Raw genomic sequence first — 57671 nt, 5'->3', positions numbered from 1 at the left:
GGATGCTATCTCTACCCGCCTAGCGGGACGGCGGGTTGAAAAGATTCTGCTGACCCACGCCCACGATGATCATATCCGCTCTGCCCGTGAAGCCGCTGACCGGTTCGGTGCCCCGGTCTATCTAAACCCCGCTGATCGCCCGCTCTGGGAGATGGTCTACCCCTCCTGGGACTTTGATGCTGAGCTAGCTGACGGTGACCGGATTACTATCGGAGACACTGAGCTGACAGTTCTAGCAACCCCTGGGCACTCCCCCGGGTCCGTTTGCTTCTACGCGCCTACCCTCAGCTGGGAAAACAGCGAGGGAGTGGTATTCTCGGGGGACACCCTCTTTCAGGGGGGTCCCGGTGCGACTGGGCGTTCCTTTTCCAGCTTTGAGACCATCATCGAGTCCATCAAGGAAAAGCTCCTTACCCTGCCTGAGTCCACAGCGGTTCTGACCGGGCACGGTGACTCCACCGGTATCGGCCTAGAAGCCCCTGAGCTCGATACCTGGATGAATCGAGGCCACTAGACCAGGCTAACCCGCTCATTCACTACGGGCTGGGCCGGTACTGCCAAAAAGAAGTAGCGGCCCAGCCTGTTCTCAAGCTCCTTTAAGGCAGCAGAGCCAGGTGCTCTTCGTAGGAGCGTCTCCACAGGAAACCGTACAGGTGGCCCAAGCAGAAGAAGGTAGCCGCAGCCACCAGCGGGATAATGAGCGAGACCTGGTAGCTGTAGCTTCCGCTGAGGTCAGCCGCCCACACAAAACCAAGAGCAATGCCGCCTAAAGAACTCGCCTGGAGCGTGGACAGTGCCAAATCCAGATTTTTTCGGGCAGAGAGACTGGCCGCAACCGAGTCCATGGTTACCAGGCACATACCGTAGGCCATACCCATGAAGATGAGGGGTGGAATCATGCCGGATGTTGACCCCGGCAAGGAAAGTATCATTGCGGTCATCATCAAGAAAATGCCGCTAATCAGCCAGGCCACCCAGCCGAACATGGGGAGCCGCTCAAACAGTACGAAGAGTGCCGCGCCGACAGCGCAGAGCCCAAGAAGGGCAATGAGGAAGCCCGCTGCACCTAGCTGGTCCGTGCTCATCGTAAAAGAAACGATGGAGGCCTGGGTCGCGCCCAAAGAAATACCCAAGCAAATCGTACCCAGCTGGGGAATCCAAAGTAGTGACCTGCTGACACCGCGTAGCGGCTTACGCCGTTCGGTCGCGCTGGTGTCACGGGTTTCCACCGGCAGGTTCTCGGGCCGCCAGAGCAACATGATGAGCCCCAAAACATCAATCAGGATCACCGCAAAAAGGGTGGATTGAGCGGTAAAAAGTACGGTAGTCATGCCCGCAATTGCCGCACCGGCGGGAATAGCGGTGACATCGAGCATGGTTTCCAAGGAGATCGAGGCATTGAGTTTGCGCCGATCCTTGGTGCTCAGATACTCAGCGCTCCAGTAGCTTCGCATCATGGCTCCCAGGGGAACAGTGGTTACACCCACCACTGCGCAGGCCACCAGAAAGCGGGTAATCGATCCGTTACTTGTGCCCGAAAACCGGAGCGACTCAGTCGTCAACCACATCAGGGCCACCATGTTCAAAGCGGTTACGGCGAAGAAGATGCGACGCTGGCCCCACCGTTCAGAGATGGAACGGTAGACCGGTATCATCAGGGCAGAACTCAGGCCCACAGTACCTGCCGCGTATCCGCCTAGGGTGGCCTCACCGTTCTGCACCGCCAGCATCATCATAATTGCCAGCATGACCATAGCCGCAGGCAGACGCATCAGCAAAGAGAAAACTAGGAAACGCCACCCGTGAGCTAGCAAAATACCCTGGAACCTGCTCCTGGCATAGCGGGCCGAGACGACAAGCCTGCGGGCCCCCTCAGCAATCGTGATGGGGATACTAGCGGTGGTCGCAGGAACCTGAGATTGCGCACCACGGTATCGCGGTGCCGCTGTCCTGTAGGTAAAGGTTTTTTTGGTTTTACGTTGGGGCTGGCTCATACTGCTCCTGTTTCTTTCACCAGGCTAGAACCCTGGGGGGAAGTCTGCAAGAGGATGTGCCGGTTAATCCGGTTTTTCATCTCAGCAACGTGGGAGATGAGCCCGATGACCCGTCCACGTTCTCTGAGTGAGTCGATGGTGGACATGACCTCTTCTAGGGTCTCATCGTCCAGAGAGCCGAAGCCTTCGTCAATAAAGAGGGTGTCAATTTCGATGCCACCGTTGGCCTGCTGGACCACATCAGCCAGTCCCAGAGCTAGGGCCAGGGATGCCATAAAGCTTTCTCCCCCGGACAGGCTGGCCGGTTGGCGGTGGGCATTGTGCCAGGAGTCAAAGACCAACAAGCCCAGACCTGATTTTCCGCGTCCCTGAGCACGGTCGCTGTGTTCTAGCCGGTAGCGCCCGTGGGTCATCTTTTCCAGGTGTTCACTGGCGGCCAGAGCGACCTCGGAAAGCTGATAGGCAAGCACATAGGTGGTCAGCGTCATCCGCAGGTGGTTATCGCTCCCGGGGGTGGCATTGGCCGTAGCCGCGAGTTCCTGCCGCAGGTGGGCGGTCTCGATCAGTTCCTGGCTGCGAGTCAGTGCGGCCGTGAGCTCTTGCTGTACCTGGATGATCTCATCCTCTGCCCCCGAAATGCGGGTGGAGTGGGCGATGAGCTCATCCTTTTCGCGGCTGAGGGTTTCTAGGCGGGAGGTAAGAACCGCAAGGTCTTTCGGATCGGGCGCGGTTTCGCCCCGGCTAGCGCGTTCAGCAATGCTCAGCAGGGCTGGGCTCTCAAGACGGGCACGGGTAGCAAGCACCCGTTCCTGGTAGTGACGGATCTCTTGCTCAAGCTTCTGGGCTTGTGCTGGTGCAAGATGCGCAGCTCGCACTTGGGCTAGATCACTCCAGCCTGACTGGCTTAGGGCTTGGGCTGTTTCAGCCTGAGCAAGCCGGTGAACCTCAGCCTGCCTGCTCTGTTCCAGGCGGGAGTTACCGAGCTGGGTCAGGCAGGTATTGAGGCTGGTTAGAGCATGGGCGCGGTCAGCAAAGCTCATCTTCTGGGTCTGAGGTTTCAGCCCGGCTTCAAGTTCGGCCAGTGTTCGGGCTCGTTCTTGGATTGTGGCCTTGTGCTCAGCAACCAGGCGCTGCGCTGCCACCAGCTGGGCCCTCAGCTTTTCTTCGTGGGTCTTGCCCTCTTGGAGTAGCTGGTCTAACTCATCGCGACGTGTTTGGGCTTTCTGGGCTCGGGTCAGCGCGTCCTGAGCTTGAGCTATGAGATTTTGGGCGGTTTCGGGTTCAGGTGCGCCTGACCGGGTGAGCTGGTCCAGAGATTCCCGGGCAGCTGAAAGCTCGCCCAGGGCTCGAGAAGCCTCGGTTTCGGCGGCAGTTCTCTGGGCACGAGCCTTCTGCAGGGCTTCTTCGCTAACCGCTGCACCTGCTTCTAGTCCGGTAGCCGGTGCAGGGTGTTGGCGTGAACCGCAAACTGAACATGGCTGACCGGCAACCAGAGCTTCGGCTAGAATCAGCGCGGCATTCTCAAAACGGCGGCGGTGAAGTTCATCGGCCTGGTGGTCTGCCCGCACCCGTTTCGATTCAGTCTCAGTAGCTGCTTGCTCTGCCTGCTCAACCCGTTGACGCGCACGAACCAATGCCCTTGCCTTTTGTTGCGCCTCTTGGGCACCGGCGTAGTCCATGCCTGCTTTTTCGAGCTCAACCGGTGCATTTTCAAGGCCTTTGTATTCTTCTTCAAGGTCTTGAATCTTCTTGCGATGGGCGGTAAGGTCCTGCTCTGCCTCACACACTTTGCTTTCCAGCGGAGCACCTTGAGCTTGGGCCTGTTTCTGCTCGGCCGCCAGGTCTATCAGCCTCTGCTCATCGCGGTCCAGTGCTTGAAGATCCTTGGCATATTCAGCCAGGTCATGGCTTATTTGCTCGTAATGCTCTACGTCCTGCTGATCCTTGAGAAGGTCCAATACCTTCTCCACGGTCGCAAGCTCACGCGCCCTTTGGTCAAGATTTCCCTGTAATTTTGAGACTAATTCCTGCCCCCGGAAACTTAGCGCGGTGACGCGCTGCCGGGTGCTTTCACAGGATGCTAGCGCTCTTTCCTCCGCAGTGAGGAAAGGCAATACAAGGGTCGCCTTGCGGTGGGATTCCAGCAGACTACTCTGCTGGGTAACAGTTTCTCTGGCACTTTCCAGCTTGTCTAGGACCAGGGTCAGCTGGCTATATTCCTGCCAGTGCTGGTTGAGCTGAATCATCTGGGCGCGCTGGTCATTTACCCTGGTGAGTTCTTCAGCTACTTGACCTGTGCGTTCTAGGAGCTGGCTATGCTGCTGACCCAGCTCAGCAGCAAGTTCTTCAAGGTAACCCGGTGCGCTTGCCGGGTTATCTGCAGAAAGTGTGGTGCTCTCACTATCGGAGTCTGCCAGCAGGCCCTCAAGACCCAGTAGGGCATAACTTTCCTCTAAGCGAGCGCCGTGCTCAGCCCGTTGACCGCGGCCAATCAGTACCTCAAGTTCATGGCTAGCTTGCTCCGCACGGTGACCAGCTTCCTTAGCCTGCTCCGTCAAAAGGTTCTGGATGGCCTCAAATTCATAGGTCCCGAAGAGCTTCTTGAGGAGCTGTTCACGCTCACCGGACGACGCCAGCAAAAACCGCTGAAACTGGCCCTGAGGTAGAAGCATGACCTGATTGAACTGCTGGGCGTTCAAACCCAGTACCGAAAGCATAAAGTCGCCGGCGTCCTTATGGCGGGTAATAGTGGGGTCGCTCTCCCATTCGCCGGTGGCCGCATCGTATTTTTCAATCAGGGTCTTTGCCTGCTCGGTAATGGTTCCCTCACCACGTTTTTTGGGTCGCTCATAGGCAGGGTTGCGTTCGATACGGTAGCGGGTGCCCCCGATAGTACATTCCAGGGTCACGCGCGGCTGTACCGCAGGCTCAGCGAAACGAGATTTAAGGTCGGTGCGCCCTGAGGACGTAGTGCCGTAGAGAGCAAAACAGATGGCATCGAGAATGGATGACTTGCCCGAGCCTGTAGGGCCGTTGAGCAGGAAGATGCCTTCGCGGTTGAGGTCATCAAAATCAATGGCCACGGTGCCGGGGAAGGGGCCGTAGGCTTTGAGCTCTAAGCGGTGGATTCTCATTCTGCCCCTCCTTGAATTCGTGCTGTTTCCATGACTTCAGCCAGGTAGGCGCTCTCGTCATCTGTCAGTTGCCGCCCGCGCACGTGCTCGTAGAAAGAACCGCAAATCTCTTGGGGGCTGTGCTTGCTTTGAGCCGCGCGGTAGCTGTGTTTTTGGCCTGCCTGTGCTCCTTGAGGGTCAAAGTAGAGTTCCTGCACATGCTCGTAGTGCGCTTTGAGCTCTTCCAAGGCTTGAGCTGGACGTTCGGGGTCGGTCAGGGTGATGCTGACAAATGCCTGACCGTACTCAACGATATTCTGGGGAGAAAGCATCTCTTCGAGAGTTCCCCGTAAGGTTTTGAGTACCAGTTTGGTCTTCCACTGGTAGTCGGTGACGCTCAGGTGACCACCCGGCTCAATATCAAGAATCCAGGCGCCTTTGCGGTGGTTCTGTTCGCTAAAGGAATAAGCCAAGAGCGACCCAGAATAGCGCACGGTATCGGTTACTTTCTGCTTCCCGTGCAAATGCCCCAGAGCAGTATAGGTGGCTGATGAGAAGAGGCGGGCAGGTACCTGTTCCACACCACCTACCGAGATATCCCGTTCAGATTCAGAAGGTTCAGCCCCACCAGCAAAACAGTGGGCCAAGACAATGCTGGCATCTACGTGGCGGGTTGCCCTGTCCTGCTCGATGCGGCGCATAGCCTCAGCGAGAACGCCGGCGTGGGTAGGCTCGGTGCCCCAGCGAGCGGCGATGGGGCGCGGTTCCAGATAGGGAACCCCGTAGAAAGCTACCGACACTCCCCCGGCTTCAATGAGGGTGGGGGTTCCCACCTGAGTTTGTGAGGTCACCAGGTGCACTCCTGCGGCGCTCAGTAGCGAAGAGCCAAAACCCAACCGGATGGCTGAATCATGGTTGCCACTAATAGCAAGAACCCGGGTACCAGCTTGAGTAAGGCGCGTGAGGGTGCGGTCAAAAAGCTCTACAGTTTCGGTGCGAGGCTGAGCCTGATCATAGACATCTCCGCTAATGAGAACCACATCCAGTGCTTGTTCCTGAACCAGCTCTACCAGCTCATCCATGAGCTGTTCGGTTACGGTGTGCAGGGAGGTACCGTGGAAGCTACGGCCCAGATGCCAGTCGGAGGTGTGCAAAATTCGCATGCTCCCTAGTCTAATGGGCCTACAGTCAGCCCCGCTTTAGAATAGAGAGCATGACTTCAGTTTTTCCTGCCCCTGATGCGCTCTCACCTGCTTACCGCGCGGCCCTACGGGGTTCACTGTTTGGCACCGCACTGGGTGATGCACTGGGCTACCGCGTAGAAACCCTCAGTCGCACCGAGATGCTTGAGCGGTGGTCAGTAGCAGGCGAAACCGACTTATTAGAAGCTCTGGCAGGCGGTGACCTGGCGGTATCCGATGATACCCAGCTCACCCTGGCTACCCTGGACGGATTAACCGAAGTATTGGAATGGAACAATGAGGGTCAGGCCGCCGATGAGCTGGCCTGTATCTGGCTGTCCTACCTGCGCTGGTACACCGGCACCGGTCACACCGCCCCCGAAGCCGCACCCTATTCCCTCCCCCGCCCCCTGAATTCTCAGGCAATCATGCGCCAGAAGCGGGGGCCGGGTAAGGCCACTCTGAATGCTTTAGCAACCGGGCAGATGCAGTTCATTTCCAAGAATGTAAACCCTGACGCCCTGGGTACCGGTGCGCTCATGCGCTCTGCTCCCTTTGGCTATCTGCCAGTTGCTGATGATGCTACGGTCATCAAACTTGCCGTCCAGGCCGCCGCCCTCACGCACGGGCACCCAGAAGCCCTGGTTTCAGCAGCCGCCTACGCTCTGATGATCCGCTACCTTTTAGGTGCACACGAGCTTGCTGTGCCGGTGGATTCTCCGGTACGTCTTGCCCTCAAGGAGGTTAAAAACTGGCTAGGGACTGTTGAAAAAAGTAGCCTACTTCCCGGTGATGCCACGCTCACCCGTGCGGCATTTGGCCGGGCGCTTGAACTGGCGGACCGGCAGTCCCCGGCTCATGAAGCCCGCAAAAGTTTTGGTGCCCTGGTTCTGGCAACCGACTGCCTAGGCTACGGTCTCTACCTGCTCCTTGCTACAGAAAGCCTGGTTTCCCAGGGCATGAAGCCAAGCCAGGCCCTGCTCCAAACGCTAGCCGATGCTGTAGCTGTTGACGGGGATTCAGACTCTATCGCGGCCTTGGTTGGTTCCCTTGTCGGTGCCCGGTGGAGTGACGCCGTCCTACCGGCAAAACTGCTGGAAGGGCTCGATGCACGGGCCGCTCTCGAGCTCGTGGAGAAAGCCTGGTTCACCCAGTTGGGTATCTAAACCACTGGGTTTTATCCGTCGAAAATTTCGGCGCGGTGGTCCAGATACCATTCATCTGCCCGCTCTAGGGCGAGCCGCTGGATAGCGCCCCCCATACCGTTCTTCATGCTGTAGGCCAGCGACTGAAGGGGCAGGAGGTGGGCAACAGTGCGTGCCCGCTCTAACTGGGTAGCGTCCAGGGCCCTGGTCAGAGAATCCCAACCGTAGTAGTTACCCAGGGCTGCGTAATCAATCGCGGGATCCCCCACCGACGCATGATCCCAGTCGATGACGCCCACCAGCTTATCGCCTTTCCACAGGATATTGTGGCCAGCTAGATCGCTGTGAACCAGTACTGGCCTTACCGGGTCCAGGGCGACGACCCGGTCAATGGCCCTGTGCGCGATTTTTTGGGCAGTCGTCAAGAGCCGAGGAACTACCTGCTGGCGCAGGAGTTCTTCCCAGTTTTCTCTCCCGCCCCAGTGCTCATGCACCATATCCAAGTAGGGGCCATAGCCCGAAAAATCTACCGAATGGATAGCCTTGAGCATGGTTGCCAGTTGTTTGGGAGGGGCCGCTCCCTGCTGGCGAGGCTCGCCCTTAATCCAGGTCAAACCCACCGCTGTAAAACCATTGCGGGTAATCACCCGGGTAATGGGGCGGGGCACCGCAAAAGGGAGGGTCTTAGGCAGGCGACGTAAAATCTCCGTACGCCGAGCTACCAGGTAGCCGGTCTGTTGAGTCTTAGCTACACGCACGCTCAGCTCAGAGCCCATGTTCACGATGATATGAGCTGACCCGGTTGTTCGTATATCCCAACGGTCAGAGGGGACGACAACACCGGCCTGCTCCATCACCGCGTAGACAACGGGGAGGGCCTTCATTTGTTCAAGCTGCGTAAGGTGCGCTGCCATAAGAGTCTTTACCTAGGTGCCTGTTAGTCTGCCAGCACTGCTTGCAGATGAGGGATGAGCTTAGTCAGAGCTTGAGCGCGGTGGCTTATGGCGTTCTTGACATGGGGCGGGACCTCAGCGCATGACTTGCCGCTGTATTCACCGGTAAATCCCTGGGCGGCCATAATGGGATCGTAGCCAAACCCGCCCTCTCCGCGCGGTTCACGGAGCAGGGTTCCGACCAGCTCGCCGTGTTCAACGGCCTGCCGCCCGTCCGGGGTAGCCAGTGATGCCGCGCAGACAAAGCGGGCGGTCCGATGTTCATCGGAAATATCCGAAAGCTGGGCAAGCAGTAGGTCCAGGTTAGCCCGGTCATCACCATGCTTGCCTGCCCAGCGGGCACTGAAGATACCGGGTGCCCCACCCAGGACGTCCACGGCAAGCCCGGAGTCATCTGCGATAGCGATAAGACCGGTAGCCTCAGCTACCGCGCGAGCCTTGAGCAGTGAATTCTCGGCAAAAGTTACCCCGTCCTCCACCACATCGGGGGCGCCGGCCCTACCGGCATCAATCACTTGGGTTTCAACGTCCAGTCCGTCAATAGCTCCGCGCAGCAGTTCACGGAACTCGCGCAGCTTACCCTGATTATGGGTGGCAAGAACAATTTTGGCGGGCATTAGTCCTCCAGGGCCTGACGCTGGATCAGGGCTAGCTGGGCTGTACCGTGCAAGGCAAGATCCAGCAGATCATTGAGTTCATCGCGGTCAAAGGGAGCGCCCTCGGCTGTACCCTGAACCTCCACGAACTTACCCTCACCGGTCACCACGACGTTCATATCTGTTTCGGCGCGGACGTCCTCTTCGTAGGGAAGGTCCAGCATGGGGACACCGTCAATGATGCCCACAGAAATTGCCGATACAGACCCGGTCAGAGGGCGAGCCTTAGCGGGGATAACACCCTCTTTCTGGGCCCAGGTAATGGCATCGGCCAGAGCAATATAGGCACCGGTGATGGCGGCAGTTCGGGTGCCACCGTCAGCCTGAAGAACATCACAGTCCAGAACAATAGTGTTCTCGCCCAGAGCCTCGGTATCTATCACGGCGCGCAGAGAGCGACCGATCAGACGGGAAATCTCGTGGGTACGGCCACCAATCTTGCCTTTAACGGACTCACGGGAGTTACGGGTATTGGTGGCACGCGGGAGCATGGCATATTCGGCGGTGACCCAACCAGTTCCCTGGCCTTTGAGCCAACGGGGAACGCCCTCGGTGAGCGAGGCGGTGCAGAGCACCCGGGTATTACCGAACTCGATGAGAGCTGAGCCTTCTGCGTTCTTAGCCCAGCCCCGGGTCACGGTGATGGGTCGGAGTTCATCGGGTGTGCGTCCGTCGCCACGGACGGGTGAGGATTCCATAGTATCTGTCATGCTTTCAGCCTATCTTCTTCGCTTGAACCCGTAGAAATCGTGGGCAAACTTTTTAGCCGTGTCCCTGCCAGCTTTGCGCGCGCATACCTTGCCCGGCAACGTAGCGCTCAATCACTTGGAGGGTAGTGGTCTGGGGGTCGGACTCGTAGTCTTCCGGTGCCCGGCGGGGGTTAACCCGGTAGGTAGCTGAAGCCTCGGCCACCGAAATAGGACCAGAGAAGACCTCACTGGCTTCTGCAAAGGCGACAGCAGGGTCGTTCCAGATGGGTAGGTGGGTTAGGAGCAGATTACGCACACCGGCTTCTTGGGCAGCCAGCCCTGCCCTGCGGCCCGTCAGGTGAATACCGCGCAAGGCGTCGTCACGCCCCTCCTGGTAGGCCGCTTCGCAGAGGAAAAGGTCAGCATCGCGGGCTGCCTCAATTAAGCCGTCACAGGAATCGGTGTCACCGGAGTAGGTCAGAATCGTTTTCCCTTCACCTGTCTCACAGACGATACGGAGCGCGTAGGGTTCTTTAACGGGGTGCACGACCGCATAGGGCGTGACGGTGAATGGCCCAATTTTTACCTCAGCGTGGTTGCTCCACTCGTTGAACTCAAACTCGGTGTGCATCCCCGGTTCTAGCGGTAGCCCGTGGGTATTGACCAGGTACTGGTGAATATCGCTGGGGCCATACAGGGGAATAGGGCCTCTGCCCCAGCCGTTGGGGTTCCATTTGACGGCAACGTGCAGGCCCGACAGGTCAATGCAGTGATCGGGGTGCAGGTGCGAAATCAGAATCGCATCTATGTCTTCAAGGTTCATGTGGGTCTGAAGAGTCCCCAGGGCACCATTGCCCATATCGATGATAATCCGCCAGGTCTTACCTAGATCATCGATAGTCGAAACCATGTAGCAGCTAGCTGCCGCATTCGGCCCTGGAAAGGAACCGGCACAACCGATCACTGTGAGTCGCATGGTGTCTTCTTCCTTAGCGTTTGGGGGTGGAGCGGTCTGCCTCGATGGTGACTCGTGGCTTAATCAACTCCGATGGGATAAGGGCAAGCGAGCCTGTGGGAAACTGCTCTGCTACCGAGTTGGTGTGACGGACGCGAGCGACCTCGGGGCCCAAGAATCGGCGGGCGAGGTGCTCAAATGTTTCGCTGTGACCGGTTGCCAAGAATTCGTGGCTTGCCGGTAGATCAGCGGGGCGTTCAAGGCCGGCTCTCAGTAGCGCCTTGTAAACATCTTTAGCGGATTCCTCCGATGATGAGACCAGAGTTACATCATCACCCATGATGTAGGAAATAACGCCGGTCAGGAGCGGGTAGTGGGTGCAACCCAGCACCAGGGTATCAACCCCGGCTTCTTTGAGGGGGGCAAGGTAGGACTCGGCTGTTTGGAGAAGCTCAGGTCCGGAGGTAATGCCCCGCTCAACAAACTCCACAAAGCGGGGGCAGGCCACCGAATAAATCTCCAGGTCGCTCATCACGGAGAAGGTGTCCTCGTAGGCGCGTGAGGTGACCGTGGCTTCTGTGGCGATGACACCGATTTTACGCTTGCGGGTTGCGGCCACCGCACGGCGGGCGGCAGGCTGGATAACCTCAACCACCTGAATACCGTACTTGCGGGTATAGCGTTCGCGGGCATCACGCAGAACTGCCGCTGAGGCTGTATTGCAGGCAATAACCAAAAGTTTCACACCGGAATCTACCAGCTCGTCCATAATCCGCAGGGCGTGCGCACGCACCTCAGCTATGCTCAGGGGGCCGTAGGGGCCGTGGGCGGTATCACCCACATAAATAATCGATTCGTGCGGTAGCTGGTCCATGATGGCACGGGCAACCGTCAGCCCACCTACACCCGAGTCAAACACGCCAATGGGGGCGCTGGCGGCTGGCTCTGCCAGCACCTTGCTGCCCCAGGGGGTGACTATTTTTGGGTTTGAATCATTCATGACAGACCTGACATTAGCTACTCGATGGTTATTCAGTAAGGTGTAGAACTCACCTGCCGGTTTTTGAGTGGACAATCACGCTCTAACACGACTTTTTGGTGTCATAAATAGACACTCTGGACCGGTAAAAATCAATCTTCTTCCAGCCCTATCAGGAGTGCCTGCATGAGGCTTTCCTGAAGCCAGGTTGCAAAGTTATAGAGCAGAGCCATATAGTCCTCGGTTGTTTCTACCCGGTCCCAGTCGGTCTGCTCCCCCACCCGTTCGGCATCTGCTGCGCTGATAATGCCCAGCCTGGAACCCAGGGTCAGACGAACGTCGTTCAGGGCTGCGGCCCAGGCCTTGGCGTGTTCTGTATCCAGGTGAACTGTGCCTGCCTGGATATCCATAGCGGCCAGTTTCAGGTGCGAGATTTTAGCCTGTCGGAGGGAGAGATCGGTGAAACGCCGGTACTCATCGGCTACCTCAGGATCATCACTGGCGACAGGCAGCATGCGGGCGACAGCGGGATCGGCAGGCACATCAGCTTTTTCCGAAATTCCTACCAGAGCTGCCAGGGGGTCAGTGTTGGGGTCTTCCTCAGGTTCCAGGGCAAGCGCTACATCTTCAAAAAGGCGGGTAAGCACCTGGACCTCTTCGGGAGTAAAGCGTGCAGTCAGGCCACGCGGTGTCCTGCTAAAAGGCTCTGCCATCTTATAGACCTGCCTGTTCTAGCGTTGCCCACAGCCCCCAGGTATGCAGGGCTGCTGTGTGGCGTTCGGCTTCTTCTTGGGAACCACTAAAGACTGCGGCTTTACCTTCGGTGTGTACACGGAGCATCAGCTCCTGGGCCTTTTCGGTACTGTAGCCAAACTGAGTGCGGAAAACATAGGTGACAAAGCTCATGAGGTTAACTGGGTCATCCCAGACCAGCACCGTCCAAGGAAGCTGGGGTCGGTCATTCGTTTCGCTCTCTAAGCTACGTTCAAGGTCGGCTAAAGTATCCACCGCTGTATTCAGGGTGATAGCTGTTTCAGCCGATAACATAGCCTTCTTCTCCTTGTGAAAATCTTTGAGTCGGTAGCGCCTTGAACAAGCTTACGCCACTGGGCCCTTAGCAGACTTATAGGTCACATACACCTTATCTATCATACGGCTAAGGAGCCACAACTGCCACGCGCCAGCTAGAGCAAGCTAGAGGTCACAGTTTTATCTTCTGAGAGGGCTGTCTTTTTAGGCCGCACAGGGGCTAGAGTGGTAGCCGTGACTCAGAAAACTTCATTGTTAACAGACCACTACGAGCTAACCATGGTTCAGGCGGCTCTTGCCTCCGGTGCCGCCCATAGGCGGACCGTCTTTGAGGTCTTTACCCGCAGGCTCTCCGGTGGCCGCCGCTACGGTGTCCTTGCCGGCACTGGCAGGCTCCTTGAGGGTCTTGAAAATTTCCGTTTCGACCAGAACGAACTTGAGTTCCTTGCCTCCCGCAAGGTGATCAACCAGCAGACCTTGGACTACCTGGCTGACTTCCGCTTTAGCGGGCATATTCGTGGGTACGCCGAAGGGGAAATCTTCTTTCCCCACTCCCCCGTGCTCCAGGTTGAAGCTTCCTTTGCCGAGGCCTGCCTTTTAGAGACCTATATTCTCTCGGTTCTCAACTTCGATTCAGCCGTTGCAACTGCGGCCTCCCGTATGACGGTAGCCGCCGGTAAGCGCCCCTGCCTTGAGATGGGTTCACGCAGGGCTCATGAGCAAGCCGCTGTATCTGCCGCACGGGCTGCGGTAATTGCAGGCTTTATCGGCACCTCTAACCTAGAGGCTGGCCGCCGCTATGGCCTGCACACGGTGGGCACGAGCGCCCACGCTTTTACCCTGCTCCATGACAGCGAGCGCCAGGCTTTTGAAGCCCAGCTTGCTTCGCTCGGGGTAGATACAACACTGCTAGTAGATACCTACGATGTTGAAGCCGCTGTTCGCCTGGCTTGCGAGCTGGCCGGCCCAGAACTCGGTGCCGTTCGCCTGGATTCCGGTGACCTGGTTGCCCAGGCCGCTTTCGTCCGTCAGCTTCTCGATAGCCTCGGTAACACCTCCACTAAGATTACTGTGACCAGCGATCTTGATGAGTACGCTATCGCCTCTCTGGCAGCAGCCCCGGTTAATTCCTACGGTGTGGGCACCAAGCTGGTGACCGGCTCAGGTGTTCCAACCTCTTCCATGGTTTACAAGGTGGTTTTGCGCGAGAACGCCCAGGGTGTAATGGAGCCGGTCGCTAAGGCATCCTCTGGTAAGGCATCTGTGGGTGGCAAAAAGAGCGCGGTGCGCCGCCTAAATAAACGTGGTATTGCTACCGCTGAGGTCATAGGCCTCGATGTGAGCGCACCTGCCGATGCCAACGACCGCCAGCTTATGGTTGATTTTGTGGTCGATGGTGAGCTTCAGCCCGGCTTTACCGGTGCCGAAGGCGTGCGCCGTGCCGCTGAACGTCACGCCCGGTCCCTGTCCGAGCTGCCCGTCACTGCAACCCGTCTGTCCCCCGGTGACCCGGTAATCCCCACCGAGTTTGTGCCCGCTGTTTAGCCCACCTGAGGAAACTATGTCTAAAGCTTTGATTATTGTTGATGTCCAGAATGACTTTTGCCCAGGCGGTGCGCTAGCTACCGAACGCGGCGCTGAGGTTGCGGCTCTGATCAGCGAGTTCGTAGAAAACTACCACGACCGTTACCAGGCCATTGTGGCAGCTCAGGACTGGCATATCGACCCGGGCACGCACTTTTCGGATAACCCAGATTATCAGGATTCTTGGCCCCCGCACTGTCGCGCAGAGTCTAAGGGCGCTGAGCTTCACCCCGAGCTTGATACCGACTACATCGAGGCTTACTTCCGCAAGGGTGCCTATGCCCCTGCCTACTCAGCCTTTGAGGGCCTTCTGGCTCCCGAGTACACGGTCATGCCCGGTGAGCGTGAAGCCGGCGCTCCGGTTGAAGATGCCGGTGAGCAGACTCCTCTGGATGCTTGGCTGAGCGAGCGGGAGATTACCGATATTGATGTCGTAGGCATCGCCACTGATTTCTGTGTTAAGGCAACTGCGATGGACGCTGTTGATGCGGGCTACGAGACACGCGTGCTGCTTGATCTCACGGCCCCTGTGTCTGAGGATTCGCTTGATGACACCGTGGACGAGCTAGAAGATGCCGGTGTGACAGTTATCCAGGTTCTCTAGTCTCAGCTGGTGCAGGTAAGGGGCCGGGGCGCTGATTCATTTCAGTGCCCCGGCCTCTTTTACAAGAGCCCCGGTCCTTGTTTGGTTTTAGCGCTTTCTGGCACAATGGGGCTATGACTGTTTCCTCTGTGATATTGCCTAGTTTTTATTTCTACTTACCAATACACGAGGATTTGCAATGTTTACAGTTAGTCAAGAGCCTATAGCGCCGAAAGAAGTCCTAGGTCTTCTAAGGACCGTCCCAGAATGGTTCGGGCGCCCAGAAAGTAACAGAGAATACATCAAGGCAACCCAAAATCTACCCTGCTGGGTAGCTCGCATTAATCAGCAGGTTGTAGGTGTTGCCGCAATTCAGAAACACTCCGTTGATTCATGGGAAATCCATTTGATGGTAGTTGAGCGCGGGTTCCACCGAATGGGCATTGGTCGGGCTCTCATAAAAGAAATTGAAGAGCAAGCCCAAATGTCCAAAGTATCTCTTTTACAGGTTAAAACTCTGGGGGAATCTCACCCTGACCCTTTTTACCAAAGAACCAGGCTCTTTTACCTGGCTCAAGGTTTTATCCCCCTGGAAGAAACGGGTATCTGGGGAGATGACACCCCCTGCCTGATTATGGTCAAGCCCCTCCCTCCTTGTAACCAGTAACCATAACTGCGGTTCGTATGGCCCCGCACGGGATTCTAGTGCCTGCCCACGAACCAGTCCTGGAGCTTATCCAGGCGCGCTTGGAGCTGCTCGGCTGAGGCTTGGGCAACAGCAGGGCCTCCGCAGATACGACGGAGCTCGTTGTGGATAGACCCGTGCGGCTTACCTGTCCGAGCAGCCCAGGCGGCAACGTTCTTAGCCAGCTTGCTGCGGAGCTCTTTGAGCTGGCGGTGATCCACCACCTGCGGCACGGCCGTCGCCGGGCGGCGCGAGGCGTGGTCTTTCTGCCGTGCCCTCAGCAGGGTACCTACTTGCTCAGCATCCAGCAGGCCGGGGATCCCCAAAAAATCCTGTTCCTCATCTGAACCCACTTCAAGACCGCCCGAGGCGAACTCGGCACCATCAAAAAGGACACCGTGGAAGGAGGCCTGGGAACCGATAGCTTCGAACTTGCCACGGGTCAACTGCTCGCTGGCCCCTTCTTCACGGTTAGCTTCTTCAATCAGGTGATAGTCCAGCCCCTGATTGAGCGGGTCAAGGTTTTCCTGCTGAGCGTTCTTGCGGTCCAGGGCATGGTCGCGCTCGGTTTCCATCTCGTTAGCCAGCATCATGAGCTGAGGAACAGACGGCAGGAAGACAGAAGCAGTTTCCCCGCGCTTTCGCGAGCGCACAAAACGCCCAATAGCCTGAGCAAAGAAGAGAGGCGTTGAGGTGGAAGTTGCGTAAACACCCACCGCCAGGCGGGGAACGTCCACGCCTTCGGAGACCATGCGCACAGCAACCATCCAGCGAGCAAGCCCCTGGGAAAATTCCTCAATGTTGTTGGAGGCTTCTTTGTCATCGGAAAGAATAAGGGCGGGCTTTTCACCGGTAATACGCTGAAGCTGGGCGGCGTAGGCGCGGGCATCGGCGTGATCGGTAGCAATCACTAGGCCACCAGCATCGGGTACGGTACGGCGTACCTCGGTCAGGCGCTTATCGGCGGCAGCAAGTACGGTGGGAATCCACTCGCCCTCAGGGTTAAGGGCGGTGCGCCAGGCCTGGGCGGTGACGTCTTTGGTGAAGCCCTCCCCCAGGTTGGCCGCCATTTCTTCACCGGCGCTAGTGCGCCAGCGCATCTGACCTGAGTAGGCCATAAAGATGACGGGGCGCACAACATGGTCTTTGAGGGCGGGGCCGTAGCCGTAGGAGTAGTCAGACTTGGAACGGCGGATGCCTTCTGCGTCCTCTTCGTACTGCACAAAGGGAATGGGTGAGGTATCGGAGCGGAAGGGGGTACCGGTCAGAGCCAGGCGGCGGGTAGCAGGCTCGAAGGCTTCGCGCAGGCCGTCGCCCCACGAGAGAGAATCACCGGCGTGGTGGATTTCGTCCATAATCACCAGGGTTCGGCCGTTTTCGGTACGCGCCCGGTGGAGCATAGGTTTATTGGCTACCTGGGCGTAGGTCAGGGCAACACCCTGGTAGCCCCTGCCCACGCTACCGTCTGCATTTTTGAAGTTAGGGTCAATGGAGATACCTACACGGGCGGCGGCATCGGCCCACTGGCGTTTAAGGTGATCGGTAGGCGCGACCACGGTCATGCGGTTGATGGTTCCCCGGTTGAAAAGTTCTTTGGCAACGGTCAGGGCAAAGGTGGTCTTACCTGCACCGGGAGTAGCCACAGCCATGAAGTCGCGGGGGTTCTGGGTGAAGTACTTGGTCATAGCTTCGGCCTGCCAGGCGCGGAGCTTGGGAGCAGTGCCCCAGGCGGCGCGGTCCGGGTAGGCTGGGGGTAGGGCGCTGCTGCCTTCTCCAAAGAGTGTTGGCTGGCTATCGTCCATGTATTTTCCCTTCCCTCACAACAGATATGAGCCACGGTGGGCACCACAAAAGTTTAGCCCCATTCGGTGAGGAATGGGGCTATCAACGAGCACCTGCACCTGTGAGAGCGACCTCTCCCCCTGTTCTGTATTCGGGGTAGGGTGCTGGTCTCACGCGACAGAACGGGCGAACGCGAATGGCTTGATTACTGGTCGTCCCCGCCAGGGGCCAGGCCCTCGTAGATCTCTTTGCATTCGGGGCAGACCGGGAACTTCTCGGGGTCTCGGCCAGGAGTCCACTTCTTGCCGCAGAGAGCACGGACGGGGTTTCCGGTGAGGGCAGACTCCATAATCTTTTCCTTGCGCACGTAGTGGGCAAAGCGCTCGTGGTCACCGGGTTCTACGTTCTGAACTTCCTCACGCTCAAGGAGCGCAGTACCGCCTGAGTGGGCGGTTTCGGGGAAGGGATCTTCAATTCCGGGAATAGATGACACGGGTGCGTCCTTTCGTAGTGGCCCAGGCGGGCTATCTCTAGTTAGTCTACCAAGCCAGGCAGGTTCTCCGGCGAGCACAATAGGCTAGCTGAACTGGGTAACCCGGTAGAGCATATCTGCGCTGTGGCGCTCAAAGCGCTGGGAGCCCAGGCGGATTCCCAGAGTGAAACCGCCCACTGCCATCACCAGCATGACACCAGCGCCCAGCCAAGCCCAGAGCATATTGCCGTTGATTGCTGAGGCCGCCATACCGGCCAGGCCGGGGGCAGCAAGGAACATGGGAATCATCATGGTGAGACCGCGCACAAATGCTTTGGCCATGCCGTCGGGTTGCTTGGCCGTTTTCCAGGGGCTTGAGCCCGGTGGCGGCACAGGTAGGGAAAACACCGTATCAGCATAGGACGCGAGTCCCATACCCAAGAAGAAAACCGAGTAGGCGGTCACCAGCATGGGTACCGTATAAGCGCCCGCTCCTGCAATCAGGCCAAAGAGCAGGGTGCCCATCAGAATCATCGGTGCGTAAATCAGTATCATGGCGTAGGCCCGCCCCAGCCGGTCATCAATGCCGCGCACAGCCGTGGTGGTGTGTAAGGAGAAAGCGGTGCTTTCATAGGACACCAGATAGGCATATATGTAACCAGCGAAAGCAGGGATGAAGGCGCTACAGAAAAAGACTCCCATAATGGGTGTTGAAACGTCCTCCCCCGTATCCGTTGTAACACTCAAATTACCCATGAAAGTAAAGATCAGGTAAAAAAGCGGTAGGCTCATAACATTGACGGTGCACCGGGGGTCTTTGAACATCATCTGCACAATGCGGGCAGCAATTGCGCCCCGAACGGTCGCCGGGAAGCGGTCAAGAATGCCCAGGTGTCCGGTGCCCAGGTTGCGGGCTTCCTTACGCCCGGTGACTTCCCCAACGTTAGCCATGGTGCGGGCAGCCAGCAGGTACCAGAACCACCAGATGATAGCCAGGTAGAGAAAGCTAAGAGCCAACAGGGCTCCAGCCAGCCCGTAGCTACCGGAAGCAACATGAACCGGAATGAGCCAGGGAGTCAGCAAAGGCAACCACTGTAGCACCTCGATGTATTCGGGGAGGCGGTCTGCCACCTGCGCTATCCCACCAGCAGCACCCACGATGATAGGCCCCATGAGCATCACCACCATAAAGGAGGCAATCGTCAGCAGGTTACTGATACCCCTACGAGCCCGCAAAGGGATAGAAGCAAGCGTCACGACCCGGGAACCGGCAATCGCCAGTGCAAGACCCAGGATAGCGGCTACCGGGTAGGTCAAGAGACCCGGAATCGAGAAGAACAGCGAGGTAGCGCTCGCCAGAGCGATGAGGAGAGTCAGGATTCCGGGGGCACCCACGAGAGCCCCGATAGCCTGGCCCAGCATCAGGTCCTTAACCCGAATGGGGTATGGTGCCAGCCGCTCAGGATCCAAGGTGGCATCGGCAGCGGAGGCAAAGAGGGGAACAAGGAACCAGGCTAGGGTCAGAATTCCGCCTACCAGCGCCAGAAAAACCTGAGCACCACTGGCATTATCAATAAAGAACCCGCCCGCTCCTAGGCAGACCACTAGGCCCAGCCCATAGAGCATGGCAAAAGAGAACCCCACGATAGCCCAGGCGTTACCCCTGGTAAAATATGCGATAAAGTGCGCAAGCTTTAGTCGGACGAGGACTGCAACCATGACAGGCCCTCCCTCACCATTCGACCGCCGACCAGTGAAACAAATCGGTCTTCCAGGCTCATACCGGCCCGAACCTGCTCCACGGTACCCGAAGCCAGGATTCGCCCCTCATTCATAACCGCCACATGGTCGCACAATCTCTGAACCAAATCCATGACGTGAGAGGAAATAATGACGGTGCCCCCACCAGCAACATACCCCTTCAAGATATCTTGAATGTTGGAGGCGGAGACAGGGTCAACCGCTTCAAAGGGTTCATCAAGCACCAGCAAGGAGGGCGCATGAATCATTGCACAGGCCAGGGCAATTTTTTTGGTCATACCGGCGGAGTAATCAGCAACCTGCTTCCCGGCGGCATTAACCAGGTCAAGGGCTAGGAGCAAATCGCGGGTTCGTTCAGCAACCGTCACTTTGTCAAGCCCGTGCAGGCGACCCGCATAGGTCAGCAGTTGCTCTCCGGTGAGCTTATCAAAGAGGCGCACGCCATCGGGCAGAACCCCCACCTTACGCTTAGCCTCCAGCGGACTAGCCCACATATCTGTACCGCCCACCAGCACCTGACCGTCGGTGGGTTTAAGCATGCCTGTGGCCATTGACAGGCTTGTTGTTTTACCGGCACCGTTACGCCCTACCAGACCGTAGAAGGACCCACGAGGAATGGTTAGGTTAGTACCGTTAACGGCAGGGTGCTGGTCAAAAACCTTGACCAGGTTAAGCAGTTGTAGGGCAGGTGTATCTAGGCTCTCGGGAGCAATCTCAGCTTCCACCGGAGTTGCCGGGGAAACCTGATCACTGGGTGCCGCCGGGTGAAGGGGCGTGACTTCTTGGGGGTTTGCCTGGTGCGGCCAGGTCTTCTCATCGTGTTCCATATAACTATGGTAGGTGACCTAGCTAGCTCTGAGCTCCCCCAGCAGGCTGATATCCATTGTATGACGAGGCCTCCTGGGAAAGATCTAAGCTCTAGCGCTGAGAATTCCCAGGAGGCCCCTCATAAAGATATGCTCCTGACTAGAACATGGCCATCATCAGTTCCGCCCGTGCTTTCTTGACCCTGGGATCAGCTGAACCGACTACCTCAAAGAGCTCTAGCAGGCGTTCCCGTACCCGTGTTTTGTCATCAGGGCCAACTGCTTTAAAAAGAGTGATTAGGCGCTTGAACGCATCCTCAATATGGCCACCAGCAATATCTAGGTCAGCCACATTGAGCTGAGCCTGAATATCAGTGGCATCTGCGGCGGCTCTGGCTCGTTCATCGGCCAGAGTCAGAGATGAAACTCGGTGGAGTAGGTGAACCTGGGCCAAACCAATTTTCGCATCGGTATCGCCTGGGTTCTCATTCAATGCCTGGGTGTAGGCGGCTTCAGCACCAGCGTAATCCCCGCAGTCAAGAGCGTCCAGGGCTTTTCGGTGCAGGGGCGGCAGGGGCTTTTCCTGTTCGCTGAGAACCGGCTCAAAGCCACCGGCCAGACCCTGCTGGGTTGCTAGCTGGACTACCTGCCCCAGCACCTCGGTCAGAGCCTGGGGTTCAACAGGCCCGTTAAAGAGCGGGGCGGGACGGCCAGCTAGTACCGCAACAGCGGCTGGTACACCCTGAATCTGGAAGGCCTGACCAATCTCGGGAGTCTTGGTAATATCCACGGCCGCCAGGAGCAGGTTCCCTCCGGCGGAGTTGACCAGTGCCTCAACCTGCTCGAGCATTTGCGCAGAAGCAGGGGAATGGGGTGCCCACAGGGCAAAAATAACGGCACCCCGGTTGGACTCCTGAACCAGTTGCTGGAACTGGGCTACATCGGTGACGTCAAAACGCCAACTGGGCTCACTTGCCTGGGCCGTTTGCGCCCCCGGCTGAGCGCTAGCCTGAGCAGTAACACTTAGATCCGGAGCATTGCGCACCGAAGCCGGTAGGTTCTCAGGCTGGAAACCCGATGATGCGGTCATGGTTTTCTCCTTAGGGAGTTGCAGGTTCTTTTCTCTCCAGTCTATGCTGTCAAAAACAGGCCACCGCCGCCAAGAGAGCCTCTACTTTCTAGCCCAGGGCAGAAATCACGATAAGGTAGTAGACAACTATCCCTTTTTGATGACCAGGCCAGGAATATGCCACTACCATTTTTGTCCTCCCGAGCTTCTCGTGCCAGAAGCTCAGAACCTGCTCAAGCCGCATCGGGTGACGATGCTCAAAACAGTAGTAGCTCCAAGTTCACGATGCCAGCGCTACCGGCCATACCCGGCGCTCGGCCCCGGCATAGGCTGCAGCTACCGGCTGAGCCTACCGAGACAGCCAACACAGTCAAGGAACCCGATCAGCAGGTCTCACATTTGCCTTCTAAGCAATCGCAGGTCCCCGAGCACGGCCGCCATCTCACCAACCCCATCTACTTCGGTTTCATGCTGGCAGTTGGAATTACTCTAGCTCTTATCTGCATCTACTTTGTCTTGAATGTAGGTGCCCTAGCAGGCTGGATCACCGGTGCTGTTTTTATTGGGCTAGGCCTTGACCCTGCCGTCCGCAAACTTGAGCAGAGGGGTCTGCCCAGAGGGGCAGGTGTAGGTGTAGTGTTCCTGGCCTTTGCCTCTATAGTGGGTGCCCTGACCTTCTGGATCATCCCCATGGTAGCTCGCCAGGCCGTCTCCTTTATCACGGGTTTCCCCAACCAGGTTGAAGCCTTTCTCAATTCAGATTTGTTTACTTCTCTGGATGAAAAGTTTCAGATCCGCTCAGCAGTTGACGGAGAAGTTGAAAAGGTTTTTACCCAGCTAACCTCCGATACCTCGGTGGTCAGCAACTTTATGAACTCTCTGCTCAACGCGGGATCCACCCTAGCGGAGACCACCACAGGCATTATTATCGTTCTCTTCCTCTCTATCTACGTCTTAGCTTCGCTGCCAACCATCAAGGCCTGGTTTATTCGTCTGGCTCCTGCCTCACGTCGAGAACGCGTTGGATACTTGACCGAAAAGATTTCTGACTCCGTGGGCCACTATGTGATGGGCCAGGCTCTAGTAGCTATCTGTAACGCAACGGTGGCTGCCCTTATTATGCTGATTGTCGGTGTTCCCTTTGCCCAGCTCCTGATGCTCTTAGTTCTGGTTTTGGCCTTTATCCCCCTAATCGGTGGGGTCAGCGCAGCCGTCCTAGTGTCGCTGATTTCACTGACCGATAGCTGGCAGACTGCCCTCTTCTTCTTGGTTCCCTACCTAATTTATCTCCAGATCGAGGCCTACTTCATTTCGCCGCGCATCATGAAAAAAGCGGTGGCTGTGCCCGGCGCTGTTGCTATTATTGCGGTAGTTGCGGGCGGTTCGATTTGGGGCGTACTGGGAGCAATAATTGCTATCCCAGTTGCCGCCTCTATCTTGATCCTGGTCAATGAGGTCCTTGTGCCTCGACAAGATCGTCTATAAATACCTGATCGATGAGGTTTAAGGGGCCGGGGTAGGTAATCATTACCTACCCCGGCCCGCTCTATGTACAAAGCTCTTGGCTACCAGAAGCGGCGGGTCTGCCAGCAACGCTGGTGCCAGTGCCGGCGTTCCTCGATAGCGCGTTGAGAACCGAACATGTGATCTTCCTGCCACACCACCAGGTGCGCTACACCCGGCCTAATCGAGGTCATACATTCAGGGCAGGTGTAGGTTTTCTGAGCATTCATGGGGGGAATATACTGCACGAACCAGTCACCATCACCTGCCCGTTCCACTCGCGGTGATGGGTCTAGTAGACGAGAAATATCGCGCCCAGGCTTGCTCTGCTTTTGCCATTTACTAGGGGCAGAGCCGGAATTAGAATGAGGGCGACGTTTCTTGGATGGGGATCTACGAGGCATGGGTTTATTCTGTCACGTCCTTGAGCTAAGCCCCAACTGCTTCTTGCTCAGCTGTTAGAGTGGTACGGTGCGTTTAGTTATAGCTGATTGTTCTGTTGATTATGTGGGCCGTCTGAAGGCCCACCTACCCCGTGCGACCCGTCTGCTCATGATTAAGAATGACGGCTCGGTACTTATCCACTCCGATGGCGGCTCCTACAAACCGCTCAACTGGATGAGCCCGCCCTGCCGTCTGCATATTGCACCCCGCGAGGAGTTTGAAGGAACCACCGCAGGCGAAGATCTTGACTCCGATGTCAGCGAGCTGTGGACCGTGCAAGCCGCCAAATCCGATGACCGACTGGTCATCCGTGTCTTTGAGAAGCAGGGCGAGCTGAGCCAGGACTTAGGCATAGATCCCGGTCTCATCAAGGACGGTGTTGAGGCAGATCTTCAGCGTTTACTGGCTGAACAGATTGAGCTTTTGGGCAGTGGCTACCGCCTGGTTCGCCGTGAATACCCCACCGCTATCGGCCCGGTCGATATTCTGGCCAAAGATGCCTCGGGTATCTCGGTGGCTGTTGAACTCAAGCGTGTAGGTGATATTGACGGCGTTGAACAGCTCACCCGCTATCTTGAACTCCTGAACCGCGATCCCCTCCTGGCTCCCGTTCAGGGCGTTTTTGCTGCCCAGCGTATCAAACCCCAGGCACGCACACTAGCAGAGGATCGTGGCATCCGTTGTCTAGCCCTAGATTACGATGCTATGCGCGGTGTTGACGATAGCGACTCCCGGCTCTTCTAAAGAACCTAGAGATAAGGGGGGGGCGGCACTCATGGGGTGCCGCCCCCCCTCTTCTTATTCCCCCGGTAGCAAAGTCACAGTGTGAGGCAAAAACGGTCGCCTCCCCCAGATGGGGAAGGCGACCGTATCTGCTGAGCAGGAACAGACTAAATCTGTGCGTGCTTCGCGGCGATGGTGACTCGATCGTTTGACACGGTCAAGAAACCTTCGTTCAGGCGGGTTGTCTTCTTTTCGCCAGTGATGTCTTCAATCAGAAGCTCACCATCGTCGGCCAGAAGCGCCATGGTCGGGATATGACCGGGCATAATGCCCAAATCCCCGTTCACGGTGCGAGCCCGAACGTATTTTGCTTCGCCGACCCACACGATGTGTTCGCGGGAAACAACTTCAACTTTCAGTGCCATGATTACTTGGCTCCAGACTGTGCCTTGATTTCCTCGTAACGACGCATGACATCGTCCATGCCACCGATGTTGTAGAAGGCCTGCTCGGGGATATGGTCAACATCGCCACGGCAAATCATCTGGAATGACTCAATGGTGTCCTTCAGGGGCACGGTTGAGCCTTCAACGCCGGTGAATTGCTTAGCGGTGTAGGTGTTCTGCGACAGGAACTGCTCGATACGGCGAGCACGGGAGACAACAATCTTCTGTTCCTCAGAGAGTTCATCGACACCAAGGATGGCGATGATGTCCTGAAGTTCCTTGTTTTCCTGCAGAATCGCCTTGACCTGAATCGCGGTGTCGTAGTGCTCCTGACCGATGTACTGGGGATCCAGGATTCGGGAAGTGGAGGACAGCGGATCAATCGCGGGGTACAGACCACGAGAAGCAATTTCACGAGACAGCTCGGTGGTTGCGTCGAGGTGTGCGAAGGTGGTTGCAGGCGCCGGGTCGGTGTAGTCATCCGCAGGAACGTAAATTGCCTGCATAGAGGTGATGGAGTGACCACGGGTTGAGGTAATACGCTCCTGGAGCAGACCCATTTCGTCGGCCAGGTTGGGCTGGTAGCCCACAGCTGAAGGCATACGGCCAAGCAGGGTTGAAACCTCAGAACCAGCCTGAGTAAAGCGGAAGATGTTGTCAATGAAGAGCAGCACATCCTGGTTCTGGACATCGCGGAAGTACTCCGCCATGGTCAGGCCGGTCAGCGCAACACGCAGACGGGTTCCCGGCGGTTCGTCCATCTGGCCGAAGACAAGGGCGGTGTCCTTAAGAACGCCTGCCTCTTCCATTTCAACCCAGAGGTCGTTACCCTCACGGGTACGCTCGCCCACACCGGTGAATACGGAGGTACCACCGAAGTTACGAGCAACGCGGGTAATCATTTCCTGAATCAGAACGGTCTTACCAACGCCTGCACCGCCGAAGAGGCCAATCTTACCACCGCGAATGTAGGGGGTTAGAAGGTCAATAGACTTGATGCCGGTTTCCAGCATCTCGGTTGAACCTTCAAGGTCGGCGAAGCCGGGAGCTGCACGGTGGATAGGCCAGTAGGTATCGGCCTTGATTTCATCGTTGGAGACATCCAGAGCATCACCCAGGACGTTGAAGATGTGGCCCTTGACGCCGTCGCCAACGGGGACGGAGATGGGGGCACCGGTATCAACAACAGCCTGACCACGGACCAGGCCGTCGGTCTGCTGCAGGGAGATGGCGCGTACCAATGAGTCGCCCAGGTGCTGAGCGGTCTCAAAGGTGATCTTGCGGGTGGCGCCGTTGAGGGTGAGCTCAGCGGTCAGCGCATTGTAAATTTCGGGTACCTGGCCGGCAGGGAACTCAACGTCGACGACAGGGCCGATAACGCGAGCAATACGACCGGTTGCGCCCTGAGCCGGCGCGGTAGCCGATTCGTTCAGAGTGGCAGTCATTGTTCTCACTTACCTATGTAGAGAGTGGAAAAGTTTGTGGTGGGTTTATGAGGCGAGTGCGTCGGCGCCGCCAACAATTTCGCTGAGCTCCTGAGTAATTTCAGCCTGGCGAGCATTGTTCATCAGGCGGGTGTACTTCTTGATGAGCTCATCAGCGTTATCGCCTGCGGACTTCATCGCGCGCTGGCGAGATGCGAGTTCGGAGGCGGCGGCTTCAAGCAGGCACGCATAGATGCGGGAGGCAACATAGCGCGGGAGCAGTTCATCAAGCACTTCCTGGGGGTTGGGCTCAAATTCGAAGACCGAGTTCTGCTGGAACTGGTCATCTTCAAGACGTTCACCGGGGATGATGTCCTCACCGAGTGCCCGTGCAGCTGCCACCTCAATGGGGAGCAGGCGCAAGACGCGAGTCTCCTGAGTCACCATGGAAACGAACTCTGTATAGACGATGTGGAGATCATCGACTTCGCCGTTTTCGTAGGCGGCCAGTACAGCATCACGAGCGGCAATTGCCATCTCGATGTTGGGGTTATCGGTGTTACCCTCCCATGCCTGTTCGTAATCACGTTCGCGGAAGTCAAAGTAGGACTTTGCCTTGCGACCGATCAGGTAGAGCTTGACATCGCGTCCCTCACCGCGGAGCTTCTCAATAAGACCCTCGGTTTTCTTGAGGACGGATGAGGAGTATGAACCCGCAAGGCCACGATCACTGGTTAGAACCAGAACTGCAGAGCGACCAACCCTATGCTTAGAGCTGGGATTGAGCAGGGGATGCTCAATGGGGTGCTGGGTCGCAATAGCAGTTACTGCCTTAGTCAGCGCATTTGCGTAGGGGCTTGCAGCCTCTGCGCTACGACGTGCCTTGTTAATGCGTGAGGTTGCGATCATCTCCATCGCCTTGAAGATCTTCTTCATAGACGATGTTGAAGTAATCTTTTGGCGGTAAACCCTAATCTGGGCTCCCATAGAGATTCCTTTCACTCCTAGTGGTGAGGGCCCCTCCCCCAAAAGGTGAGGGGCCAATCACGGAACTAGGAAAATCGCTAACCGATAGTTTCCTGTGATACTTCGCTGTCTGACAGAGGCTTGTGCTCTTCATGGCCGGCCTCAACCAGGTGGCTGGTGCCCTCTGAGCGGAAGCCCTTCTTGAAGTCAAGGATAGCGGCCTCAAGTGCTGCTACGGTGTCCTCTTCCAGCTTGCCCGATGATGCAATGTTCTGCAGTACCGAGGTTGAGCGGCGTAGGTGGTCCAGGAACTCTGCCTCAAAACGTAGGACGTCTGAAACTTCCAGATCATCCAGGTGACCGTTGGTGCCGGCCCAGATTGAAACAACCTGGTCCTCAACAGCGTAGGGAGTGTACTGGGGCTGGCGCAGAAGCTCGGTCAGGCGAGCACCGCGAGTCAGCTGAGCCTTAGAAGCATCGTCAAGGTCCGAGGCGAACATGGCAAATGCTTCCATTGCGCGGTACTGAGCCAGATCAAGCTTGAGGGTACCGGAGACCTTCTTCATTGCCTTGGTCTGAGCTGCACCACCGACGCGAGAAACAGAGATACCTACATCAACTGCGGGGCGCTGGTTAGCGTTGAAGAGGTCTGACTGCAGGAAGATCTGGCCGTCGGTGATGGAGATGACGTTGGTGGGGATGAAGGCTGAAACGTCGTTTGCCTTGGTCTCAATAATCGGGAAACCGGTCATTGAGCCTGCACCCAGCTCGTCTGAGAGCTTTGCACAGCGCTCAAGCAGGCGGGAGTGGAGGTAGAAGACGTCACCGGGGTAGGCTTCGCGACCCGGAGGACGGCGCAGAAGCAGTGACACTGCACGGTAGGCTTCTGCCTGCTTTGAGAGGTCATCAAAAATGATGAGGACGTGCTTGCCACCGTACATCCAGTGCTGGCCGATAGCCGAACCGGTGTAGGGTGCAAGATACTTGAAGCCCGCAGCATCGGATGCAGGTGAAGCGACGATGGTGGTGTACTCCAGTGCGCCCTTCTGCTTGAGGGTTTCACGGACAGCTGCAATGGTGGAGGCCTTCTGGCCGATTGCTACATAAACGCAACGAACCTGCTTGGTGGGGTCGCCGCTTGCCCAGTTGTCCTTCTGGTTCAGAATGGTGTCAACCGCAATTGCAGTCTTGCCGGTCTGGCGGTCACCAATGATGAGCTGACGCTGGCCACGGCCGATCGGGATCATGGCATCAATTGCCTTGAGACCGGTCTGGAGGGGTTCGTGAACTGACTTACGCTGGGTGACGCCGGGGGCCTGAAGCTCGAGGGCGCGGCGACCTTCGGGTACGATCTCGCCCAGGTCATCGATGGGGTTACCCAGGGGGTCAACTACACGGCCCAGGTAGGCATCGCCTACAGGTACCGAGAGAACCTCGCCGGTGCGGTGGACTTCCTGGCCTTCTTCAATGCCGGTAAAGTCACCGAGGACGATGACACCAATGTCACGGGTGTCGAGGTTCTGTGCCAGGCCAAGGGTGCCGTCTTCAAAGCGAAGCAGCTCGTTAGCCATTACTGAGGGAAGGCCCTCAACGCGTGCGATGCCGTCGGATGCTGATGCAACTCGACCCACCTCTACGCGTTCTGCGTTGCCGGGTTCGTAAGACGCTGCGAATTCGTTCAGCGCGTTACGGACATCATCGGCGTTGATGGTCAAATCGGCCATCTTATGTCCCTGCTCTCCTAGATTGTTGGTAGGCCCGCCACCAGTGCTGACAGGCTCACCGAAACTTGTATGACGTGCCGGGGCGATATGCTCTGAGCTGGCCCGAATCGTCTGTGTATCTTCTAAATCACCGTCGAGGTCTCGACTGATGTCAACGATTATGCGAATGCTCTGCTGAGATCTGCCAGGCGGGTAGATAGAGTGCCATCGATGACCTCGTCCCCCACCTGTACTCTGAGCCCACCCAAAAGTGTGGAATCTACGGTGATATCGAGCTTGAGCTCTTTACCGTAGGTCTTGTTCAGGGAGCTCTGGAGTTTAGCAGTTTGCTCTGCAGTCAAGGGTCGTGCTGTAACAACCCGCGCAATCCACTTGTTCTGACGCTTGACGATGATTTCAACGAACTCGTTAGCCAAGCGTGCGGCAGTGGTGCCACGGGCTACGGTGCCAACTCGTTCGAGCAGAAGCCTGCCTTCTTCGGAGGACACCTTGCCACCGAGAGAAACGGCCAGCTTCTTGAGTGCTTCTTTGCTAGCCCGGGTGTCGGCCAGAGCAGCCTGTGCCTTAGCTGAAGCATCAACAGTGTTGATGAAGGTCAGCAGTTCGTTGACAGTCTGCTCCAGAGCGTCGATACCGCCGCGTTTCTCAGCAGACAGTGCTACTGCGGAAACAGCGGTTTTCTCGAGTGCATCTGCCAGATCTCGTTCGGCGCTCCAGCGGGCTTCTGCTGCCGCAGTCACGATTGCCAGAGCGTTATCGGAAATCTTACCGCCCAGCACTGAGCGGGCGATGCCTGCTCGCTGGGCCGCCTGACGGGAGGGGTCAGTGAGGCCTCGGCGGAACCCACCGTTGGTATCAATGACATCGACGATAGCAAAGAGTTCTGCTGCGAGGTCAGTCGGGTTCTGGCCAGCATGAGCTGCTAGCACCTGTTCCACCTTGTTCAGTGATTCAGTCGATACTGCTGACATTAGCGGGCCACACCTGCCTGCTGCTGAACTTCAAGGTCAGCAAGAAAACGATCGACGACACGTGAAGACCTCTCATCATCGCTGAGGGATTCGCCCACAATCTTGCCTGCCAGTGAGGTTGCCAGCACGCCAACTTCGGTACGAAGTGAGGCTGCGGCAGCTGCACGTTCTGCTTCGATTGTCCTCTGAGCGTTCTCGGTGATGCGAGCAGCTTCTGCGGTAGCGCGCTCCTTGGCTTCAGCCACGATAGCCTCACCCTCGGCACGTGCTTCTTCACGAATTTTCTGTGCTTCCAGACGAGCGCTTTCGAGCTGCTGGCCGTACTCTTCGCGTGCTGCTGCTGCCTCTGCCTGAGCCTTTTCGGCCTTGGCAAGACCACCCTCGATTGCTTCCTTGCGGTCCTGGTAAATCTTTTCGAATGCCGGGACAACGTACTTGGTAACGATGAAGAGGAGGATCAGGAACCCGATGGCGGTAATGGCGATTTCCCAGACGTTAGGGATCAGAGGGTTCGTGCCCTCTTCTGCAGCCATTAGATAAGTCATAGGGGATTTTCCTGTTCTATAGTTTGGTCAAATTTTCGGCGGGGCCAAAAATTACTTGATAAACGCAAGAACCAGGCCGAGAACTGCCAGAGCTTCAACCAGAGCGAAGCCCAGGAAGAGCATGGGCTGCAGGGTCTTCTGTGATTCAGGCTGACGGGCTACGGAGGTCATGTAGGCCGCGAAGATCAGGCCTACGCCGATGCCACCGCCGATTGCTGAAAGACCGTAACCAACTGCGGTAAGTGAACCGGTAAGTTCCATTATGTTTGTTTCCTTTCACAGTGCCCCTACCCCTTAGGGCGTGTGTTATCAGGGGCAGAGTATTTATTTGTGTACACTCCCCGCGCGAGCGGGTTGCTTTTCTCGTCCGGCAGGTTGCCCTGCCGGAGAAAATCTTTAGTGGCCTTCTGAAACCGAACCCTGCAGGTAAACCGCAAGGAGCAGGGTGAAGACGTAAGCCTGGATGCACTGAATCATGAGTTCCAGGAAGTAGAGGAAGAGCCCCAGAGCGCCGGAGCCAACTGAAGCAATCGCAGCGATGCCACCTGCTTCAACGATAAGGTACTGAGTCAGTGAGGCCGCAACCATAATCGCCAGGTGGCCACCGAACATGGTAGCGAAAAGACGCAGGGCGTGAGTTGCGGGCCGGATGAGCATGTTGGACATGAACTCAATGGGAATGAGGATGAGGTAAACCAGCGGGGGAACACCGGCAGGCATGGTCATGTCTTTGAAGAACTTGCCCAGACCCTTGCGCTTGATGCCGACACCAACCCAGGTGATGTAAGCGATAGCGGCCAGTGCGTAGGCGCTACCAACGTGTGACATGGTGGGAAGCTCAATGACAGGAATGGAGCCGTAGAGGTTGTTGACCAGAATGAAGAAGAAAGCTGTGAATAGTAGGGGCACGAAAGGCTTGTAGTGGTGAGCACCAATCAGCTCCTTGCCCAGGCTGTTGCGCACCAGACCGTAGCCCATTTCACCGACAAACTGGGTCCGGGAGGGAACCATAGCGCGCTTGCGAGCGGCAAACATGAAGAAGCCAGCGACGATGACAACTGATAGCAGAATCAGAATTGTGTGCTTGCCGAATTCAAAGTCACCAATCTGGAAAAGGGCAGGCAGGTGCAGGTCTTCGATGGTGGGCGGTACGTAGCCCTGCTGCTCTCCTGCTGCGACAACTAGCCCGTTTGAAATCAAGGCAAGTCCTTTCTTGCTTCGTGTTGGCCGCTTGTTATAAAGCAACCTCAGAGGTTGTAAGAATTAAAAATGTGTATGGGCCCGCTCCGAGGAGCCGGTTTTATTTGCTCTGTTGCATATGGATGAATACCAGATAGATACCACCAAAGGCACCGATAGCCGCGCCTGCCCAGACAATCCAGGAGGTACCTAGCAAGTGGTCCAGACCATAGCCTACCAAACTCCAGATACCAATACCTATCATGACATAGAGAAGCGTCATGACAGCCCCAGCGGTACCGCCGCCTGCTACAAGCTCACCAGCTGATCGCAATTGCTTATTCTGCTGGTACCATTTCTCATCGGCATTAGCCACCTATGCACGCTCCTTTGCTTAGCATTATCCTACCGAATCGAAGTAGAGGATTCTCTGTTTCGTGATAATTTTCGTTTCCAGGGCTAGCTGAACAAGCAGTCCAGTAACAGCTCCGGCCAGTAACCATCCGTTTCTAAAACCGTCCGGAATAGGTAGGAAAATTAGCAGGCCGGTGAAAACCAAAATTTTGAACGGATAGGAAGCCGCCAAGGCAACCGCAGCCGTCTTCATTGATTTCTTTTCCGTCAGGAGTGCAATAAGAATCCCGATAAAAAAGCTCAGGTAGACCAGCCCCAGACCGACAAGGAAAGCGCCTGCTGCCGGGTAACCTGCAATGACTACACCCACTATGCTACCGACAAGGGCCAAGATCGCCAAAGCCAGAGTCACGCAGGTCAGCATCCTGCGCCAAGGCATCTCATTGACCTTCAGGGGCTTACCTACCATTGGGCTGACCGACCTTTCTCAAGATAGCCGGCAGGGTAAGGTAGAGAGTCAAGACAAGAGCGACAAGCAGGGCCGCCCCCACAGCGTTCTGCGTTTCAAAGGGTAAGGCAATAACCGTGATAGCCGTCACCAAAACCGTTGCCAGGGTCACCACCCCGGCGCTGGCCAGGTGACTCAGGCCCAGATCCGTCAGCTTCTGGTAAGTGTGGGTCCGGTGGGGTTTGTACCATTGCTCCCCCTTGATAACACGGCGCAACAAAGTGGTGCCGGTGTCAGCGAGGTAGACCAAAAGCGGTGCAAGGATGTATTCCACATAAACACCGGAGAGGAAAGCACCGACAGCCATTGAAGCAATGGCACCGCCCAAAAAGTAAGAGCCGGCATCCCCCAGGAAAACATTTTTGCCGGTACGCACATTCCAGGGCAGAAAAGCTAGATAGGCCGCCGCTACGGAAAGCCCCCCAGCAAGTAGCCAGGGCATATTATTGACCCAGCCCGCAAAAGCATAGGCACCGCCCACAGTAAGACCATGCAGGCCGGAAATGCCATTGATGCCGTCCATAAAATTCACCACATTGATGTAGGCGGCAATGGCAAAAACACCCAGTGGAATCCAAAACCCGGATGTCCCCAGCATGATGGTCATACCTACGGTAACCACAAGACCAATGAGGAGCTGGATAGCTGCCCGGATCGCAATCGGCACACCGCTGTAATCTTCTAACCAGCCCAGTGCACCCGAAGCCAGCATTCCAAAGAGGACCAAGAGGGCAATCGATCGGTCTGTGGGAATCTGCCCATCAACAAGAACAGCGATATAGCCCAAAACTGCGGCAAGTGCCGTTGCCAAGCCCATGCCCCTAAAGACCGGGGAAGTGTGCGAAGAGCGGGCGGTGGGTATATCCACCAGGTTCCAGCGGTGCAGAAAGGGGCGGACTACAAAGGGCAGGAGCAGGCCAGCGCAACCGGCAAGAAGAGCCACAACGGTAGCCAGGCCAATCATTGATGAGGTTTCCATTTAGGCCGCCTGCCCGGGGCGTTCAACCCGATCGTAGCCGCGATGCTCACGATAGTTAGCCAGCCAGCGGCCATAGTCCAAATCGTTCGGGTCCATATCCGGTGCCTGGGCCCGCATAATATTCTCGTTTTCTTCGCTCCGCTGTACCTGTTCACCCAGACCAAAGAGGACCTCGTCGCGCTTTTCGCCAGCCCGCAAGCCGATGACATCAATAGCAACATCAAAGCGTTCGTAGAGGCTTCGCATGTGTTCAGCCACCTTCATGATTTTGACCGGCTGACCCATATCGAGAACTAGCACTTCCCCGCTCTTACCAATGGCGCCGGCCAGCATGACCAGCAGGCAGGCGTCGGGAATTAGCATGAAGAAGCGGGTCGCATTGCGGTCGGTGACCGTCAGCGGACCGCCATCTAGAATCTGCTTGGTGAAGAGCGGTTTGATAGAACCCCGGGAACCGAATACGTTACCGAAGCGTACTGAGACGTAGGTTTTTCCGGACTGCTTACCGTACCAACTCGTCAGCATTTCTGCGCTGCGCTTGGATTGCCCCAGTGCAGTGGTGGGGTCAGCTGCCTTATCGGTCGAGATATTCACAAAAGCTTCAACATCTACTAGAGATGCAGCTTTTAGGACGTTCGCGGTACCCAGCGTATTAGTCTTGTAGGCCTCCTTGGGATAGGCCTCCAGCGCGGACACATGTTTGAGGGCAGCGGCATGAAATACAACCTGAGGTTTACGTTCAAGAAATACTGCCTCGATAGCTTCAGCATCACGCACATCAGCCAGAATAACGCTCGGGTCATCAAGGCTAGAAAGACCGGTCATAGAGTATCGAGTATCCATCAGCAGGGATTCGTCGCGGTCCAGCATCATCAGTTCTGCAGGTTCATACCCGCTTAGCAGCCGGCACAGCTCAGAACCGATTGAACCACCGGCGCCAGTCACCAGCACCCGACGACCCTGGACATAGCTCCGGATCAGGGCATGGTCAATCTTGTAATCGATTTTCCCTCGGATTCCCTCTAAGAGTTCACGCTCATTGCCCTCGTGAGTTCGACGGCTAGCCCCCGAAAAATCAGGAACAACTGAGTTGATGCGAATTGTTTCTACGCCCAAATCTTTCATGGTCTGGGCAACGTGAACCAGACGCCGCTCGGGGATTTCTTCACCAATAGCTATGAGAACCTTACGCGCACCGTGCTTTTTGACCAGTGCAGGCAGTTCAGCGCTCGTACCCTCCACCTTAACCGAGTGGATTCTAGCGTTCTTGACCGATCGGTCATCATCCACGATGGAGACAGGCAGGTACTTTGCCTTGGGGTCCGTCATCAAGGAAGAGACGAGGTTACGCCCCAAAAATCCTGCACCGTAAATAATGACGCGTTCGGAGCCCTCCCCCGTGGGACGGTTGGTGGTTTCCTCGTAAATCCGCTTAAGGTAGCGAAAACCCATCATCAGCAAAATAGCAATGGGGAAAGCGATCATAACCACAGACCGAGGCACCCCAAAAGTACGGGAGTACATCATCAACAAAAACTGCATGATAACCAGGTTGATCAGGAGCAAGGGGTAAAGCTTGCTCCCCTCCTGCAAGGTGCCATAACTGTGGCGGCCACGATAGAGACCCAGCATCAGCCCGCCACCCACCTGAAGGGTAACCATCACAAGGGCCACAAGGGTAAGTCCCTGCGGGTCGATCTGATCGGTATCCATGCCGTAACGCAGCATGAAAGCAACGGGTAGCGCAAGCAGCCATGCCAGGGAGTCAAGCAGAACTTGAATGTACTTCCACCAATTCTTGCGCTCAGACGTTGAGGTGAGAGCGGGAATCGAGGTGGTCTGCAAGGAGGGTTCCTTAGACAATGTCGCCCTTTCTCTCAATCACTTGCGGGGTCCGACCGGTCATCCAGCGGAATGCTTTGGTTCGTATCTTTTCGGGGGCTAGACGATAGAGACCGCGAATACCCATATTCTTTGCAAAACGCGCGGGACTCACCACGTTTCCGCTGTAGAGCCGGCGCTGAACATCAATGTCTTTGCGCAGGGCGCTTATTCCACCTCTACGGGTGTAGGCCGTACTAACCCGATATTTAACTAAGGGATCGGGAAGGTTACCCAGAATAAAACCTGCCTTATCCATACGCGCCCACAGCCAGTAATCCTCGGCCCCCGGCAGCTCGATATAGCTACCGACAGCTTGGACAGCACTCCTACGGAATACGACGGTCGGGTGGAGCATGGGGTTGCGTCGGGGAATAACTTCGCTAATACGCCGCGACCCTGTAGCTACATGGCGCAGGGCGTCGGGGGTACTCGGGTCTAGAGAGAACTCGTACATGGCACTTCCCAGCACGTCAAACCGTCCGTCTGCTAGCAGGGGTATCTGGTGTTCGAACCGTTCCGGTACTGAGATATCGTCGGCATCAGCACGGGCAACGATATCGTAAGCGCAGGCGCTTAGACCTTCGCGCAGGGCGGCAGCCAGCCCGTGGTTTTCTGCCAGCTCAATGTGCTCGACTGGCATGGGTGCCGATATCTTAAAGTCAGCGATGACCTCGGCTACCTCCTGAGTTACAGGACCGTCCTGAACCAAAACCACCTGGGTGGGAGGGAGCGTCTGCTCAACAGTATTAGAGTTCAGTGCCGCCTTCAGGTTCTGGGGAGTATCACCCCGGTAGACACTCATCAACAAAGAAAAATCGCGGGCATCGCGGTATTGTGCGCGCACTATCTCGGCTAAATTTGGGGTCTCTAACTGGTAGATATCTTTGAGTACTTCAGAGTTAGAGCGGTAGCCGGCAAGAGCATCTTTAAGGCCGTTCAAGAAATACCCGCTATAGACTTTCCTATCATCGGATCCTAAGAGGGTGCTAGCCCACAGTCGGGCGGTAGAACCGCCATAGAGTAGCTTTTCGTGCGGGGCGAGAGTACGCCGAGCACAAAAAACCCAGAGCTTGTTGCGCACATCATGATAGAAACGTGGCCCCGGGGCAGTATCGGTTGTACCGAAAGTCTTAGTGTTGTGGATAGCAACAGAACGCTCAGTGGCAATCCCCTGGCTATGCTGAATCAGCCTGGTGGTGTACTCGAAATCATCGTTCCAGATAAAGAAGTCAGCCAGCGGTAACTCTGTAGCACGCATGGCCGCCCCGTCCATCAAAATCGAGACAAAAGAAGCAGAGCGGATAGGGCGCGCACCCACAGCCGCGGCCTGCGCGGTTCGTTCTGCACCAGCGGCGAACATGGTTCGCATAGTGTTCATGGGGTGATCTTCGCCATTAGTCCAGACCACCTTGGAGGCAACCACCGCAGGGCGTTCAGCCTTAACAGGTGAGTAATTAGCCCAAGCCCGGTAAGCCTCGCTTAAAGTTCCCTCGGTTGGCTCGGTATCATCGTCCATAACCCAGACCAAATCGGCCCGATGACGGACCAGGGCACGGTCAATACCGACGGTAAACCCGCCAGCCCCACCCACGTTCTCGGGCAGGTGAACAATATCTGCTTCAAGCTCATAGTCCAGGCTCTCAAGATAGTCCGGAGTGGAATCCGTTGAAGCGTTGTTGACGATAATAACGACATCAGGGGTGAGCAGACCGCCAGCTATACCAGCCAGAGTACGCTCCAAGAGGTCACGCCGGTTGTAGGTGACAACAACGGCGGCGATACACTCAGCCGGTCGCTGCTGGTTACTCTGGTCAGAAACCATAAAGAACAGGTCCTTTCGTGGGCTTAAGGCCACCTATACGCGGCCCCTGCCCGGAAGAAAGGGCAGAATCCACACAACTACATAAAGTTTACCTAACCCGGCTGAGTATTACCCCCATGAGCACGGGCATCAAGGCTACCCTTGTTTTTTATCAGCCCCTTACGTGCAATGAGGCCCCGGCTGTGACAACCTTAAAAGGACAGGGGTTCACTGGCTCCATTTAGCTCACAAGGGAGAAAAGGCATGGCTCACGCCACATGGAAAGTTATTGGTGCAAGCGGCTTTGTGGGGTCATCAATCCTTGCCCGGCTAGCCTCAGAAGGTGTCACGCTCGAGGCGGTTGAGGCTCCACGCCTACTCACCCGAACTAGTGACCCCGACAAACTCATTGCCGAGGCTCGCTCCCTGGAGGGCATTATCGATACCCTGGCTGATTCCTTTGCCGGGTGCGACCTTGTTATTAATGCTTCAGGTCTGGCTGCCCCCGACCAAGAAGACTTGGCTCCTCTAATCGGGGCAAATGCTCTGCTCCCCATCATCATTGCCATTGCCGCCCAGCGAACAGGTGTGCGCCGAGTCATCCATATCTCATCAGCCGCTGTTCTAGGCGCGGCCAGTGTACTAACCCCCACCGAAGAAACTGACCCGTTCTCCGCATACTCATTTTCCAAGGCCCTGGGCGAAGAAGCCCTACTCAAGATTCGCTCCTTCGTAGAAGAAACTGCTGCTCAAGGCCGTGCCCCAGGGTCTGAACAATCCGAGTTCCCTGCCGCTCCCTCGTACGCGCCGGTTCAGGTTGCAAAAGATCACGCGGTAGAAATCTGTATTATTCGGGCCACTAGCGTCCAGGGACGCGGTCGCCGCACCACCCAGGCTTTCGCCAAAATTGCATCCTCACCGCTGGCATCGGTTGCTGGTTCAGCAAGCCGCCGGACCCCCGTGTCATCTAACTACGCTCTGGCTGAATTCGTGCATATGATTGCTGCCTTTGAAGGTGAGCTGCCCGCCATCGTAGTTCAGCCCTGGGAAGGCGCAACCACCGAGTCTGTTCTCGTCAATGCAGGGCGCCGGCAACCAATCCACCTGCCTGAAGCGCTCTGCCGCGCCGCAGTTTCTGCCGGTTATAAGGTCTCCGAACTCCTGGGCGATAGGCTGACAGGGCCGGTGCGTCGCGTAGAAGTCATGTGGTTTGGCCAGGACATTGACGACTCCTGGGCTAGGGCTCACGGGCTAATCCCCCAGGCACGGGTGCAAGAGGTCTTACGCACTGCCCATAGCTCTTTGGGTTCAAAACGGGACCGTAAGTTCAGCGATTAGTTTTATGCAAAATCAAGGGGAGGGCCGGTTCATTACCAACCGGCCCCCCTGCTCACAGCGGCTATAGCCTGCTAGGAGCCTTAGGCCTCTGGTAGCTCCTCAAGCTCGTCCAGTTCCGCCTGCCCAGCCGTGCTTTCAAGCGTGATGCCCGCTGAGGTGCTCGAGCTAGAACCAAAAACTAAGGCTCGGGCCTCAGCCACGGTAAAGGGCTTAGTCTTATCTTCCACCGTGCGAATGGGTGCCACATAGGCAGTAGCTGTTCGCTTCTGGTCCACCGCCTTCAGCCCGCTATGAGAGACCAGGTGAGCCGCCAGGGAACCTGCAACCGGTGCGGCAGCCTTTGGTCCAACACCATCGATTTCTTGCTGGTCTGAGTCGTTCTCCAGGGTAGTCATAGCCTGCTGGGTCTGGGCCAGAGCAACCTCGGCCTCCCGCCGGGCTTTCTCTTGCTCGTCAAACTCTGCTCGGGTCACTACTGAGGGCACAACCTCGCGCAGCCGCTCAACCGGGATAGCGCCTTCTCGCACCACAATCAGTCGATCCGAGGTGCAGTCCACAATGGTCGAGGGTTGGGCATGTACCGACTCAAAATCATCGGAACGCTCAGCGGGACGAGGGCCGCCATCAAGAATAAGCTCAACGTCTGCGCCCAGCTGCTCCATGGCTTCATCAGCGGTGGTTGCCGCTACACGCCCCGTTTTATTAGCTGAGGATACGGCAAGAGGGCCCAGCTTTTTGAGCAGCTCGATCGCTACAGGGTCATGTGGAACACGCAGTGCTACCGTTCCCTGAGTCTCCCCCAGGTCCCAGTTCAGAGAAGGCTGAGAGTAGAAAATCAGGGTCAGCGCTCCAGGCCAAAAAGCATCGGCAAGGGCCCGCGCATCAGCTGACACCTCATCAGCCAGCCCCGCCAGTACGGCCTTATCGTAAATCAAAACAGGCGGGGGCATCTGACGGCTTCGCCCCTTAGCTGCCAGCAAAGCAGTAACGCCCTCAACAGAAAAAGCGTCTGCGGCAATACCGTAGACGGTATCGGTCGGAATGACGATGGGCTTGTGGTCTTTAATGACCGACTCAGCAGTAGCTATAGCCTGGTCAAAGGCTTCTTGGTCTGTGGCACTAACAATGGTTGCTTTCACACTCTTTATTCTTTCACATTCCTAGCTCTTGGACACCGGTTTGTAGCCGCTGGTGTGACGGGGTTTACCCGCCAGATCGTCAATAGATTCAGTACGCTCAAAGCCTGCCTTTTCAAAGGCTTGGCGCATGAGCTCCCGCTGGGTTTCCGCGTGCTCCATAATCAGGTACCCTCCAGGAGCCAGCAAATCGTAGGCACGGTAAGCTATCGCGGAGGGCAACTCCATGCCGTCTTCTCCCCCACCGTAAAGGGCAAGTGCCGGATCGTGGTCTCTGACTTCGGGATCCTTTGGAACAGCACCCTGCGGAATATAAGGTGGGTTCGAGGCAACCAGTGTCACCTGTCCCTTGAGCTCTTCCAGTGCGGTGAGGGCATCACCCCTGACCAGTCGAGCACCCGTACCATCAAGATTACGCTCAGCCCAAGCGGCCGCATCCTTGGACAGCTCGACCGCTAGCACCTCAGCCCCAGCCAGCTCAGTAGCTAGCGAAGCAGCAATCGCCCCGGAACCCGTACAGAGGTCAAGGACCAGGGGGCGATGCGGCAGGGTACCCTTGGCCACGCGACGCTGATACTCTACGACAGCGTGTTCAACCAGTAGCTCAGTCTCAGGACGCGGAACAAAAACCCCCGGGCCAACAGAAAGGGTCAGTCCCCGGAAATGGGCCTGCCCGGTCAGGTGCTGGAGCGGGATCCGCTGACCGCGCAGAGTCACCAGCCGATCAAAATCAGCAGGCACCGGGGTACCCAGCAGAGCAAGAGTTTGAACCCTCCCCCGGCTGACCGGCTCACCGGTCTGCTTCTCCAACAGATAGGCCGCAAGCAGCTGGCTATCAGTCTGGGAGGATTCCACCCCTGCCTCAGCCAGGTAGACCGAGGCCCGGCCAAGAGCTGAATCCAGATCCTCACCGGGCAAGGCAGAAAAGTCAGCCACGATTATTTGTTGTCCTGGCCTAGTTTCTCAAGACGGGCGGCTTCATCCATCTCAATAGCAGACTGGATAACAGCGCCCAGGTCACCGTTGAGGACAGCGTCCAGGTTGTAAGACTTGTAGCCGGTGCGGTGATCCGCAATACGGTTTTCGGGATAGTTGTAGGTACGGATACGCTCTGACCGGTCCATGGTGCGCACCTGGGAGTGACGCTTCTCGGCGTTCTCCGCATCAATCTGTTCCTGCTGCCAAGCCAAGAGACGGGCGCGGAGCACGCGCATAGCAGCTTCGCGGTTCTGAATCTGCGACTTTTCGTTCTGCATAGCTACCACGATGCCGGTTGGCAGGTGGGTAATACGCACAGCGGAGTCAGTGGTGTTCACTGACTGTCCACCGGGTCCAGATGAACGGTAAACATCGATCTTCAGATCGTTTTGGTTAATGTCGATTTCCTCGGGTTCATCGACCTCGGGGAAAACCAGTACGCCGGCGGCAGAGGTGTGGATACGCCCCTGGGACTCTGTTGCGGGTACACGCTGAACACGGTGAACACCGCCCTCGTACTTGAGGTGGGCCCAGACGCCCTCAGCCGGATCAGTGGAGTTGCCCTTGATAGCAATCTGGGCATCCTTGTAGCCGCCCACATCGGTGCTCTGGGAGGAAATCATCTCGGTCTTCCAGCCCTTGGTTTCCGCGTAGCGGGTGTACATGCGCAAGAGGTCAGCGGCAAAGAGGGAAGCCTCGTCACCACCTTCACCACCCTTGACCTCCAGAATGACGTTGCGGCCATCGTCCGGGTCGCGGGGAATCAGCAAGCGGCGCAGTTTTTCCTCTGCGGCAGGGAGCTTGGCTTCAATTTCTTTGACCTCAGCGGCGAACTCGGCGTCCTCGGCTGCCATTTCGCTAGCAGCCTGGAGGTCATCACGCAGGGCAGTGACCTTCTTATAGGCTTCAACGATGCCGTTGAGCTCTGCGTAACGGCGACCGAGTTTGCGTGCCTTACCCTGGGCGGCGTGCACAGCGGGGTCAGCCAGCTGTTTTTGGAGGTCTGCGTGTTCATCGAGCAGACCCTGGATTGAATCAATCACTGTATGTGCCTCTTCTTCGCGGTGCCCGCTACAGGCACCTCAATCTTTTGTTTAAGGGGTGAAGCACCGCCTGCCCCGTGTGGAGCAGGCGGTGTACCGAGCCTTTATTCGCCGTGGCCGAGCCCGCTCTTAGAAACGGTCAGCAGGAATTCGACGTTGGACTGAGTCTCGCGGAGCTTGCTGAGCAGGACCGAGAGTGACTGCTCCTGATCCATGCCAGCTAGGACACGGCGCAGACGCCACATAATCTTGATTTCCTCGGGTGAGAGGAGTGCCTCTTCGCGGCGGGTGCTGGAAGCGTTGAGGTCGATAGCAGGGAAGATACGCTTATCGGCCAGGTGGCGGGAAAGGCGCAGTTCCATGTTGCCGGTACCCTTGAATTCCTCAAAGATAACCTCGTCCATCTTGGAGCCGGTCTCAACCAGGGCGGTAGCCAAAATGGTCAGTGAGCCACCCTCCTCAATATTGCGAGCCGCACCGAAGAACTTCTTGGGCGGGTAGAGCGCAGCGGCATCGACACCACCGGAGAGGATACGGCCCGATGCGGGGGCGGCCAGGTTGTAGGCACGGCCCAGACGGGTCATGGAATCCAGCAGAACGACAACGTCGCGGCCCTGCTCTACCAGCCGCTTAGCGCGTTCAATGGCGAGTTCAGCGACAATGGTGTGGTCATCGGCGGGGCGGTCAAAGGTGGAGGCAATGACCTCACCGTTGACGGTGCGCTGCATGTCGGTTACTTCTTCGGGGCGCTCATCGACCAGAACCATCATGAGGTGAACCTCAGGATTGTTAGTGGTGATAGCGTTCGCGATGGACTGAAGCATCAGGGTCTTACCGGCCTTGGGGGGTGCAACAATAAGACCGCGCTGGCCCTTACCGATGGGGGCAACCAGGTCAATGACGCGGGGGCCAACCTTCTTGGCTTCGGTCTCCAGGCGCAGGCGCTCCTTGGGGTAAAGCGGGGTTAGCTTGTTGAAGTCGCGGCGGCCTTTGGACTCTTCGGGGGTCAGACCGTTGATGGTGGTGACCTGAACCAGAGCGTTGAACTTCTGGCGGTTGTTGTTATCGCCTTCTCGAGGGGCACGGATTGTGCCTACGATTGCGTCGCCCTTGCGCAGGCCGTGACGCTTGACCTGGGCCAGCGAAACATAGACATCGTTGCTACCGGGCAGGTAGCCGGAGGTACGAACAAAAGCGTAGTTATCTAGAACGTCAAGAACACCGGCGACGGGGATCAGAACATCGTCTTCACGGATCTCGGGTTCGAAGTCGTCCCTGCGGTTGCTACGGCGTTCACGGCGCTCCTGCTGGCGGTCGCGGCGGTTCTTACGACCGTTGCGGCGGTCCTCGTCGGGGCCGTTGTTCTGCTGGCGCTCAGAGCGGTTATCGCGGTCGTTGTTCTTAGAACGGTTATCGCGGTCCTGCTTCTCGGAGCGATCCTGCTTGTCACCGCGGTTGTCGCGGTCCCGGCGGTTCTTGCGCTCGAAGCGTTCGGTCTTTTCGTTACCGTTGCTTTCGGTGTTATCAGCCGATTCGGCTGTCTCGGTTTCGGCCTTGCGACGGCGGTCGCTGCGGGTACGAGTTCGGGTAGCGCGGGGAGCTTCCTCGCCCTCAGCATTTTCACCGCGGCCGGCTTTCTTGGACTCGACTGCATCCAGGGCAGCTTCTACTGCTTCGAGGGGGTTAGCCTCAGCAGCGGTAGCCGATGCGCTGGTAGCACGGCGGTTGGTGCGGCGCTTAGTTGCGGGCTTCTCTGCCTTTTCCTCAGCCGCATCCTGGTCGCTCTGCGCAGGGGCTTGGGCCTCTGCAGTTTTTTCGGCGGCTTTTTCTGCGGCAGTCTTACGGGTGCGGGTACGCTTAGGCTTTTCAGCGGGAGCGGCCTCAGGAGCGGGTGCCTCTTCACGGTCGGCGATAGCGCCACCACGCTGGTGGGAGCTAATAGCTTCAACCAGGTCTGACTTACGCATACGACGAGCGCCGGTGATGCCCAGCTGGGAGGCTAGGGACTGGAGCTGAGCGAGCTTGAGAGTGCTCAGGCTTGGGGACTTGGTTTCTACCGCTTGTGCGGTTTCCGTACCTGCGGTGAGGTCGGTGTTTTCTGCCACGAAGATTCCTTCTCTCGAAATGTCGTTGATTTCGCGGGTGGTAGTGACGCAACAGATGCGTCATGCCCAGAACGGGCGAGTGTTCATAAATTAGCTAACTAGCTATCAGCATCGGCTGATGCGCGGACTAGGTAACGGATGTGCGAAAGCACAACTGCTGATGAGCACGGCTATGCCTAGGACAGCAGAAAGGTTAGTGCCATAAGGCAGAACCTTGGTAAACGGCCAAATACCTGAGGCTTCTACAGGTTTCGGAACCGTGAAACGGAGAACATAAGTTCGGGTCTAGGGGGATGGCCCCTAAGGAACTAAGCGTTTTCCTCATAGGTAAGCATAACACCTTGCGTGTCAATATCGATATTCAGCACGCGCCAGGTGACCGGTTGACCTTCATAGGTGCCGGCTTCGGGGTGGGTTACGAACTCAGCAATAGCAGAGCCGATATGTTCCCGTTGCTCCTGCCCCTGTGCCAGAACCATGACGGTGGGGCCAGCCCCGGAGATCACTGCCGCATAGCCCAAGCCACGTAAGTGCTGAACCAGTGCGGCACTGGGTTTCATGGCAGCAGCCCGGTAGGACTGGTGGAGTAGATCGCTGGTGCCGGGGAGCAGGTACTCTGGGTAGGAGGTCAGTGCCTGGGCTAGCAGGGCGGCGCGCCCTGCATTGGTGGCGGCTTCGCGGTGAGGAACGGTTTCGGGAATCAGACCGCGGGCAACCCTGGTTGGCACCTGGTAGTCGGGTACCGCAATCACGGGGAGGACCTCAGGGTGAGCGGGGACGGGCAGGGAATGCCAACCCGAATCATCACCGTAGGAGATCACCACCTGGCCGAACAGTGAGGGGGCGACATTGTCGGGGTGCCCCTCCATACCCGAACAAATCTGGAGTACAGTATCAGCATCAAGCTGGAGCTCAGCAGGTAGCAGTCCGTTTGCGGCACTTACCCCGGCAACAATGGCAGAGGCAGATGATCCCATACCGCGCGAATGCGGAATGCGGTTATGAGCCTGAATGTGCAGGCTGGGTAGCTCAAGAAGCCCTGCGGCTTTCCAGGCGGTCTGCATAGCCTTGACTACCAGGTGGTTGGCATCTCGGGGCACCTGGTCGGCACCCTCGCCGGACAGGTCGAAAGTCAGCTCTCCCTCCCCCGCTAGCCTGGTCACAACCAAATCGTCGTAGTAGGCCAGGGATAGGCCCAGGGAATCAAAGCCGGGGCCAAGGTTGGCTGAGGAGGCCGGTACCCGCACCGTCACGCGGGCACCCACCGGGATAGCATGAGACTCAAGCAGGGATTCGTCTGAACCGTCAGTCATCGACAAAACCATCAGTTTCTAGCCCTCCACCCGAATCACGGAGCAGATTTCGCGGACCGTATCCAGGGAATCAACAACGGCCATGGTCTTGCCAAGGTTGGCATCGGTCGCGCGGTGGGTCACAATACGGATGGTCGCGCTGCTACCGTCGCCGGTTCCCTTAACCTGACGCATGGTTTCGATTGAGACACCGTGCTCAGCAAAGATACGAGCAATGTTTGACAGAACGCCCAGCTTATCCTCTACCACAATGCCCACAGAGTAACGAGAAATGACCTGGCTCATGCTGGTTGCCTTGAGCTGAGCAAAGGAAGAATCCGGGATGCCTGGGCCGCCCAGAACCAGGCGGCGGGCCAGGGAGACAAAGTCGCCCAGCACAGCCGAAGCGGTAGGAGCACCACCAGCACCGGGGCCGTAGAACATGAGCTCGCCGGCGTTTTCAGCCTGGACAAAGACCGCGTTATAGGCACCGCGAACACTGGCCAGCGGGTGGGTTCGGGGAACCAGAGTGGGGTTAACACGAATGTTCACGCCTTCCCCGTCCTTCTCGCACACTGCCAGAAGTTTGATGACGTAGCCATCGGCGGCAGCGGCCTGAACCTCTTCGGCACTGACGGAGGTAATACCCTCACAGTGCACATCGTCAATGGTGAAATCTGAGTGAAAAGCAAGAGAGGCAACGATAGCAGCCTTGGACGCGGCGTCGTGGCCCTCTATATCGGCGGTGGGGTCAGCCTCGGCGTAACCCAGGCGCTGGGCCTCAGCCAGTGCATCAGCAAACTGGGCACCGGTGGTATCCATCTGATCCAGGATGTAGTTGGTGGTGCCGTTCATGATACCCAGTACCCGGCTAATCTGATCACCAGCCAGGGAGTCACGCAGGGGGCGCAGAATGGGGATAGCGCCGGCAACAGCGGCCTCGTAGGAGAGCTGGGCGCCGCTCTGAGCGGCGGCAGCGGTAAGTTCGACACCGTGCTTAGCTAGCAGAGCCTTGTTACCCGAGACAACCGACTTGCCAGCGGCCAGTGCACGCAGAATACGAGTGCGGGCTGGCTCAATACCACCGGTCAGCTCAATAACCACATCGGCGTCATCAATCAGGCCTTCCGCATCGGTGGTGTAAAGGGATGGATCAGCCGTATAGTGCCGGGTAGCCTTCGTATCGCGCACAGCGATACCGATGAGCTGAACATCGGCACCGATTCTGTCCCGGAGGGCGGTGGCGTCCTCGGTGAGCATACGAGCTACCTGAGAGCCGACGTTACCGGCACCTAGTAGCGCTACTTTGATGGTGGTGGTCTTACCCAATGGCATCTCCTGACGGTTTTGGGGTAAAGGGGGGCAGCGCACCATGCTATCCAAGGCGCACTGTATTTATGCGGCGGGTCCCGCTTCCATTCTTTCAGTATGACTGAGCCTGCCATACCGTGTCGTCCATATTACGATCAGTGGCACAGCATGGCAGGCTCCTGCTGAGGGCTTAGACCAGGCCCAGGTCGCGGGCCAACATATCCTCTTCGGTTTCCCGGCGAACGATAGCGCGGGCAGGCTTACCCTGGCTAGTTGCCACCACCGGCGGGCGGGTGAGGTAGTTGTAGTTCGAGCTCATCACGTGGTTGTAGGCACCTGTTGCGGGGACCGCTAGAACATCACCAGCGGTGAGGTCGGCAGGCAGGTAACAATAACGAATTACGATGTCACCGGATTCGCAGTGCTTACCCACCACGCGGCTTAGTAGCTGCTCCCCTGCCGGAGCACGGTTAGCCAGGGTCACTGCGTAGTCTGACTCGTAAAGAACCGGGCGGGGGTTATCGCTCATACCACCGTCAACCGAGACGTAGCGGCGCACGCGGGTGTCACCGTTTTCGTCCTCGATAGAAACGTTTTTGATGGTGCCCACCGTGTAGAGGGTGATACCGGAGGGGCCGGAGATAGAGCGTCCGGGTTCAAAGGAGAGATGCGGGATAGCCATACCCACAGCCCGGCAGGTTGAGGCAACCATAGCGGCCAGCTCCCGCGCAATTTCTGCCGAACCGCGCGGGGTGTCCTGCTCGGTGTAGCCAATGCCGTAGCCACCGCCCAGGTCGATTTCGGGTAGCACCACATTAAAGCGCTCGTTGAGCTGGTGCATGTAGGTCAGCACCTTCTCGGCGGCCTTTCCAAAGCCCTCGGCTTCAAAAATCTGGGAACCGATGTGGCAGTGCAGACCGCGCAGGTCAATGCTCTCACTGGCTAGAGCTAGAGCCGCCGCAAGAGTGGCGTAAGCATCATCAGCGGTGACACCCAGCTGATCCAATTCTGCCTGGCTCAGCCCAGCCAGAGCGGCGGTGCCGGGTACCAGTGACTGGCCGAATTTCTGGTCCTCGTGTGCTGTGGCAATGAAATCATGAGTGGAGGCGTGAACACCGGGGGTTACCCGGAGCATGACCGGCGCGGTAACACCCAGTTCAGTGGCAACCCGTGCAATAAGCTGAACCTCCGGTACCGAGTCTGCTACTAGGCGGCCCACACCGTAGGTCAGAGCGCGAGCAATCTCGGCTTCTGACTTGTTGTTCCCGTGCAGGGCAATCTTGCCCCCGGCAACACCGGCGCGCATAGCCAAAGCCAGTTCGCCGCCGCTGGCGGTATCCAGGCATAGGCCCTCTTCCTCAGCCCACTTGGCCACGGCGGTTGTCAGGAAGGACTTGCCAGCGTAGTAGACCGACACTTCAGCGCCGTGAGCTTCAAAGGCCTGCTCAAAGGCGGCACGGAATTCGGCGGCACGGGCACGGAAGGTGCTCTCCGAAAAGACGTACTGGGGAGTTCCAAACTCCTCCACCAATGACGAGACAGCGGTGCCGTCCACGGTCAGCTGCCCCTGTGCGTCACGGGCAAAAGAGGGCATCCAGATGACAGGGCTGAGCTCAGCCGGGTTCTGCGGGTAGGTTAGCCATTCAGGCTTATAAAGCGCTACTTGGTGAGCCATGGTTACATCTTCTCCGGAGCGCTCACGCCCAGCAGTCCCAGACCATTGGCCAGAACCTGGCCAGTTGCCTGGTTCAGGAGCAGCCGGGTGCGGTGCAGGTCGGTTATCTCTTCGTCGCCCTTGGGGGCCACGTGGGAGAGGCCATACCAGCGGTGGTAGGTGCCAGCTAGAGCTTCAAGGTAGCGGGCCAGGCGGTGGGGCTCGCGGAACTCCGCGGCCTCTTTGACAGTACCGGCATACTGGCCCAGGGCGGCCAGCAGGGCAGAGTCTGCTTCGGAGTCCAGCAGGGCCAAGTCCACTGAGTCGGTGCTCACCCCGGCGGCCTCGGCATTACGGGTAATAGCGCAGGTGCGGGCGTGGGCGTACTGAACGTAGAACACGGGGTTCTCGTTGGACTGCTTTGTCAGCAGGTCCAGGTCGATATCGATGTTGGAGTCCACCGAGTAGCGGGTCAGCGAGTAGCGGGCCGCATCCACGCCCACAATCTCGACTAAGTCCTCCATGGTCACCACGTTGCCTGCGCGCTTGGACATACGCACAGGCTTGCCGTCCTTGACCAGGTTTACCATCTGGCCAATCATGACCTCGACCATGTCCGGGTTATCGCCCAGCGCGGCGGCGGCGGCCTTGAGGCGGGCAACGTAGCCGTGGTGGTCAGCGCCCAGCATGTAAATAGCTAGGTCAGCCGGGTCAACAGGGCGCTTGGTTTTGTCCTGGAAGTAGGCGATATCCCCGGCAATGTAGGCGGCGTTGCCGTCGGATTTGATGACCACACGGTCCTTGTCGTCGCCAAAATCGGTGGACTTGAGCCACCAGGCGCCGTCCTTGAAGTAGAGGTTCTCGGACTCCTTAAGCTTTTCAAGGAGTTCATCTACCTTTCCCTCTTCAAAGAGTGAGTTCTCGTGGAAGAAAACGTCAAAATCTACGTGGAACTCGTGCAGGGACTTCTTGATGTCCTCGAACATAAACTCAACGCCGGTGGCGCGGAAGACTTCCTGAGGGTCCGCAGAGGTCAAAGCATCGGGGCGGGCTTCGAGCACGCGGTTGGCAATATCGGTGATGTACTCGCCACCGTAGCCGTCCTCGGGTGCAGCCTCTCCCCTGGCGCGGGCCAGCAGAGAGCGGGCAAAGCGGTCAATCTGGTTACCGTGGTCGTTGAAGTAGTATTCACGCACGACCTTGGCGCCCTGGGATTGGAAGATACGGGCCAGAGAATCGCCCACAGCGGCCCAGCGGGTACCGCCCAGGTGGATGGGGCCGGTGGGGTTAGCCGAAACGAACTCAAGGTTAATGGTCTTACCGGCCAGGGTCTGGTTGGTTCCGTAGGCTTGCCTCTGCTGGAGAATAGTCTGCGCCAGTTCACCGGCGGCGGCGGCATCGAGAATGATGTTTAGGAAGCCGGGGCCTGCGATATCAACAGAGGCAACACCGGGAAGCTCGGTGATTCTGCCCGCAAGGACCTGGGCTACTTCGCGCGGGTTCTTGCCGACCTGCTTAGAGATTTGGAGGGCGATGTTGGTGGCCCAGTCACCGTGGTCACGGTTCTTGGGGCGTTCAATGCGCACAGCGGGTGCGGTTTCACCATCGGTCAGGGTCAGTTCACCGGCAGCTAAGGCTGCTGCGAGCGCGCCGTCAATAGCAAGGGAGAGTTCTTCGGGTGTCATAGGTTCAAGTCTACCCAAAGGCACCACCTAGCCAACCCAGCAAGCAGGTTCTTAGGGTGTGGCCTAGCTCTTATTGGTGTGCTGGGTCAGCCAGTCAACGATGTGTGCCCAGAGACTGGCGCTGGCGTAGATAGCCGGGTCTGAGTGTTCAGCACCGCCAACCAGGGTGAGTTCGGTGGGGATACCCGCCCCTGCAAGGGCCCGGTGGGCGCGGATTGATTGGTTGGGGGGCACGCAGGTGTCTGAGGTTCCGTGCAGGTAGTAGACCGGTGCGTGGGTTCTTGGCCCGCTCGGGCTGGCGGCGAGGGCATAGTCGATGGGGTGAGCTTTTGCCCAGTTGATAGCGGCCTGGCTACCTGCGGGGGCCGGGTAGGTGGATCCCAAAAGCCGCCATTCTGCGCCGTCGTCTTCGGGGTGGTCCCGGTCAAAGCCCCAGGCCACGCGGTCGTCAAAGATACTGCGCAGGTCGCTGACCCCGTAGATGCTCAGGGCACAGCGAACCCTTGAGTCCGGTTGCCCCTGTGCTTGTGCGGCGGCTAGCGCCGTTGCTGGGATACCTTCAAGGTAGGGTTCTGCCAGGTGGCCGGTTGCGGCGGCTAGCTGAACCAGGTGTCCACCGGCTGAGCCACCGGCTAGGGCGATACGGTCGGGGTCGATGGAAAATTCTGCGGCCTTCTCTTTGAAGTAGCGGATCGAGGTTTTAAGGTCGTTGATTTGGGCGGGAAAGAGTGCTTGGTGGCTGAGCCGGTAGTTGATGGAGGCTGTAGCGAACCCTGCTTCTGCCAGCCCTTGGCGCACTGTGTGCAGGCCCTTATCGGCTTGGGCAAAGCTGGCTTTGTCGCCAAAGCGCCAGGCTCCCCCGTGAACATAGATGAGTAAGGGTGCTGGCTGCCTGTTGGCCCCGGTGCTTGCAGGCGGGTAGAAGTCGTAGGTTTGGGCGGGGTCGCTGGTGCCTGCGTAGTTGCCGCTGGTGACGTTCACGGGTGCCTTTCATCTGCCGGTACTTACCCTCAATACTGTAGCGTTTGCACCTGTCTGCGGGCGTTTAGCCCAGCCCAAGTGTTTCTGATATAGTGGGTGTGGCTTGATGGCCTAACCGCATAAAGGTTTTGGCTGAGAGTTTGTTACCCTGGTAGCTCATGGTGAATGAGGTTTTCCGCCTACAGGCGGATAAGAAATCCGAATGAATCAGCCGAGCTTGCTAGGCTGGTAAACATGGCTTGGTCAAAGAGTCATCATAAGCCCTCGTAGCTCAGTGGATAGAGCACCAGTTTCCGGAGCTGGGTGTCGAAGGTTCGAATCCTTTCGAGGGCACAAAAAGAGAAGGCATGCCAGAATGCGTGAAGCGCTGGCATGCCTTCTCTTTTTGTGCCTGGCGTCAAAATCGTCACCGATGTGGCGATTTTAGCCAGCAATCAGTTCTGCCAGAATGCGCGAAGCGCTGGCATGCCTTCTCTTTTTTGTGGTGGGCATTTATTGTGGCTGGGGCGCTACGATTTCAAGTTCGAAGCCCTGGGTGTTTTCCAGGTAGAGGGCGTAATGTTGTGGCCCGCCTGCATGCGGGTAGTTCGGGGCGAAGAGCTCAGACCAGCCGTGCTCAGCCGCCTGATCTCGCAGGCTGTCTAGCTTGTGGGCGCTAGGGCAGGTGAGGGCAAGGTGATTGAGCCCGGCGCGGGTGCGCTGGTGGGCACCAGAAACCTGAGGGGACTGCTCCAGGACAATGTAAGAACCGTCCTGGGCCTGCCAGGACTGCCCTCCCTGCCACTGCTGGTAGGAGCTGAAACCCAGTTGGGTCAGTACCCAGTCCCAGGAACCGCGCACCTGTTCTAGGTTCTGCGTCCACAGTTCAATGTGGTGAACTGCTACCCCTGTGCTGAAGTCCGGTGCCGGTAGCTGGCGGAGCCGGGCTGCAAGAACAGCATCATAGGTTTGCCCCAGGTACAGGAACTTCTGGCGTTCAATGCCTTCCACGGTAAAGCCTGCATAGCGGGCCACCGCACCAGAAGCTGGGTTGTTGGTCCGGTAACCCAGTTCCAGGCGGCGTAGGTTGGGCGATTCTAAAGTACCCAGCAGTTCAGTATCTAGCCTTGGGTGCTTTTCTTCTGGCGGATTGTACTGCCCCAGGGCCCAGTCGCAGACTGCCCGCACCGCGCTTTTAAGGATTCCTTTACCTCGAGCCCGGTCGGCAATCCAGTAGTAGACCCAGCCCCTATCCCAGGAACCGTCCTCTTGCTGTGCGCTGTAGGTGATACCGACCAGCCCGACGGCCTGCCCATCGTCCAGGCAAAAGACAGCCCGCCCCTGCGCAGGGAGCCACTGCCCTTCAATCAGGTGCTGAGCCTCCTGGAGGGTGCCAGGTAGGGGCATCTGCCTCTCTAAGTCCGTGCTGGTTTCAACCAGTTCAAGAAGGGCGGACGCATCGGTGCTTTGCCACAGTCGAAGTTTCATAGTGCAAGTCTAAACAGTGAAGTTCCGGCCCCGGTGGACTGGGTAGACTAGGTGAGGAAAGATTCTCCCCGCTTATTACGAAAAGAGACCCTGTGACCGAGAACGTCAATACCCCCCATATCGCCCCTCACGGCGCTGAAATTGCCGAAACCATTCTGCTCCCCGGCGACCCCCTGCGCGCCAAGTTCATTGCCGACACCTACCTGCAGAACGTCGTACAGTTCAACACCGTCCGCAACATGTTCGGTTTCACCGGCGACTACAAGGGCTCACGTATCAGCGTCATGGGCACCGGCATGGGTATCCCCTCAGCCAGCCTCTACACCCACGAACTCATTCACAGCTTCGGGGTCAAGAACCTGATTCGCATCGGCACCTGTGGTGGCCTATCCACCAACCTGGACCTCTTTGACATCGTGGTCGCTTCGGCAGCTTCCACCGACTCAAACTTCCTGCACCACTACAAGCTACCCGGCACCTACGCCCCCACCGCGTCATGGCCCCTGCTCTCAGCCGTAGCTAAGGAAGCTGAAACCCAGAACCTGGCCCTGAACGTGGGCAACGTGCTCTCCTCGGATGTCTTCTACCGCGCAGACCCCAGCGACGCCCAAAAGTGGGCCGACATGGGCGTACTGGCTGTTGAGATGGAAACCGCAGGTATCTACTCGGTCGCCGCCGCTGCCGGGGTGCAGGCCCTCTCGGTTTTCACTGTCTCTGACCACCTCTTCAAGGGTGTAGAGACAACCGCTGATGAACGCCAGACCGCCTTCACCGGAATGATGGAACTGGTCCTGCCGGTGGCCGCCAGCCTCTAAAGATCTCTGCTGATAGGAGCGCCCCGCTCCCCTGCCAAGAATCAGGAGGGCGGGGCGCTGCGTCTTTCACAGGGCTTCAGCTCTCCTGGGTGCAAAGACAGGCACCCCCTAACAGGTATCTCTGGCTATTTTGAGCCAGAGAACTAGCTGGCTTCACGCGTCTAGAGAAACCCGCCCACGGGCACAGCTTCTAGCCCTAAAATGGTAGGCAGTATGTCTACTTCATCGCCCTCACCCCGTCCCCCCGCCCAGCCGCTCTCAGCCATTGCCGCCGCTATGCACGCCGCAAAGACGCGCACCGCGCAGCCAGAAGCCACCGGCAATCAGCACACCCGCGGGTCAGAACAGCCTGGCCAGCCCGCACAGGGTAGGAGCCGCAACCAAGGCCGCACCCGCCGCCCGCAAGCTACCGGACAGCGTAAGAAGTCACCCAGAAACAAGACCACCGAACCACAGCAAGAGGGCAACCAGAAACAGAACCCCAGAAGCTCACGCTCTGGCAACCGGGACAGAGCTCAAGGCACCCGCCGCCCCTATACCCCACTCATTCCTGACACCATCAGCTACCCGGAAGCTCTACCCGTCTCTGCCCGCAGGGACGACATCATGGCTGCTATCCGCGAGAACCAGGTCACTATCGTGGCCGGTGAAACCGGCTCCGGTAAGACCACCCAGCTACCCAAAATGCTTCTGGAGCTTGGGCTAGCCCAAAAGGGCATGATTGGTCATACCCAGCCCCGCCGTCTTGCCGCCCATTCGGTTGCTGAACGTATTGCCCAAGAGCTGGGTCAAAAAATCGGGCAGACCGTGGGCTACCAGGTGCGCTTCACCTCCGAGGTCGGTGAGAGCTCAGCCATTAAACTCATGACCGACGGTATTCTGCTGGCTGAGATTCAGAACGACCCGCTCCTGAAAAACTACTCGGCAATCATCATTGACGAGGCGCACGAGCGCAGTCTCAATATCGACTTCATTCTGGGCTACCTCAAACGGATTATGTCCCAACGCCCAGACCTCAAAATTGTTATTACCTCAGCGACCATTGACCCCGAGCGTTTTGCCCGCCACTTCTCCCCCAGCTTTGTGCCCGGTGTGGGAATCATCGATGATTCGCCAACCGATAAGGAAGGGGACATCGCCGAGGCCGCCCTACCCGATGATGCCCCGCCCATTATCGAAGTCTCTGGCCGTACTTTCCCGGTGGAGATTCGTTACCGCCCGCTGAGTGAACCCCGCACCGGTGACGGCGGCGAGGATGCCGACGATGCAGGCGACGGCCTGGAGGACGAGGACCGCGACCCTCTGGACGGCGTACTCGATGCTATCCGTGAACTTTCGGAGGAAGCACCCGGAGATATCCTGATTTTCTTCTCGGGTGAGCGAGAGATTAGGGACGCGGCAGAGGCCATTACCGAGATGGTTCGCACCACCCGCCGTCTGGCTGACTATGAGGTTCTGCCTCTCTTTGCCCGTCTTTCGATGGCTGAACAGCACCGGGTCTTCAAACCCGGTGGTAGGCCCCGCATTGTGCTGGCAACCAACGTCGCTGAAACCTCTCTGACGGTGCCGGGTATCAAGTATGTGATTGATACGGGGACAGCCCGTATTTCCCGTTATTCATCCCGGACCAAGGTTCAGCGCCTACCCATTGAGCGTATTTCTCAGGCCAGCGCCAACCAGCGGTCAGGTCGCTGTGGCCGTGTGTCGGACGGTATCGCTATCCGCCTCTATTCGGAGGAGGATTTTGCCTCACGCGCTGAGTTCACTGACCCCGAGATTCTCCGTACTAATCTAGCCGCTGTTATCCTACAGATGACCGCCATCGGTGTGGTGCGTTCCCCGTCCGATATTGAGAAGTTCCCCTTTGTTCAGCCCCCGGAGACCCGGGCTATTAATGACGGTCTGAACCTGTTGCGGGAGCTAGGGGCGCTGAGCGCAGCCAAGCACCAGCCGCGTCAGCTCCGCAAGCCCACCAGCCCGCTCACAGCAGCAGGCCGTGCAATGGCGGCGCTACCGGTAGACCCGCGTCTGGCCCGTATGATTGTGGAGGGCGCCAAGCGCGGTGTTGCCAAGGAAATTATGGTTCTGGCGGCGGCGCTGACCATTCAGGACCCCCGCGAACGCCCGGCTGAGCACCGGGGCGAGGCCGATGCCTTGCACGCCCGTTTCAAGGACGATAAGTCTGACTTCACCAGCTTCTTGCTCCTGTGGCAGTTCATCCATGAGAAGCAGTCCGAGCTGTCTTCAAGCCAGTTCAGGAAGATGTGCCACCGGGAGTACCTGAATTTCTTGCGGATTCGTGAGTGGCAGGATCTTTTTACTCAGCTCCGCGAGATTGGCCGGTCTGCCGGTATCACGGTTGAGGGTGGGCGCCATATTGACCCTGCGGCCCACGAAACTGAGGTGCACAAGTCGCTCTTGACCGGCCTGCTCTCCCACATCGGTATGCAGGACGAAACTAACCGGCACGAGTACCGTGGTGCACGCGGCAGCCGGTTCGCTATTTTTCCTGGCTCTGCTCTCTTTAAGAAGAACCCCGTCTGGCTGGTATCTGCTGAACTGGTGGAGACCTCACGCCTATGGGCACGGGTGAACGCTCAGATTGAGCCGGAGTGGGTGGAAGAGCTGGGTGGTCCCCTGCTCAAACGCCAGTATTCTGACCCTCACTGGTCTTCGCGCCAGGGGTCCGTGCTGGCCCATGAGAAGGTCACTTTGCTGGGTCTGCCGGTTATTGCTGATCGCCGGGTGCAGTACTGGCGGGTTGATCCGGAGGCAGCTCGTGAAATTTTTATCCGTTCTGCCCTGGTGGAAGGGGACTGGTCTACCCGGCACCGCTTCTTTGCGCGCAACCAGAAGGCCCTGGCTGAGGTTGAAGAGCTGGAAGCCCGCCTGCGCAGGCGTGATTTGCGGGTTGATGACCAGGTTCTCTTTGACTTCTACGATGCCCGTATTCCTGACCATGTTGTCTCCGAACGGCACTTTGACCGTTGGTGGTCCCAGGAGCGCAAGGTCAATGAGCACCTGCTGGATTTCAGCCCAGAGAACCTGATTGATGAGCAGGCAGGTGACTATGATGAGTCGCTCTTCCCCCGCACCTGGGTTGCCCGCACCTCTGGTGGGGAGCTTGATCTGGACTTACGCTATGAGTATGCCCCCACCGTGTCTATTGGCGGGGTACGTTCTTCTGCGGCCCAGACGGACGGTATTGCGGTTCAGGTTCCGGTGCTTTTCTTGGGGCAGCTAGATCCGGCTCCTTTTGAGTGGCTGATTCCTGGCCTGCGCCAGGAGCTGGTAACCGCCCTGATTAAGTCCCTACCCAAGCAGATTCGTAAGAATTTTGTGCCTGCCCCCGATGTCGCCCGCCAGGCGGTAGAGAAGCTGACGGCTGATTTTTCGCCGGCTGAGGATTCGCTGACCGATTCGCTGGCCCTGGTTCTGCGCCGTCTGCGCGGACATGTGGTGGACCCGGCTGAGTTTAGCTGGGAGTCTGTTCCGGAGCACCTGCGTTTTTCCTTCCAGGTGCGCGATCACCGCAACAAGATTCTGGGTGAGAGCAAGGATCTCGCCAGCCTGCAGGCCAGTCTGCACGCCGAGATCCGTTCGGCTCTGGCGGCTTCTTTGGGGGCTTCCCCGGAGGCCATGAATCGGATGCAGGCTATGGCTCAGGGTGCTGTAGCTTCGGGCTCTAAGGCTTCGGGCAGGAACGGTGGCTCCTGCCCGGGCCAGCCATCCCAGCTTGGTAAGGGCCCTGTTCAGGGCGCTGCACCCGCTGGCGGGCAGGCCGCTACCGCTCCAGCTGCCGGTGCTGTACGTGAGGTATCGGGCCTGACGGACTGGCCTGCCCAGGATTTGCCCCGTAAGGTAGAGCGCGTCATCGCCACCCAAAAGGTTGCTGGCTACCCGGCTCTGGTCGATGAGGGTTCCTCTGTTGCTGTGCGTATTTTCCCCTCCGAGGCCGAGGCCGTCCGTGCCCAGCGTTCCGGTGTTATCCGCCTGCTCAAACTCAATACTCCCTCCCCTGAGCGGTATGTATCTGAGCACCTGAATAATAGGGAGAAGATGGTCTTTACCCAGAACCCGCACGGCTCTGTTGATTCACTCATTAGCGACTGCACCGTAGCGGCCATTGACCAACTCACCCCGGCGACCCCGCCCTTCACCCGGGCCGACTACACCGAGCTTTTTAACAGTGTGCGCGCTGATTTGATTGATACGGTTTTTACCATCACCAAGCTGGTGGCCGATATTCTTACCCAGGCAACCGCTGTTCAGAAGCTCATGAAAAAGAGCACCTCGCTGGCGGTTATTCACGCTATAGGCGATATGAAAGCCCAGCTGGAGAACCTGATTTACCCGGGTTTTGTGGCCGCTACCGGCGCGGCTCAACTGCACCACCTACCGCGCTACCTCAAAGCCATGATTAAGCGTATGGAGAAGCTGGGGCCAAACATCAACCGGGATAATCAGCTCATGTTGGCTGTTCAGGAGCTAGAGGATTCCTACGATAAGGCTCTTGAGTCTCTGCCTGCGGGGGTTTCCCCCAGCCCCGAGCTGGAGGCTGTGAGCTGGATGATTGAGGAACTGCGGGTCAGCTTCTTTGCTCAGGAGCTGGGGACCGCCTACACGGTCAGTGAGAAGCGCGTCGGTAAGGCCCTGCGCCAGGCAGTTGAGACCATGAGGGGTTCTGCAGGCTAGGCGGATGATGACGAAGCAGTCGGAGAAGCAAAATAACGGTCCTGAAAATCCCCCAAGTACACCGGACTACCACTGGCGAACTCACGCGCACACATAGAATCCATCTGCAAAACCCTCACAGCATTACCCTCATAAATCATCAAGGTATAAACCAGCTTTAACCCCGAAGGACTATAAACATAAATACGATGATCGCCAACACCTCCATATCCACGCCGAATATCCGTCCACCCCTGAGACCGCCAAAACTCACTCACCCGCTCAAGCTCAGCCTCAACATCCAC

At 57.6% G+C, this 57671-nt stretch carries 50 protein-coding genes and 1 tRNA gene (1 of these 51 running past the window's edge); 11 read left to right on the top strand and 40 right to left on the bottom strand.

Annotation, left to right across the window (positions count from 1 at the left end):
- Window positions 1-514, top strand: the 3' portion of a protein-coding gene (locus tag ACN080_RS06005; RefSeq protein ID WP_419113293.1) for an MBL fold metallo-hydrolase. The gene continues 134 nt to the left of window position 1, outside the view; the window shows 514 of its 648 coding nt (coding positions 135-648); its start codon lies off the left edge, out of view; the stop codon is at window positions 512-514.
- Window positions 515-596: 82 nt separating this feature from the next.
- Here the strand turns inward: ACN080_RS06005 and ACN080_RS06000 are convergent, their stop codons facing one another.
- Genes ACN080_RS06000 through ACN080_RS05990 form a run of 3 tightly spaced genes read right to left on the bottom strand, consistent with a single transcriptional unit; the run spans window position 597 to window position 6270 of the window.
- The gene (locus tag ACN080_RS06000; RefSeq protein WP_419100606.1) at window positions 597-1994 is read right to left on the bottom strand and encodes an MFS transporter; all 1398 of its coding nucleotides are present in this window, start codon (window positions 1992-1994) and stop codon (window positions 597-599) included.
- Window positions 1991-5128 carry an AAA family ATPase gene (locus ACN080_RS05995; protein ID WP_419113292.1) on the bottom strand — a complete coding sequence of 1046 codons (3138 nt, stop codon included), beginning with the start codon at window positions 5126-5128 and terminating at the stop codon, window positions 1991-1993. The genes ACN080_RS06000 and ACN080_RS05995 overlap by 4 nt, the downstream gene beginning before the upstream one ends.
- Window positions 5125-6270, bottom strand: a complete 1146-nt coding sequence (locus ACN080_RS05990; RefSeq protein ID WP_419113291.1) for an exonuclease SbcCD subunit D — start codon at window positions 6268-6270, stop codon at window positions 5125-5127. Before ACN080_RS05990 ends, ACN080_RS05995 begins: the two co-directional genes overlap by 4 nt.
- Window positions 6271-6320: 50 nt before the next feature.
- Here ACN080_RS05990 and ACN080_RS05985 point away from each other — a divergent pair, with 50 nt between their 5' ends.
- Window positions 6321-7454 (top strand): ADP-ribosylglycohydrolase family protein, encoded by a 1134-nt coding sequence (locus tag ACN080_RS05985; protein ID WP_419100609.1) that lies wholly within the window; start codon window positions 6321-6323, stop codon window positions 7452-7454.
- An 11-nt stretch (window positions 7455-7465) separates the two neighbouring features.
- Here ACN080_RS05985 and ACN080_RS05980 read toward each other — a convergent pair whose 3' ends face one another.
- The 7 genes from ACN080_RS05980 to clpS all read right to left on the bottom strand — a co-directional run bounded on the left by ACN080_RS05980 (window position 7466) and on the right by clpS (window position 12712).
- Complete coding sequence (locus ACN080_RS05980; RefSeq protein ID WP_419113290.1) at window positions 7466-8347, bottom strand: phosphotransferase; 882 nt, start codon at window positions 8345-8347, stop codon at window positions 7466-7468.
- Window positions 8348-8370: 23 nt separating this feature from the next.
- Complete coding sequence (gene rdgB / locus ACN080_RS05975) at window positions 8371-9003, bottom strand: RdgB/HAM1 family non-canonical purine NTP pyrophosphatase (protein ID WP_419100611.1); 633 nt, start codon at window positions 9001-9003, stop codon at window positions 8371-8373.
- Window positions 9003-9752 (bottom strand): ribonuclease PH, encoded by a 750-nt coding sequence (gene rph, locus ACN080_RS05970; protein WP_419100612.1) that lies wholly within the window; start codon window positions 9750-9752, stop codon window positions 9003-9005. Before rph ends, rdgB begins: the two co-directional genes overlap by 1 nt.
- 52 nt (window positions 9753-9804) lie before the next feature.
- Window positions 9805-10707: an MBL fold metallo-hydrolase gene (locus ACN080_RS05965; protein WP_419100613.1), complete on the bottom strand. Its 903-nt coding sequence runs from the start codon at window positions 10705-10707 to the stop codon at window positions 9805-9807.
- Window positions 10708-10720: 13 nt separating this feature from the next.
- Entirely contained in the window at window positions 10721-11686 is a 966-nt protein-coding gene (gene murI / locus ACN080_RS05960; protein ID WP_419104559.1) for a glutamate racemase, read from the bottom strand.
- A gap of 131 nt (window positions 11687-11817) precedes the next feature.
- Window positions 11818-12378: a DUF2017 domain-containing protein gene (locus tag ACN080_RS05955; protein ID WP_419100615.1), complete on the bottom strand. Its 561-nt coding sequence runs from the start codon at window positions 12376-12378 to the stop codon at window positions 11818-11820.
- Window position 12379: 1 nt separating this feature from the next.
- Window positions 12380-12712, bottom strand: coding sequence for an ATP-dependent Clp protease adapter ClpS (gene clpS / locus ACN080_RS05950; protein ID WP_419100616.1), 333 nt, complete (start codon window positions 12710-12712; stop codon window positions 12380-12382).
- A 216-nt stretch (window positions 12713-12928) separates the two neighbouring features.
- Between clpS and ACN080_RS05945 the strand changes: the two genes are divergently transcribed.
- The 3 genes from ACN080_RS05945 to ACN080_RS05935 all read left to right on the top strand — a co-directional run bounded on the left by ACN080_RS05945 (window position 12929) and on the right by ACN080_RS05935 (window position 15528).
- Complete coding sequence (locus ACN080_RS05945) at window positions 12929-14239, top strand: nicotinate phosphoribosyltransferase (protein ID WP_419100617.1); 1311 nt, start codon at window positions 12929-12931, stop codon at window positions 14237-14239.
- A gap of 16 nt (window positions 14240-14255) precedes the next feature.
- Window positions 14256-14882 (top strand): isochorismatase family protein, encoded by a 627-nt coding sequence (locus tag ACN080_RS05940; RefSeq protein ID WP_419113289.1) that lies wholly within the window; start codon window positions 14256-14258, stop codon window positions 14880-14882.
- A gap of 178 nt (window positions 14883-15060) precedes the next feature.
- Window positions 15061-15528, top strand: a complete 468-nt coding sequence (locus ACN080_RS05935) for a GNAT family N-acetyltransferase (protein WP_419113288.1) — start codon at window positions 15061-15063, stop codon at window positions 15526-15528.
- A gap of 35 nt (window positions 15529-15563) precedes the next feature.
- Here the strand turns inward: ACN080_RS05935 and ACN080_RS05930 are convergent, their stop codons facing one another.
- From ACN080_RS05930 to ACN080_RS05910, 5 genes are all read right to left on the bottom strand, one after another.
- Entirely contained in the window at window positions 15564-17348 is a 1785-nt protein-coding gene (locus ACN080_RS05930) for a DEAD/DEAH box helicase (RefSeq protein ID WP_419113287.1), read from the bottom strand.
- A 185-nt stretch (window positions 17349-17533) separates the two neighbouring features.
- Entirely contained in the window at window positions 17534-17821 is a 288-nt protein-coding gene (locus ACN080_RS05925) for a DUF3039 domain-containing protein (protein WP_419100620.1), read from the bottom strand.
- A gap of 84 nt (window positions 17822-17905) precedes the next feature.
- Window positions 17906-19519, bottom strand: a complete 1614-nt coding sequence (locus ACN080_RS05920) for a hypothetical protein (RefSeq protein ID WP_419113286.1) — start codon at window positions 19517-19519, stop codon at window positions 17906-17908.
- Window positions 19495-20388: an ABC transporter ATP-binding protein gene (locus ACN080_RS05915; RefSeq protein ID WP_419113285.1), complete on the bottom strand. Its 894-nt coding sequence runs from the start codon at window positions 20386-20388 to the stop codon at window positions 19495-19497. The genes ACN080_RS05920 and ACN080_RS05915 overlap by 25 nt, the downstream gene beginning before the upstream one ends.
- A 139-nt stretch (window positions 20389-20527) precedes the next feature.
- Entirely contained in the window at window positions 20528-21457 is a 930-nt protein-coding gene (locus tag ACN080_RS05910; RefSeq protein WP_419113284.1) for a tetratricopeptide repeat protein, read from the bottom strand.
- 156 nt (window positions 21458-21613) lie between these two features.
- Here ACN080_RS05910 and ACN080_RS05905 point away from each other — a divergent pair, with 156 nt between their 5' ends.
- Entirely contained in the window at window positions 21614-22921 is a 1308-nt protein-coding gene (locus tag ACN080_RS05905) for an AI-2E family transporter (protein ID WP_419113283.1), read from the top strand.
- 80 nt (window positions 22922-23001) lie between these two features.
- Here ACN080_RS05905 and ACN080_RS05900 read toward each other — a convergent pair whose 3' ends face one another.
- Window positions 23002-23343 carry an ATP/GTP-binding protein gene (locus tag ACN080_RS05900; protein WP_419100625.1) on the bottom strand — a complete coding sequence of 114 codons (342 nt, stop codon included), beginning with the start codon at window positions 23341-23343 and terminating at the stop codon, window positions 23002-23004.
- 67 nt (window positions 23344-23410) lie between these two features.
- Here ACN080_RS05900 and nucS point away from each other — a divergent pair, with 67 nt between their 5' ends.
- Window positions 23411-24127, top strand: coding sequence for an endonuclease NucS (gene nucS, locus ACN080_RS05895; RefSeq protein WP_419112112.1), 717 nt, complete (start codon window positions 23411-23413; stop codon window positions 24125-24127).
- 146 nt (window positions 24128-24273) lie between these two features.
- Here nucS and ACN080_RS05890 read toward each other — a convergent pair whose 3' ends face one another.
- The 13 genes from ACN080_RS05890 to ACN080_RS05830 all read right to left on the bottom strand — a co-directional run bounded on the left by ACN080_RS05890 (window position 24274) and on the right by ACN080_RS05830 (window position 36908).
- Window positions 24274-24531, bottom strand: a complete 258-nt coding sequence (locus tag ACN080_RS05890) for a F0F1 ATP synthase subunit epsilon (RefSeq protein WP_419100627.1) — start codon at window positions 24529-24531, stop codon at window positions 24274-24276.
- Window positions 24532-24533: 2 nt separating this feature from the next.
- On the bottom strand, window positions 24534-25997 hold the full coding sequence (atpD, locus tag ACN080_RS05885) for a F0F1 ATP synthase subunit beta (RefSeq protein WP_419113282.1): 1464 nt from the start codon (window positions 25995-25997) through the stop codon (window positions 24534-24536).
- Between the two features lie 45 nt (window positions 25998-26042).
- Window positions 26043-26963 (bottom strand): F0F1 ATP synthase subunit gamma, encoded by a 921-nt coding sequence (locus tag ACN080_RS05880; protein ID WP_419100629.1) that lies wholly within the window; start codon window positions 26961-26963, stop codon window positions 26043-26045.
- Window positions 26964-27040: 77 nt separating this feature from the next.
- Window positions 27041-28666 (bottom strand): F0F1 ATP synthase subunit alpha, encoded by a 1626-nt coding sequence (gene atpA, locus ACN080_RS05875; RefSeq protein WP_419104567.1) that lies wholly within the window; start codon window positions 28664-28666, stop codon window positions 27041-27043.
- Between the two features lie 158 nt (window positions 28667-28824).
- Window positions 28825-29637: a F0F1 ATP synthase subunit delta gene (locus ACN080_RS05870; protein ID WP_419104568.1), complete on the bottom strand. Its 813-nt coding sequence runs from the start codon at window positions 29635-29637 to the stop codon at window positions 28825-28827.
- Window positions 29637-30182, bottom strand: coding sequence for a F0F1 ATP synthase subunit B (locus tag ACN080_RS05865; protein ID WP_419100632.1), 546 nt, complete (start codon window positions 30180-30182; stop codon window positions 29637-29639). Before ACN080_RS05865 ends, ACN080_RS05870 begins: the two co-directional genes overlap by 1 nt.
- Before the next feature lie 51 nt (window positions 30183-30233).
- Window positions 30234-30443 carry an ATP synthase F0 subunit C gene (atpE, locus tag ACN080_RS05860; protein ID WP_237187984.1) on the bottom strand — a complete coding sequence of 70 codons (210 nt, stop codon included), beginning with the start codon at window positions 30441-30443 and terminating at the stop codon, window positions 30234-30236.
- Window positions 30444-30578: 135 nt separating this feature from the next.
- Window positions 30579-31382, bottom strand: a complete 804-nt coding sequence (gene atpB, locus ACN080_RS05855) for a F0F1 ATP synthase subunit A (protein WP_419113281.1) — start codon at window positions 31380-31382, stop codon at window positions 30579-30581.
- Window positions 31383-31482: 100 nt separating this feature from the next.
- Window positions 31483-31737: a hypothetical protein gene (locus tag ACN080_RS05850; protein ID WP_419100634.1), complete on the bottom strand. Its 255-nt coding sequence runs from the start codon at window positions 31735-31737 to the stop codon at window positions 31483-31485.
- 24 nt (window positions 31738-31761) lie between these two features.
- Complete coding sequence (locus tag ACN080_RS05845) at window positions 31762-32184, bottom strand: hypothetical protein (protein ID WP_419104572.1); 423 nt, start codon at window positions 32182-32184, stop codon at window positions 31762-31764.
- Window positions 32174-33202: an MraY family glycosyltransferase gene (locus tag ACN080_RS05840; RefSeq protein WP_419113280.1), complete on the bottom strand. Its 1029-nt coding sequence runs from the start codon at window positions 33200-33202 to the stop codon at window positions 32174-32176. Before ACN080_RS05840 ends, ACN080_RS05845 begins: the two co-directional genes overlap by 11 nt.
- The gene (locus ACN080_RS05835; RefSeq protein WP_419113279.1) at window positions 33203-35065 is read right to left on the bottom strand and encodes a polysaccharide biosynthesis protein; all 1863 of its coding nucleotides are present in this window, start codon (window positions 35063-35065) and stop codon (window positions 33203-33205) included. It lies immediately after the preceding gene.
- Window positions 35058-36908 carry a glycosyltransferase gene (locus ACN080_RS05830; RefSeq protein ID WP_419113278.1) on the bottom strand — a complete coding sequence of 617 codons (1851 nt, stop codon included), beginning with the start codon at window positions 36906-36908 and terminating at the stop codon, window positions 35058-35060. Before ACN080_RS05830 ends, ACN080_RS05835 begins: the two co-directional genes overlap by 8 nt.
- Before the next feature lie 243 nt (window positions 36909-37151).
- Here ACN080_RS05830 and ACN080_RS05825 point away from each other — a divergent pair, with 243 nt between their 5' ends.
- On the top strand, window positions 37152-38225 hold the full coding sequence (locus ACN080_RS05825) for an NAD-dependent epimerase/dehydratase family protein (RefSeq protein WP_419113277.1): 1074 nt from the start codon (window positions 37152-37154) through the stop codon (window positions 38223-38225).
- 80 nt (window positions 38226-38305) lie between these two features.
- Here the strand turns inward: ACN080_RS05825 and ACN080_RS05820 are convergent, their stop codons facing one another.
- The 9 genes from ACN080_RS05820 to ACN080_RS05780 all read right to left on the bottom strand — a co-directional run bounded on the left by ACN080_RS05820 (window position 38306) and on the right by ACN080_RS05780 (window position 50410).
- The gene (locus ACN080_RS05820) at window positions 38306-39364 is read right to left on the bottom strand and encodes an L-threonylcarbamoyladenylate synthase (protein WP_419104577.1); all 1059 of its coding nucleotides are present in this window, start codon (window positions 39362-39364) and stop codon (window positions 38306-38308) included.
- Window positions 39365-39385: 21 nt separating this feature from the next.
- The gene (gene prmC / locus ACN080_RS05815; RefSeq protein WP_419104578.1) at window positions 39386-40297 is read right to left on the bottom strand and encodes a peptide chain release factor N(5)-glutamine methyltransferase; all 912 of its coding nucleotides are present in this window, start codon (window positions 40295-40297) and stop codon (window positions 39386-39388) included.
- Window positions 40298-40299: 2 nt separating this feature from the next.
- Window positions 40300-41382 carry a peptide chain release factor 1 gene (gene prfA / locus ACN080_RS05810; protein WP_419100642.1) on the bottom strand — a complete coding sequence of 361 codons (1083 nt, stop codon included), beginning with the start codon at window positions 41380-41382 and terminating at the stop codon, window positions 40300-40302.
- Between the two features lie 104 nt (window positions 41383-41486).
- Window positions 41487-43487 (bottom strand): transcription termination factor Rho, encoded by a 2001-nt coding sequence (rho, locus tag ACN080_RS05805; RefSeq protein WP_419104579.1) that lies wholly within the window; start codon window positions 43485-43487, stop codon window positions 41487-41489.
- 308 nt (window positions 43488-43795) lie between these two features.
- Complete coding sequence (gene thrB / locus ACN080_RS05800) at window positions 43796-44800, bottom strand: homoserine kinase (RefSeq protein WP_419113276.1); 1005 nt, start codon at window positions 44798-44800, stop codon at window positions 43796-43798.
- A gap of 18 nt (window positions 44801-44818) precedes the next feature.
- A complete protein-coding gene (locus ACN080_RS05795; protein WP_419110257.1) occupies window positions 44819-46114 on the bottom strand; it encodes a homoserine dehydrogenase in 1296 nt (431 codons plus the stop codon).
- A 166-nt stretch (window positions 46115-46280) separates the two neighbouring features.
- Window positions 46281-47765 (bottom strand): diaminopimelate decarboxylase, encoded by a 1485-nt coding sequence (gene lysA, locus ACN080_RS05790; RefSeq protein WP_419100646.1) that lies wholly within the window; start codon window positions 47763-47765, stop codon window positions 46281-46283.
- 2 nt (window positions 47766-47767) lie between these two features.
- Entirely contained in the window at window positions 47768-49429 is a 1662-nt protein-coding gene (gene argS, locus ACN080_RS05785) for an arginine--tRNA ligase (RefSeq protein WP_419113275.1), read from the bottom strand.
- A gap of 63 nt (window positions 49430-49492) precedes the next feature.
- A complete protein-coding gene (locus tag ACN080_RS05780; RefSeq protein WP_419113274.1) occupies window positions 49493-50410 on the bottom strand; it encodes an alpha/beta hydrolase fold domain-containing protein in 918 nt (305 codons plus the stop codon).
- A gap of 260 nt (window positions 50411-50670) precedes the next feature.
- On the opposite strand from ACN080_RS05780, the gene ACN080_RS05775 reads away from it, so the two are divergent.
- Window positions 50671-50743: transfer RNA gene (locus tag ACN080_RS05775), tRNA-Arg, on the top strand.
- 159 nt (window positions 50744-50902) lie between these two features.
- Here the strand turns inward: ACN080_RS05775 and ACN080_RS05770 are convergent.
- Complete coding sequence (locus ACN080_RS05770; RefSeq protein WP_419113273.1) at window positions 50903-51877, bottom strand: GNAT family N-acetyltransferase; 975 nt, start codon at window positions 51875-51877, stop codon at window positions 50903-50905.
- Window positions 51878-51969: 92 nt separating this feature from the next.
- On the opposite strand from ACN080_RS05770, the gene deoD reads away from it, so the two are divergent.
- Together deoD and hrpA are read left to right on the top strand one after the other, a co-directional pair.
- Window positions 51970-52692 (top strand): purine-nucleoside phosphorylase, encoded by a 723-nt coding sequence (gene deoD, locus ACN080_RS05765; protein WP_419113272.1) that lies wholly within the window; start codon window positions 51970-51972, stop codon window positions 52690-52692.
- 213 nt (window positions 52693-52905) lie between these two features.
- A complete protein-coding gene (gene hrpA, locus ACN080_RS05760; protein WP_419113271.1) occupies window positions 52906-57387 on the top strand; it encodes an ATP-dependent RNA helicase HrpA in 4482 nt (1493 codons plus the stop codon).
- Here hrpA and ACN080_RS05755 read toward each other — a convergent pair.
- Window positions 57384-57671, bottom strand: a 288-nt coding sequence (locus ACN080_RS05755; RefSeq protein ID WP_419113270.1) for a hypothetical protein, incomplete at its 5' end; no start/stop codon positions are given. The genes hrpA and ACN080_RS05755 overlap by 4 nt on opposite strands.

It is taken from the genome of Rothia sp. CCM 9416 (assembly GCF_048513535.1).
Taxonomy (GTDB): domain Bacteria; phylum Actinomycetota; class Actinomycetes; order Actinomycetales; family Micrococcaceae; genus Rothia.
This window is presented reverse-complemented; position numbering and strand designations above follow the sequence as displayed.

Excerpts from the sequence above, each read along its gene's own strand:
- ACN080_RS06000 (WP_419100606.1), bottom strand. The coding sequence starts at position 1,994 with ATGAGCCAGCCCCAACGTAAAACCAAAAAAACCTTTACCTACAGGACA.
- ACN080_RS05995 (WP_419113292.1), bottom strand. The coding sequence starts at position 5,128 with ATGAGAATCCACCGCTTAGAGCTCAAAGCCTACGGCCCCTTCCCCGGC.
- ACN080_RS05990 (WP_419113291.1), bottom strand. The coding sequence starts at position 6,270 with ATGCGAATTTTGCACACCTCCGACTGGCATCTGGGCCGTAGCTTCCAC.
- ACN080_RS05985 (WP_419100609.1), top strand. The coding sequence starts at position 6,321 with ATGACTTCAGTTTTTCCTGCCCCTGATGCGCTCTCACCTGCTTACCGC.
- ACN080_RS05980 (WP_419113290.1), bottom strand. The coding sequence starts at position 8,347 with ATGGCAGCGCACCTTACGCAGCTTGAACAAATGAAGGCCCTCCCCGTT.
- rdgB (WP_419100611.1), bottom strand. The coding sequence starts at position 9,003 with ATGCCCGCCAAAATTGTTCTTGCCACCCATAATCAGGGTAAGCTGCGC.
- rph (WP_419100612.1), bottom strand. The coding sequence starts at position 9,752 with ATGACAGATACTATGGAATCCTCACCCGTCCGTGGCGACGGACGCACA.
- ACN080_RS05965 (WP_419100613.1), bottom strand. The coding sequence starts at position 10,707 with ATGCGACTCACAGTGATCGGTTGTGCCGGTTCCTTTCCAGGGCCGAAT.
- murI (WP_419104559.1), bottom strand. The coding sequence starts at position 11,686 with ATGAATGATTCAAACCCAAAAATAGTCACCCCCTGGGGCAGCAAGGTG.
- ACN080_RS05955 (WP_419100615.1), bottom strand. The coding sequence starts at position 12,378 with ATGGCAGAGCCTTTTAGCAGGACACCGCGTGGCCTGACTGCACGCTTT.
- clpS (WP_419100616.1), bottom strand. The coding sequence starts at position 12,712 with ATGTTATCGGCTGAAACAGCTATCACCCTGAATACAGCGGTGGATACT.
- ACN080_RS05940 (WP_419113289.1), top strand. The coding sequence starts at position 14,256 with ATGTCTAAAGCTTTGATTATTGTTGATGTCCAGAATGACTTTTGCCCA.
- ACN080_RS05935 (WP_419113288.1), top strand. The coding sequence starts at position 15,061 with ATGTTTACAGTTAGTCAAGAGCCTATAGCGCCGAAAGAAGTCCTAGGT.
- ACN080_RS05930 (WP_419113287.1), bottom strand. The coding sequence starts at position 17,348 with ATGGACGATAGCCAGCCAACACTCTTTGGAGAAGGCAGCAGCGCCCTA.
- ACN080_RS05920 (WP_419113286.1), bottom strand. The coding sequence starts at position 19,519 with ATGGTTGCAGTCCTCGTCCGACTAAAGCTTGCGCACTTTATCGCATAT.
- ACN080_RS05915 (WP_419113285.1), bottom strand. The coding sequence starts at position 20,388 with ATGGAACACGATGAGAAGACCTGGCCGCACCAGGCAAACCCCCAAGAA.
- ACN080_RS05910 (WP_419113284.1), bottom strand. The coding sequence starts at position 21,457 with ATGACCGCATCATCGGGTTTCCAGCCTGAGAACCTACCGGCTTCGGTG.
- ACN080_RS05905 (WP_419113283.1), top strand. The coding sequence starts at position 21,614 with ATGCCACTACCATTTTTGTCCTCCCGAGCTTCTCGTGCCAGAAGCTCA.
- ACN080_RS05900 (WP_419100625.1), bottom strand. The coding sequence starts at position 23,343 with ATGCCTCGTAGATCCCCATCCAAGAAACGTCGCCCTCATTCTAATTCC.
- ACN080_RS05890 (WP_419100627.1), bottom strand. The coding sequence starts at position 24,531 with ATGGCACTGAAAGTTGAAGTTGTTTCCCGCGAACACATCGTGTGGGTC.
- atpD (WP_419113282.1), bottom strand. The coding sequence starts at position 25,997 with ATGACTGCCACTCTGAACGAATCGGCTACCGCGCCGGCTCAGGGCGCA.
- ACN080_RS05880 (WP_419100629.1), bottom strand. The coding sequence starts at position 26,963 with ATGGGAGCCCAGATTAGGGTTTACCGCCAAAAGATTACTTCAACATCG.
- atpA (WP_419104567.1), bottom strand. The coding sequence starts at position 28,666 with ATGGCCGATTTGACCATCAACGCCGATGATGTCCGTAACGCGCTGAAC.
- ACN080_RS05870 (WP_419104568.1), bottom strand. The coding sequence starts at position 29,637 with ATGTCAGCAGTATCGACTGAATCACTGAACAAGGTGGAACAGGTGCTA.
- ACN080_RS05865 (WP_419100632.1), bottom strand. The coding sequence starts at position 30,182 with ATGACTTATCTAATGGCTGCAGAAGAGGGCACGAACCCTCTGATCCCT.
- atpE (WP_237187984.1), bottom strand. The coding sequence starts at position 30,443 with ATGGAACTTACCGGTTCACTTACCGCAGTTGGTTACGGTCTTTCAGCA.
- ACN080_RS05845 (WP_419104572.1), bottom strand. The coding sequence starts at position 32,184 with ATGGTAGGTAAGCCCCTGAAGGTCAATGAGATGCCTTGGCGCAGGATG.
- ACN080_RS05840 (WP_419113280.1), bottom strand. The coding sequence starts at position 33,202 with ATGGAAACCTCATCAATGATTGGCCTGGCTACCGTTGTGGCTCTTCTT.
- ACN080_RS05830 (WP_419113278.1), bottom strand. The coding sequence starts at position 36,908 with ATGGTTTCTGACCAGAGTAACCAGCAGCGACCGGCTGAGTGTATCGCC.
- ACN080_RS05825 (WP_419113277.1), top strand. The coding sequence starts at position 37,152 with ATGGCTCACGCCACATGGAAAGTTATTGGTGCAAGCGGCTTTGTGGGG.
- thrB (WP_419113276.1), bottom strand. The coding sequence starts at position 44,800 with ATGACTGACGGTTCAGACGAATCCCTGCTTGAGTCTCATGCTATCCCG.
- ACN080_RS05795 (WP_419110257.1), bottom strand. The coding sequence starts at position 46,114 with ATGCCATTGGGTAAGACCACCACCATCAAAGTAGCGCTACTAGGTGCC.
- lysA (WP_419100646.1), bottom strand. The coding sequence starts at position 47,765 with ATGGCTCACCAAGTAGCGCTTTATAAGCCTGAATGGCTAACCTACCCG.
- argS (WP_419113275.1), bottom strand. The coding sequence starts at position 49,429 with ATGACACCCGAAGAACTCTCCCTTGCTATTGACGGCGCGCTCGCAGCA.
- ACN080_RS05770 (WP_419113273.1), bottom strand. The coding sequence starts at position 51,877 with ATGAAACTTCGACTGTGGCAAAGCACCGATGCGTCCGCCCTTCTTGAA.
- hrpA (WP_419113271.1), top strand. The coding sequence starts at position 52,906 with ATGTCTACTTCATCGCCCTCACCCCGTCCCCCCGCCCAGCCGCTCTCA.